The sequence below is a fragment of the Streptomyces sp. NPDC002057 genome, assembly GCF_040296665.1.
Classification (GTDB): Bacteria; Actinomycetota; Actinomycetes; order Streptomycetales; family Streptomycetaceae; genus Streptomyces.
Genome location: NZ_JBEOXR010000019.1, coordinates 1 through 56449 on the forward strand (window position 1 = coordinate 1; position 56449 = coordinate 56449).

Annotated in this window: 53 protein-coding genes (1 of these 53 cut by a window edge); 21 read left to right on the forward strand and 32 right to left on the reverse strand. The window is 72.5% G+C overall.

The genetic code is table 11. The features are described 5' to 3' along the window. A partial coding sequence (locus tag ABT129_RS17025) for an ATP-binding protein (protein ID WP_351901589.1) occupies nucleotides 1–966 on the forward strand: 966 nt, incomplete at its 5' end. Between the two features lie 80 nt (nucleotides 967–1046). Continuing rightward, nucleotides 1047–1592 carry a TetR/AcrR family transcriptional regulator gene (locus tag ABT129_RS17030; protein ID WP_351901591.1) on the forward strand — a complete coding sequence of 182 codons (546 nt, stop codon included), beginning with the start codon at nucleotides 1047–1049 and terminating at the stop codon, nucleotides 1590–1592. A gap of 110 nt (nucleotides 1593–1702) precedes the next feature. Here ABT129_RS17030 and ABT129_RS17035 read toward each other — a convergent pair whose 3' ends face one another. Together ABT129_RS17035 and ABT129_RS17040 are read right to left on the reverse strand one after the other, a co-directional pair. After that, entirely contained in the window at nucleotides 1703–2629 is a 927-nt protein-coding gene (locus ABT129_RS17035; protein WP_502981790.1) for a DeoR/GlpR family DNA-binding transcription regulator, read from the reverse strand. Nucleotides 2630–2843: 214 nt separating this feature from the next. Beyond that, complete coding sequence (locus ABT129_RS17040) at nucleotides 2844–4283, reverse strand: NAD(P)H-quinone dehydrogenase (protein WP_351901595.1); 1440 nt, start codon at nucleotides 4281–4283, stop codon at nucleotides 2844–2846. Nucleotides 4284–4544: 261 nt separating this feature from the next. Between ABT129_RS17040 and ABT129_RS17045 the strand changes: the two genes are divergently transcribed. The 3 genes from ABT129_RS17045 (at nucleotide 4545) to ABT129_RS17055 (ending at nucleotide 7737) form a co-directional block, all read left to right on the forward strand. Beyond that, entirely contained in the window at nucleotides 4545–4982 is a 438-nt protein-coding gene (locus ABT129_RS17045; RefSeq protein ID WP_017239758.1) for a gamma-glutamylcyclotransferase family protein, read from the forward strand. 203 nt (nucleotides 4983–5185) lie between these two features. Beyond that, nucleotides 5186–5989 (forward strand): purine-nucleoside phosphorylase, encoded by an 804-nt coding sequence (locus ABT129_RS17050; protein WP_351901597.1) that lies wholly within the window; start codon nucleotides 5186–5188, stop codon nucleotides 5987–5989. A gap of 95 nt (nucleotides 5990–6084) precedes the next feature. After that, nucleotides 6085–7737 (forward strand): phospho-sugar mutase, encoded by a 1653-nt coding sequence (locus ABT129_RS17055; protein WP_351901599.1) that lies wholly within the window; start codon nucleotides 6085–6087, stop codon nucleotides 7735–7737. Between the two features lie 121 nt (nucleotides 7738–7858). Here the strand turns inward: ABT129_RS17055 and ABT129_RS17060 are convergent, their stop codons facing one another. The 12 genes from ABT129_RS17060 to ABT129_RS17115 form a co-directional block, all read right to left on the reverse strand. Continuing rightward, nucleotides 7859–8674 carry a phosphate ABC transporter ATP-binding protein gene (locus ABT129_RS17060; protein ID WP_502981796.1) on the reverse strand — a complete coding sequence of 272 codons (816 nt, stop codon included), beginning with the start codon at nucleotides 8672–8674 and terminating at the stop codon, nucleotides 7859–7861. A gap of 46 nt (nucleotides 8675–8720) precedes the next feature. Next, complete coding sequence (locus ABT129_RS17065) at nucleotides 8721–9596, reverse strand: sortase (RefSeq protein ID WP_351901601.1); 876 nt, start codon at nucleotides 9594–9596, stop codon at nucleotides 8721–8723. Then, nucleotides 9593–10849, reverse strand: a complete 1257-nt coding sequence (locus tag ABT129_RS17070; RefSeq protein ID WP_351901603.1) for a hypothetical protein — start codon at nucleotides 10847–10849, stop codon at nucleotides 9593–9595. The genes ABT129_RS17065 and ABT129_RS17070 overlap by 4 nt, the downstream gene beginning before the upstream one ends. A 289-nt stretch (nucleotides 10850–11138) precedes the next feature. Next, nucleotides 11139–12113 (reverse strand): hypothetical protein, encoded by a 975-nt coding sequence (locus ABT129_RS17075; RefSeq protein WP_351901605.1) that lies wholly within the window; start codon nucleotides 12111–12113, stop codon nucleotides 11139–11141. A 134-nt stretch (nucleotides 12114–12247) separates the two neighbouring features. Further along, the gene (locus ABT129_RS17080) at nucleotides 12248–14809 is read right to left on the reverse strand and encodes a hypothetical protein (protein ID WP_351901607.1); all 2562 of its coding nucleotides are present in this window, start codon (nucleotides 14807–14809) and stop codon (nucleotides 12248–12250) included. Continuing rightward, on the reverse strand, nucleotides 14806–16617 hold the full coding sequence (pstS, locus tag ABT129_RS17085; protein ID WP_351901609.1) for a phosphate ABC transporter substrate-binding protein PstS: 1812 nt from the start codon (nucleotides 16615–16617) through the stop codon (nucleotides 14806–14808). Before pstS ends, ABT129_RS17080 begins: the two co-directional genes overlap by 4 nt. Beyond that, nucleotides 16614–17849 (reverse strand): phosphate ABC transporter permease PstA, encoded by a 1236-nt coding sequence (gene pstA, locus ABT129_RS17090; RefSeq protein WP_351901611.1) that lies wholly within the window; start codon nucleotides 17847–17849, stop codon nucleotides 16614–16616. Before pstA ends, pstS begins: the two co-directional genes overlap by 4 nt. A 31-nt stretch (nucleotides 17850–17880) precedes the next feature. Continuing rightward, a complete protein-coding gene (gene pstC, locus ABT129_RS17095; protein WP_351901613.1) occupies nucleotides 17881–18936 on the reverse strand; it encodes a phosphate ABC transporter permease subunit PstC in 1056 nt (351 codons plus the stop codon). 78 nt (nucleotides 18937–19014) lie between these two features. Next, entirely contained in the window at nucleotides 19015–19368 is a 354-nt protein-coding gene (locus tag ABT129_RS17100) for a DUF1508 domain-containing protein (protein ID WP_351901615.1), read from the reverse strand. A 200-nt stretch (nucleotides 19369–19568) separates the two neighbouring features. After that, on the reverse strand, nucleotides 19569–20261 hold the full coding sequence (locus ABT129_RS17105) for a PH domain-containing protein (protein ID WP_351901617.1): 693 nt from the start codon (nucleotides 20259–20261) through the stop codon (nucleotides 19569–19571). Nucleotides 20262–20295: 34 nt separating this feature from the next. Next, on the reverse strand, nucleotides 20296–20937 hold the full coding sequence (locus ABT129_RS17110) for a class F sortase (protein WP_351901619.1): 642 nt from the start codon (nucleotides 20935–20937) through the stop codon (nucleotides 20296–20298). A gap of 268 nt (nucleotides 20938–21205) precedes the next feature. Further along, entirely contained in the window at nucleotides 21206–22492 is a 1287-nt protein-coding gene (locus ABT129_RS17115; protein WP_351901621.1) for a hypothetical protein, read from the reverse strand. Between the two features lie 283 nt (nucleotides 22493–22775). Between ABT129_RS17115 and deoC the strand changes: the two genes are divergently transcribed. The 4 genes from deoC (at nucleotide 22776) to ABT129_RS17135 (ending at nucleotide 27519) form a co-directional block, all read left to right on the forward strand. Next, on the forward strand, nucleotides 22776–23735 hold the full coding sequence (gene deoC, locus ABT129_RS17120; RefSeq protein WP_351901623.1) for a deoxyribose-phosphate aldolase: 960 nt from the start codon (nucleotides 22776–22778) through the stop codon (nucleotides 23733–23735). Nucleotides 23736–23740: 5 nt separating this feature from the next. After that, nucleotides 23741–25177: an aldehyde dehydrogenase family protein gene (locus ABT129_RS17125; protein ID WP_351901625.1), complete on the forward strand. Its 1437-nt coding sequence runs from the start codon at nucleotides 23741–23743 to the stop codon at nucleotides 25175–25177. Next, nucleotides 25170–26066 carry an aldehyde dehydrogenase family protein gene (locus ABT129_RS17130; protein WP_351901627.1) on the forward strand — a complete coding sequence of 299 codons (897 nt, stop codon included), beginning with the start codon at nucleotides 25170–25172 and terminating at the stop codon, nucleotides 26064–26066. Before ABT129_RS17125 ends, ABT129_RS17130 begins: the two co-directional genes overlap by 8 nt. 166 nt (nucleotides 26067–26232) lie before the next feature. Then, complete coding sequence (locus ABT129_RS17135; protein WP_351901629.1) at nucleotides 26233–27519, forward strand: TerD family protein; 1287 nt, start codon at nucleotides 26233–26235, stop codon at nucleotides 27517–27519. Nucleotides 27520–27543: 24 nt separating this feature from the next. On the opposite strand, the gene ABT129_RS17140 is transcribed toward ABT129_RS17135, so the two are convergent. Further along, nucleotides 27544–27942, reverse strand: coding sequence for a hypothetical protein (locus ABT129_RS17140; RefSeq protein WP_351901631.1), 399 nt, complete (start codon nucleotides 27940–27942; stop codon nucleotides 27544–27546). 52 nt (nucleotides 27943–27994) lie between these two features. On the opposite strand from ABT129_RS17140, the gene ABT129_RS17145 reads away from it, so the two are divergent. Then, the gene (locus tag ABT129_RS17145; protein WP_351901633.1) at nucleotides 27995–28690 is read left to right on the forward strand and encodes a uridine kinase family protein; all 696 of its coding nucleotides are present in this window, start codon (nucleotides 27995–27997) and stop codon (nucleotides 28688–28690) included. A 176-nt stretch (nucleotides 28691–28866) separates the two neighbouring features. On the opposite strand, the gene ABT129_RS17150 is transcribed toward ABT129_RS17145, so the two are convergent. Beyond that, nucleotides 28867–29586: a SigE family RNA polymerase sigma factor gene (locus tag ABT129_RS17150; protein WP_030318346.1), complete on the reverse strand. Its 720-nt coding sequence runs from the start codon at nucleotides 29584–29586 to the stop codon at nucleotides 28867–28869. Nucleotides 29587–29755: 169 nt separating this feature from the next. Between ABT129_RS17150 and afsQ1 the strand changes: the two genes are divergently transcribed. The 5 genes from afsQ1 (at nucleotide 29756) to ABT129_RS17175 (ending at nucleotide 33515) form a co-directional block, all read left to right on the forward strand. After that, nucleotides 29756–30433, forward strand: coding sequence for a two-component system response regulator AfsQ1 (gene afsQ1 / locus ABT129_RS17155; RefSeq protein WP_017239746.1), 678 nt, complete (start codon nucleotides 29756–29758; stop codon nucleotides 30431–30433). Further along, nucleotides 30331–31959, forward strand: coding sequence for an ATP-binding protein (locus ABT129_RS17160; RefSeq protein WP_502981797.1), 1629 nt, complete (start codon nucleotides 30331–30333; stop codon nucleotides 31957–31959). Before afsQ1 ends, ABT129_RS17160 begins: the two co-directional genes overlap by 103 nt. Beyond that, nucleotides 31956–32591 (forward strand): hypothetical protein, encoded by a 636-nt coding sequence (locus ABT129_RS17165; protein WP_351901638.1) that lies wholly within the window; start codon nucleotides 31956–31958, stop codon nucleotides 32589–32591. Before ABT129_RS17160 ends, ABT129_RS17165 begins: the two co-directional genes overlap by 4 nt. Before the next feature lie 48 nt (nucleotides 32592–32639). Further along, nucleotides 32640–33221, forward strand: a complete 582-nt coding sequence (locus tag ABT129_RS17170) for a VanZ family protein (RefSeq protein ID WP_351901640.1) — start codon at nucleotides 32640–32642, stop codon at nucleotides 33219–33221. A gap of 90 nt (nucleotides 33222–33311) precedes the next feature. Next, nucleotides 33312–33515 carry a PspC domain-containing protein gene (locus ABT129_RS17175; protein WP_351901642.1) on the forward strand — a complete coding sequence of 68 codons (204 nt, stop codon included), beginning with the start codon at nucleotides 33312–33314 and terminating at the stop codon, nucleotides 33513–33515. 111 nt (nucleotides 33516–33626) lie between these two features. Here ABT129_RS17175 and ABT129_RS17180 read toward each other — a convergent pair whose 3' ends face one another. Both ABT129_RS17180 and ABT129_RS17185 read right to left on the reverse strand, forming a co-directional pair. Continuing rightward, nucleotides 33627–33998, reverse strand: a complete 372-nt coding sequence (locus ABT129_RS17180) for a hypothetical protein (protein WP_351901644.1) — start codon at nucleotides 33996–33998, stop codon at nucleotides 33627–33629. A 172-nt stretch (nucleotides 33999–34170) separates the two neighbouring features. Continuing rightward, nucleotides 34171–35325, reverse strand: a complete 1155-nt coding sequence (locus tag ABT129_RS17185) for an adenosine deaminase (protein ID WP_351901646.1) — start codon at nucleotides 35323–35325, stop codon at nucleotides 34171–34173. A 334-nt stretch (nucleotides 35326–35659) separates the two neighbouring features. Here ABT129_RS17185 and ABT129_RS17190 point away from each other — a divergent pair, with 334 nt between their 5' ends. Next, the gene (locus ABT129_RS17190) at nucleotides 35660–36436 is read left to right on the forward strand and encodes an alpha/beta hydrolase (RefSeq protein ID WP_351901648.1); all 777 of its coding nucleotides are present in this window, start codon (nucleotides 35660–35662) and stop codon (nucleotides 36434–36436) included. Here the strand turns inward: ABT129_RS17190 and ABT129_RS17195 are convergent. After that, complete coding sequence (locus tag ABT129_RS17195; protein ID WP_351901650.1) at nucleotides 36422–37417, reverse strand: LysR family transcriptional regulator; 996 nt, start codon at nucleotides 37415–37417, stop codon at nucleotides 36422–36424. The two genes, ABT129_RS17190 and ABT129_RS17195, sit on opposite strands and share 15 nt — an antisense overlap. A 62-nt stretch (nucleotides 37418–37479) precedes the next feature. On the opposite strand from ABT129_RS17195, the gene ABT129_RS17200 reads away from it, so the two are divergent. The 3 genes from ABT129_RS17200 to ABT129_RS17210 all read left to right on the forward strand — a co-directional run bounded on the left by ABT129_RS17200 (nucleotide 37480) and on the right by ABT129_RS17210 (nucleotide 40581). After that, entirely contained in the window at nucleotides 37480–38742 is a 1263-nt protein-coding gene (locus ABT129_RS17200; protein WP_351901652.1) for an MFS transporter, read from the forward strand. 77 nt (nucleotides 38743–38819) lie between these two features. Beyond that, nucleotides 38820–39527, forward strand: a complete 708-nt coding sequence (locus ABT129_RS17205; protein ID WP_351901654.1) for a L,D-transpeptidase — start codon at nucleotides 38820–38822, stop codon at nucleotides 39525–39527. Between the two features lie 82 nt (nucleotides 39528–39609). Further along, complete coding sequence (locus ABT129_RS17210; protein ID WP_351901656.1) at nucleotides 39610–40581, forward strand: sigma-70 family RNA polymerase sigma factor; 972 nt, start codon at nucleotides 39610–39612, stop codon at nucleotides 40579–40581. Between the two features lie 14 nt (nucleotides 40582–40595). Here the strand turns inward: ABT129_RS17210 and ABT129_RS17215 are convergent, their stop codons facing one another. Then, entirely contained in the window at nucleotides 40596–40871 is a 276-nt protein-coding gene (locus ABT129_RS17215; RefSeq protein ID WP_351901658.1) for an STAS domain-containing protein, read from the reverse strand. A 74-nt stretch (nucleotides 40872–40945) separates the two neighbouring features. Between ABT129_RS17215 and ABT129_RS17220 the strand changes: the two genes are divergently transcribed. Then, nucleotides 40946–41602 (forward strand): HAD family hydrolase, encoded by a 657-nt coding sequence (locus ABT129_RS17220; RefSeq protein ID WP_351901660.1) that lies wholly within the window; start codon nucleotides 40946–40948, stop codon nucleotides 41600–41602. On the opposite strand, the gene ABT129_RS17225 is transcribed toward ABT129_RS17220, so the two are convergent. The 12 genes from ABT129_RS17225 to ABT129_RS17280 all read right to left on the reverse strand — a co-directional run bounded on the left by ABT129_RS17225 (nucleotide 41599) and on the right by ABT129_RS17280 (nucleotide 55646). Then, nucleotides 41599–42189, reverse strand: a complete 591-nt coding sequence (locus tag ABT129_RS17225) for a Uma2 family endonuclease (RefSeq protein ID WP_351901662.1) — start codon at nucleotides 42187–42189, stop codon at nucleotides 41599–41601. The genes ABT129_RS17220 and ABT129_RS17225 overlap by 4 nt on opposite strands. 110 nt (nucleotides 42190–42299) lie before the next feature. Continuing rightward, on the reverse strand, nucleotides 42300–43577 hold the full coding sequence (locus tag ABT129_RS17230) for a thymidine phosphorylase (protein WP_351901664.1): 1278 nt from the start codon (nucleotides 43575–43577) through the stop codon (nucleotides 42300–42302). Between the two features lie 80 nt (nucleotides 43578–43657). Further along, a complete protein-coding gene (locus tag ABT129_RS17235; protein WP_351901666.1) occupies nucleotides 43658–44077 on the reverse strand; it encodes a cytidine deaminase in 420 nt (139 codons plus the stop codon). After that, entirely contained in the window at nucleotides 44074–45336 is a 1263-nt protein-coding gene (locus tag ABT129_RS17240; RefSeq protein WP_351901668.1) for an ABC transporter permease, read from the reverse strand. The genes ABT129_RS17235 and ABT129_RS17240 overlap by 4 nt, the downstream gene beginning before the upstream one ends. Beyond that, nucleotides 45333–46451 (reverse strand): ABC transporter permease, encoded by a 1119-nt coding sequence (locus tag ABT129_RS17245; RefSeq protein WP_351901670.1) that lies wholly within the window; start codon nucleotides 46449–46451, stop codon nucleotides 45333–45335. Before ABT129_RS17245 ends, ABT129_RS17240 begins: the two co-directional genes overlap by 4 nt. Continuing rightward, the gene (locus ABT129_RS17250; RefSeq protein ID WP_351901672.1) at nucleotides 46448–48160 is read right to left on the reverse strand and encodes an ABC transporter ATP-binding protein; all 1713 of its coding nucleotides are present in this window, start codon (nucleotides 48158–48160) and stop codon (nucleotides 46448–46450) included. The genes ABT129_RS17245 and ABT129_RS17250 overlap by 4 nt, the downstream gene beginning before the upstream one ends. Nucleotides 48161–48264: 104 nt before the next feature. Beyond that, on the reverse strand, nucleotides 48265–49323 hold the full coding sequence (locus tag ABT129_RS17255; RefSeq protein WP_351901674.1) for a BMP family lipoprotein: 1059 nt from the start codon (nucleotides 49321–49323) through the stop codon (nucleotides 48265–48267). 345 nt (nucleotides 49324–49668) lie between these two features. Then, a complete protein-coding gene (locus tag ABT129_RS17260; RefSeq protein WP_351901676.1) occupies nucleotides 49669–50889 on the reverse strand; it encodes an amidohydrolase in 1221 nt (406 codons plus the stop codon). Nucleotides 50890–51005: 116 nt separating this feature from the next. Further along, nucleotides 51006–52244: a P-loop NTPase family protein gene (locus ABT129_RS17265; RefSeq protein ID WP_351901678.1), complete on the reverse strand. Its 1239-nt coding sequence runs from the start codon at nucleotides 52242–52244 to the stop codon at nucleotides 51006–51008. Continuing rightward, a complete protein-coding gene (locus ABT129_RS17270; protein ID WP_351901680.1) occupies nucleotides 52241–53134 on the reverse strand; it encodes an N-acetylneuraminate synthase family protein in 894 nt (297 codons plus the stop codon). The genes ABT129_RS17265 and ABT129_RS17270 overlap by 4 nt, the downstream gene beginning before the upstream one ends. An 11-nt stretch (nucleotides 53135–53145) precedes the next feature. Then, the gene (locus ABT129_RS17275; RefSeq protein ID WP_351901683.1) at nucleotides 53146–54357 is read right to left on the reverse strand and encodes a cytidylyltransferase domain-containing protein; all 1212 of its coding nucleotides are present in this window, start codon (nucleotides 54355–54357) and stop codon (nucleotides 53146–53148) included. After that, the gene (locus ABT129_RS17280) at nucleotides 54357–55646 is read right to left on the reverse strand and encodes a DUF6716 putative glycosyltransferase (protein ID WP_351901685.1); all 1290 of its coding nucleotides are present in this window, start codon (nucleotides 55644–55646) and stop codon (nucleotides 54357–54359) included. The genes ABT129_RS17275 and ABT129_RS17280 overlap by 1 nt, the downstream gene beginning before the upstream one ends. A gap of 219 nt (nucleotides 55647–55865) precedes the next feature. On the opposite strand from ABT129_RS17280, the gene ABT129_RS17285 reads away from it, so the two are divergent. Then, nucleotides 55866–56449 carry the 5' portion of a glycosyltransferase family 2 protein gene (locus ABT129_RS17285; protein ID WP_351901687.1) on the forward strand. Its footprint extends 523 nt past the window's final position, so 584 of the gene's 1107 nt are visible here — the first part of the coding sequence; the start codon lies at nucleotides 55866–55868; its stop codon lies beyond the right edge, outside the window.

Here is a 56449-nt window from a genome sequence, read left to right on the forward strand (position 1 = left end):
GAGGCCGGTTACGTCGGGGCGGGCACGGTCGAGTTCCTCGTCGCCGCCGACGGCACGATCTCCTTCCTGGAGGTCAACACCCGCCTCCAGGTCGAGCACCCCGTGACCGAGGAGGTCACCGGTCTCGACCTGGTGCGCGAGATGTTCCGTATCGCCGACGGCGAGGAGCTCGGCTACGGGGACCCGGAGATCCGGGGTCACTCCTTCGAGTTCCGTATCAACGGCGAGGACCCGGGCCGCGGCTTCCTGCCCGCCCCGGGCACGGTGACGGTGTTCGACCCGCCGACCGGCCCCGGTGTCCGCCTCGACGCGGGTGTGGAGTCCGGCTCCGTCATCGGCCCGGCCTGGGACTCCCTCCTGGCCAAGCTCGTCATCACCGGCGCCACCCGCGAGCAGGCCCTCCAGCGCGCGGCGCGTGCGCTGGGCGAGTTCCGGGTGGAGGGCATGGCCACCGCCATCCCGTTCCACCAGGCCGTCGTGGTCGACCCCGATTTCACCGCCGACCCGTTCCGGGTCCACACGCGGTGGATCGAGACGGAGTTCGTCAACGAGATCAAGCCCTTCGCCCCGGCCGGCGCGGACGCCGACGAGGACGAGTCGGGCCGCGAGACCATCGTCGTCGAGGTCGGCGGCAAGCGCCTCGAAGTGTCGCTCCCGTCCTCCCTCGGCATGACGCTGGCCCGCACCGGTCTGGCGGCCGGTGCGAAGCCGAAGCGCCGCGCGGCCAAGAAGTCCGGCCCCGCCGCCTCCGGTGACACCCTCGCCTCGCCGATGCAGGGCACGATCGTGAAGGTGGCGGTCGAGGAGGGCCAGGAGGTCAAGGAGGGCGACCTCATCGTGGTCCTGGAGGCCATGAAGATGGAACAGCCCCTCAACGCCCACCGCTCCGGCACCGTCAAGAGCCTCAACGCCGAGGTCGGCGCGTCCATCACCTCCGGCGCCGCCATCTGCGACATCAAGGACTGACCGGCACACCGAGTACGGTACGAAGGGCCCGCAGGCACCAGCCTGCGGGCCCTTCGCCGAGGGGAGGGCGATTCCACGCCATGCGAGCCGACGCACGCCGCAACCACGAACGGCTGCTCACCGAAGCCCGGGCCACCTTCGCCGCACAGGGATCCGACGCGCCCCTGGAGGAGATCGCGCGCCGCGCGGGCGTGGGGATCGGCACCCTCTACCGACACTTCCCCACCCGGGGCGAGCTGCTGAACGCCGTCTTCCAGGAGGCCCTGGCGGAACTCCTGGAGCGCTCGGGCGAGCTGGCCGAGGCCGAGGAGCCGTGCAGGGCGCTCGTGGCGTGGCTGCGGGCCCTGATCGCCCACGCGGGCGAGTACCGGGGACTCGCGCACGCGCTGATGTCCGCCTCGCGCGACCGGAGTTCGGCGCTCGCCGGATGCAGCGAACCGCTGCGCGCGGCGGGTGAGCGGCTGCTCGGGCGCGCCCGGGAGGCGGGTCAGGTACGTGCCGACGTGTCGATCGGCGATCTGATGCAGCTCACCAACGCGATCGCGCTGGCGGCGGAGCAGAGCCCGGAGGACGCGGAGTTGGCGGACCGGCTGCTCGCCCTGACGCTCCGGGGAATCAAGGACTGAGCCAGGCGCCGAAGTTGCCCGTCCGGCGGGTCCCGCGCGCGTGGGACCCCTGGGGGAGGGTCCCTCGGAACTGCGAGGCCGTGCGGCGCGAGGCTTCGCGGCCGCGGACCTCAGCGGCGCCGCATGTCCGCGACCCGCGCCGTGCGCTCCATCGTCTCGGCGGCCATCCCTCCGCCCGGTCCCCGGAACTGACCGGCCGCCATCCGGCCGCGCTGGACCGGGAGCGGCATGTCACGGCGGGGCCGGGCGCCCGGGGGGACCTGGTCACCGCCCGTGGGGCCGCCGGCGGCGCCCGTCCCGGCGACGGCGATCTGTACGCCCTGGTCGGCGAGGGCCTGGAGCTCGGTGGCGGCCCGCTCGTCGTGGGCGGGCGGCTCGTCGGTCACCAGGCGGGTGATCACGTCCGTGGGCACCGTCTGGAACATGGTGTCGGAGCCCAGCTTGGTGTGGTCGGCGAGGACCACGACCTCGGCCGCCGCCTGGACGAGCGCCCGGTCCACGCTCGCGGAGAGCATGTTGGACGTGGACAGGCCGCGCTCGGCGGTGAGGCCGCTCCCGGAGAGGAAGGCGCGGGAGACCCGGAGCCCCTGGAGGGACTGCTCGGCCCCGCTGCCCACCAGGGCGTAGTTGGAGCCGCGCAGGGTGCCCCCGGTCATGACGACCTCGACCCGGTTGGCGTGGGCGAGGGCCTGGGCGACCAGGAGGGAGTTGGTGACCACGGTCAGACCGGGCACGCGGGCGAGCCGGCGGGCCAGCTCCTGCGTGGTCGTCCCGGCGCCGACGACGATGGCCTCGCCTTCTTCGACGAGGCTCGCGGCGACGTCGGCGATGGCCGTCTTCTCCGCGGTCGCGAGATGGGATTTCTGCGGGAAGCCGGATTCTCGCGTGAATCCGCCCGGCAACACCGCACCGCCGTGCCGGCGGTCGAGGAGTCCTTCTGCCTCAAGGGCCCGTACGTCTCTCCGTACGGTCACTTCCGAGGTCTGGACGACGCGGGCGAGCTCGCGGAGCGACACGGCCCCATTGGCTCGCACCATTTCGAGGATCAACTGGCGACGTTCTGCAGCGAACACGAAACTGACAGTAACGTGACCGGCGGATAGTTTTCAGCAGTATGCGCCGAATTGCAGAAGATGCACACAGACGGGGTCTCCAAGTGGTAAGGGAGACCCCGTCGTTGCTCTGTTTTGCCGGGGGTTGTCCGAGTCGGCGAACCGTTCCCGCAGGCGGGAGCCGGGCCTGGGCCGGGTGTTACACCTCGCCCGCGGACTTCCGGGTGTGCAACTGCCGTGCCACTTCCGCGATCGAACCCGACAGGGAGGGGTACACGGTGAAAGCATTTGCGATCTGTTCGACCGTCAGATTGTTGTCGACCGCGATCGAGATCGGATGGATCAGTTCGCTCGCCTTCGGGGCGACGACACAGCCGCCGACCACGATGCCCGTGCCCGGACGGCAGAAGATCTTGACGAAGCCGTCCCGGATGCCCTGCATCTTCGCGCGCGGGTTGCGCAGCAGCGGCAGCTTGACGACCTTGGCGTCGATCTTGCCCGCGTCCACGTCCGCCTGCGTGTAGCCGACGGTGGCGATCTCGGGGTCGGTGAAGACGTTCGACGAGACCGTCTTCAGGTTGAGCGGGGCCACCGCGTCGCCGAGGAAGTGGTACATCGCGATGCGGCCCTGCATGGCGGCGACCGAGGCGAGCGCGAAGACGCCGGTGACGTCACCGGCCGCGTACACGCCGGGGGCCGTCGTACGGGAGACCTTGTCGGTCCAGATGTGACCGGAGTCCTTCAGCCGGACGCCCGCCTCCTCCAGACCCATGCCGGCCGAGTTCGGGATCGCGCCGACCGCCATCAGGCAGTGGGTGCCGGAGATGACGCGGCCGTCCGCGAGGGTCACCTCGACGCGGTCGCCGACCCGCTTGGCGGACTCGGCGCGGGAGCGGGCCATCACGTTCATGCCGCGGCGGCGGAAGACGTCCTCCAGGACGGCCGCCGCGTCGGGGTCCTCGCCCGGCAGCACCCGGTCGCGGGAGGAGACCAGGGTGACCCGCGAGCCGAGGGCCTGGTAGGCGCCGGCGAACTCGGCGCCGGTGACACCGGAACCGACCACGATGAGCTCCTCCGGGAGCTCCTTGAGGTCGTAGACCTGCGTCCAGTTCAGGATGCGCTCGCCGTCGGGCTTGGCGTCCGGCACCTCGCGCGGGTGGCCGCCGGTCGCGACGAGCACGGCGTCCGCGGTCAGCGTCTCCTCCGTGCCGTCGGCGGCGGTGACGATCACCTGGCGGGAGCCGTCCATCGCCTGCCGGCCGGAGAGCCGGCCGCGGCCGCGCAGCACCCGGGCGCCGGCCCGGGTGACGGAGGCGGTGATGTCGTGCGACTGGGCGAGCGCGAGGCGCTTCACCCGTCGGTTGACCTTGCCGAGGTCCACGCCCACGACGCGGGCGGCCTGCTCCACGTGCGGGGTGTCGTCCGCGACGATGATGCCCAGCTCCTCGTAGGAGGAGTCGAAGGTGGTCATCACCTCGGCGGTGGCGATCAGGGTCTTGGAGGGGACGCAGTCGGTCAGGACGGACGCGCCGCCGAGGCCGTCGCAGTCGACGACGGTCACCTCCGCGCCGAGTTGGGCGCCCACCAGGGCCGCCTCGTATCCGCCGGGTCCGCCGCCGATGATCACGATCCGGGTCACTGGGATCTACGCCTCGCGCTCTCGTTCTGCTGCCGGGGGGTCCCCCGCTGGGATGCAGTGCGTACGCCATTGTCCCGCACGCTTCAAGTGCGTACCCCATTCTCCCGCACGCCCGGCGCGGCCTCACGCCGGGGCCCGCCGAAGGGGACGGGCGGCCCCGGGGGCCGCCCGCCGCCGCCCTCCCGGCCCCCTCGGGGGCACCCCGGGTCCGCCGCCCCGGAGTTCACCGGACACCCCACCCCCTCCCGTACCCTCGGTCCCATGTCGCTCTACGCCGCTTTCGCCGGCAACCTCGACGCGCGGCTGATGAGCCGCCGCGCACCGCACTCCCCGCTGCGCGGCACCGGCTGGCTGAACGGCTGGCGGCTCACCTTCGGCGGCGAGCAGATGGGGTGGGAGGGGGCGCTGGCCACCATCGTGGAGGCCCCCCGTTCCCAGGTCTTCGTGGCGCTGTACGACATCGCGCCGATGGACGAGGACTCCATGGACCGCTGGGAGGGCGTCGGCCTGGACATCTACCGCCGGATGCGGGTGCGGGTGCACACCCTGGACGGCGAGGAGCCGGCCTGGGTGTACGTGCTCAACGCCTACGAGGGCGGGCTGCCCTCGGCGCGGTACCTGGGCGAGGTCGCCGACGCGGCCGAGTCGGCGGGCGCGCCGCACGACTACGTGATGGAGTTGCGCAAGCGCCCCTGCTGACGGTTCGCGCCGGGGGGTGTACGAACAGCCGACGGGCGGGGACGGGGGTGCCGATGCGGCTTTCGTCGGAAACGACAAGACAACGATCGCATGTCCGTCGGCATCGTCATCTACGCGCGTAGGCAAACTCCGGCTACGCTTCTGCGCGTATCAAATCCGTCCGGGGCCAGCCTCGGACCCCCCTCCCCGAGGCGAGAGAGTCAGTGAACGCAACTGCCACCCCGTACGAGGCCGCCGAGGCCGCTGCCGCACGTCTTCGCGAGCTGACCGGAGTCGAGAACCACGACGTCGCCCTGGTCATGGGCTCGGGCTGGGCGCCCGCCGTCGACGCGCTCGGCGCCCCCGAGTCCGAGTTCCCGGTCACCGACCTCCCCGGCTTCCCGCCGCCCGCCGTCGAGGGCCACGGCGGCAAGATCCGCTCGTACAAGATCGGCGAGAAGCGCGCCCTGGTCTTCCTCGGCCGCACCCACTTCTACGAGGGCCGCGGCGTCGCCTCCGTCGCCCACGGCGTCCGCACCGCCGTCGCCGCCGGCTGCAAGACGATCATCCTGACCAACGGCTGCGGCGGCCTGCGCGAGGGCATGCGCCCCGGCCAGCCGGTCCTCATCAGCGACCACCTCAACTTGACGGCGGCCTCCCCGATCGTCGGCGCGAACTTCGTGGACCTCACCGACCTGTACTCGCCGCGGCTGCGCGCGCTGTGCAAGGAGGTCGACGAGACCCTCGAAGAGGGCGTCTACGTGCAGTTCCCCGGGCCCCACTACGAGACCCCGGCCGAGATCAACATGGTCCGCGTGCTGGGCGGCGACCTCGTCGGCATGTCCACCGTCCTGGAGGCCATCGCCGCCCGCGAGGCGGGCGCCGAGGTCCTGGGCATCTCCCTGGTCACCAACCTGGCGGCGGGGCTCTCGGGCGAGCCGCTGAACCACGAGGAGGTCCTCCAGGCGGGCCGCGACTCGGCGGCGCGGATGGGCGAGCTGCTGACGCGGGTCCTCGACCGGATCTGAGTTCCCTCCCCTCGCACCGGGGTGGTCCCGGCCGCCGGTCGGCCGGGACCGCCCTCACCCCCACCACGCCCTCGCCGACCCCCGAAAGGCACACCGTGACGCAGGACGATCTCCTCACCCGGGCCCAGGCCTGGCTCGCCGAGGACCCCGACCCGGAGACCCGTGACGAGCTGGCCGCGCTGCTCGACGGCGGCGCGGGCGACGAGCTCGCCGCCCGATTCGCCGGCACGCTGCAGTTCGGCACCGCCGGGCTCCGCGGTGAGCTGGGCGCCGGGCCCATGCGGATGAACCGCTCGGTCGTCATCCGGGCCGCCGCCGGTCTCGCCGCGTACCTCAAGGCCAAGGGCCAGGAGGGCGGGCTCGTCGTCATCGGCTACGACGCCCGCTACAAGTCCGCCGACTTCGCCCGCGACACCGCCGCCGTGATGACCGGTGCCGGGCTCCGCGCCGCGCTCCTCCCCCGCCCGCTGCCGACGCCGGTCCTCGCGTACGCCATAAGGCATCTGGGCGCCGTCGCCGGTGTCGAGGTCACCGCGAGCCACAACCCGCCCCGCGACAACGGCTACAAGGTCTACCTGGGCGACGGCTCGCAGATCGTGCCGCCCGCCGACGCGGAGATCGCCGCCGAGATCGACGCGATCCGCTCGCTGCACGACGTGCCCCGCCCGGACGGAGGCTGGGAGACCCTCGGCGACGAGGTCCTGAACGCCTACCTGGAGCGCACGGACGCCGTCCTGAGCCCCGGCTCCCCCCGTACCGCCCGGACCGTCTACACGGCCATGCACGGGGTCGGCAAGGACGTCCTGACGGCCGCGTTCGCCCGGGCCGGCTTCCCGCCGCCGGCGCTCGTCGCCGCGCAGGCCGAGCCGGACCCGGCCTTCCCGACGGTCGCCTTCCCCAACCCGGAGGAGCCGGGTGCCATGGACCTCGCCTTCGAGGCGGCCCGGGCCGTGGACCCCGACCTGATCATCGCCAACGACCCGGACGCCGACCGCTGCGCCGTGGCCGTGCCCGACGCGACGGTCGAGGGCGGCTGGCGGATGCTCCGCGGCGACGAGGTGGGCGCGCTGCTCGCCGCGCACCTGGTGCGCAAGGGCGCCACGGGCGTCTTCGCCGAGTCGATCGTGTCGTCCTCGCTGCTCGGCCGGATCGCCGAGGCCGCCGGCGTCGGCTACGAGGAGACGCTGACCGGCTTCAAGTGGATCGCGCGCGTCGACGGCCTGCGGTACGGCTACGAGGAGGCGCTCGGCTACTGCGTCGACCCCGAGGGCGTCCGCGACAAGGACGGCATCACGGCGGCGCTGCTCGTCACCGAGCTGGCCTCGGTGCTCAAGGAGCAGGGCCGGACGCTGAACGACCTGCTCGACGACCTGGCGGTGGAGCACGGTCTGCACGCGACGGACCAGCTGTCGGTGCGCGTGGAGGACCTGGGGATCATCGCGAACGCGATGGCCGCGCTGCGGGAGCGGCCGCCGGTCTCGCTGGCCGGTCTGACGGTCGTCTCGGCGGAGGACCTCACGAAGGGCACGGAGTCGCTGCCCCCGACGGACGGGCTGCGCTACCACCTGGAGGGCGCCTACAGGGCCCGGGTGATCGTCCGCCCGAGCGGCACGGAGCCCAAGCTCAAGTGCTACCTGGAGGTCGTGGTGCCGGTCGCCGCGGCGGTGGACCTCGGCCCGGCCCGCGCGACCGCCGCCGAGGTGCTGGTCGCGATCAAGCGGGACCTGTCGGCGGCCGCGGGGCTCTGACCCCGGGGATCGCGCGAAGGGCCGGTACGGAGTCGCTCCGTACCGGCCCTTCGGCCGTCCGGGTGAACCCGGTACGGCAGCTGGCGCGGGGAGCCGTCCGCACGCCGGAGGCGCGCGCCGGTCAGCCGAAGCGGCCGTTGACGTAGTCGGCGGTCCGCGGGTCGCTCGGGGAGCCGAACACCCGCTCCGTGGGCCCGTGCTCGACGATCACGCCGGGAGTGCCCTGCTCGGCGAGGAAGAAGGCGCAGGAGTCGGAGACCCGGGCCGCCTGCTGCATGTTGTGGGTCACGATGACGACGGTGACCTCCGACTTCAGCTCGGCGATGGTCTCCTCGACGCGCCGGGTGGAGGTCGGGTCGAGCGCCGAGCAGGGCTCGTCCATGAGCAGGACGCGGGGGCGGACCGCGAGCGAGCGGGCGATGCAGAGGCGCTGCTGCTGGCCACCGGAGAGCGCCCCGCCGGGCTGCCGCAGCCGGTCCCTGACCTCGTTCCAGAGCCCGGCCTTGGTCAGGCACTCCTCGACCAGGTCGTCCTTGGCGTCCTTGGCGGCCCGGATGCCGCCGAGCCTCAGACCGGCGAGGACGTTCTCGTACAGGGACATGGCGGGGAAGGGGTTGGGCTTCTGGAAGACCATGCCGATCTCGCGGCGGGCGTGGGTGATGCGGCGGCCCCGGTCGTAGATGTCGGCCCCGTCGAGGAGGACCCGGCCGGCGAGCGAGGCGGTGCCGGTGAGTTCGTGCATCCGGTTGAGGATGCGCAGGAACGTCGACTTGCCGCAGCCGGAGGGGCCGATGAGCGCGGTGACCTCGCGGGCGGGCATGGCGAGCGAGACCCGGTCGAGGACCTTGCGGTCGCCGAACCAGGCGGAGACGGCCTCGGCCTCCAGGGCGGCGGCCCGGGAGGGGCCCTTGGTGCCGCCGCCCGGCACGGGCGGCAGGGTGACGGTGTCGGCGAGATCGGTCACGGTGTGGACTCCGCAGCTTTCAGAGGAGGTTGGGGAGCAGTCGGGTCAGCTCGCCGGAGACGAGGACACCGAGGGCGACGAGGACGGGGACGGCGGTGACCCAGGTCTGGCGGTTGCCCCAGCGGCGGCGGGCGAGAACGGTGAGGAGGGCCGCGAGCAGCAGCGCCTGGGCGCCGAGGAAGATCGCGGGCCAGGCGTCCGGATCGCCCGCGAGGGGCTTCTCCGCGGCCGTGATCCAGCCGGGACGCAGCGGACGCGGCGGGCTGGGCCGCGCGGCGCCGACGAGTTCGGCGTCGACGCGGACGACGTCCTCGGGGGTGTACGCGCCGCCGCTCGCGGTCATCAGGGTGAGGCGTCCCTCGCCCCGGCCGAGGGGGGCGGGGTTGGGGTCGCCGGGGTGGCGGACGCCCGTCACCTCGTACACGGCCTCGCCCTGGCCGGTCGTCACCTCGACGCGGGCGCCGTTCGGCAGGCGGTCCACGTCGTTGAACGGGCTGCCGTAGCCCCACTTGCGGCCCATGATCACGCTGGCCCCCGCCTGGCCGGGCAGGGCGGTGTCGCGCCGGTGGCCGGGGCCGGACATGAGGACCTCGGAGGTGGTGCCCTCGGCGACGACCTCGTTCAGTCCGAGCGCGGGGATGCGGAGCAGGGCGAGGGGGGCGCCGGGTTCGAGGGGCTTGCCGTCGTAGGTGAGCTGGCCCACCGGCGCGGTGCCGAGGGCGAGTTGCTCGCGCAGCTCGTCGTAGGCGGTGGCCTGTTCACGGGCGTGCTGGAGGTGCCCGACGACGGTGAGGTTGGCGGCGAAGCCGATGAGGAGCGCGGCGAGGACGCACAGCGCCGCCCCGGCCAGGGCGAGCCCGGCGCGGGGGGCGGTGGGTGGCGGTGCGGTGGTCACGGGCGGGCGCCGCCCTTGCGGCGGCGGGTCTGGATCACGGCCGCCGCGCCGAGGAGGCAGAGGGCGAGCGAGCCGAGGGCGGCGGAGGCCGCGGTGGAGCCGGTGGCGGCGAGGCTGCCGCCGCCGCCCTGGGGGCTGGTGCCGCCGGTCGAGCCGCCGCCGCTGGTGCCGCCGGAGCCACCGGAGTCGCCGCCCGAGACGCCGGAGCCGCCGGAGCCGCCGGAGCCGCCCGAGGTGCCGGAGTCGCCGGTGCCGGTCGGCGACGGGGAGTCACCGGGGCCGGTGGTGTCGCTCGGCGTCTCGCTGGGGGTGTCCGTCGGCTCGGGGCTCCCGGTGCCGGTGGGGTCGTCCGTCGGCGTGGCGGTGCCGGTCGGGGTGCCGGTGCCGGTCGGGGTGGGCGTGGTGTCCGTGGGCGTCGGGCTGGGGCCGGTCGTGGCCTCGTTGACGTACAGCGTGAAGACCGTGAAGGAGACGGTGAAGGCCTCGGGGTCGGCCGGGGCGTAGGCGGCGACGATCGGGAGTCCGTCGGGGGCGGCGGTGAGCGCGGTGAGGGTGGTCTCGGCCCTGCCGTCGGCGACGTCGACGGTGGCGATGTCGACGAGCTCCTCGGCGACGAACTTCTGGAAGGTCACGGTGCCGGTGGCGTTCCGCGGCTGCACGGTGGCGGTGAGCCTGGCCTGGCCGCCGACGGTGGGCAGCTCGGGGTCGGAGACGACCTCGACGACGGTGGCCTGCTGCGCGACCGGGGCCCAGGCGCCGGCGGTGACCTCGATCATCGCGGAGAAGTAGGCGTCGGTCTCGGCCCCGCGCTCGGTGCGGCAGAAGAGGCGGAGCTCGTAGCGGCCGTCGAGCGCGTCGGCGGTACGGAAGGTCAGCAGGGCGTCCTTGAGCGTGGTGTGGCCCTGGGTGGTGAGGGTCCGGGTGAACGCGCCGCCGCTCAGCGGGCCTTCGGCGACGAGGTCGGCGAGCGGGGCGAAGGCGTCACGGCTCTCGGGGTTGACGACGACGAGCCGTCCGCCGACGTACGGCTTGTCGGCGGCGGCCGGGGCGGGGCAGCCGCCGGTGGTGGTGACGCCGGTGGCGAGCGGGGCGGCTTCGAGGCCGCCGGAGGCGCCCTGCAGGGTCAGACCGCCCTGCACGGCGGCGGCCCCGGCGGGGACGGCCAGCGCGAGGACGGCGGCGAGGGCGCCGCAGAGCAGGGCGAGCGCGGTCAGCAGCGCCACGGGCGAGCGGAGTGGTGCGGGGCGGTTCATGCGGGGTCCCCCAGGAGTCGGACGGAGGTCGTCGGTCGGGTGGGCGGCGGTGCGGGTGTGGGTGGCGGATCGGTCGGGCGGCGGTGCGGGTGGGTGGGTGGGTGGCGGTTCGGTGGGTGGCGGTGGCGGCTCGGGTCGGGGCCGGTCCGGGCGGCCGGGCGCCCGCTCCGGTCGGCGGCGGAGCGGGTGGCCGGGCGCGGGTACGCCGTGGGGCCGGGCACCTGGTGGGTGCCCGGCCTGCGCGCGGTCGGGAAGAGGTGGTGATCAGCCGCTCAGGAGGCGGTGGTGATCAGCGCTCGCCCTTGAGGGTGGTGGTGCCGCACGCGGCGCCGAGGGTGCCGAAGCCGTAGTTGGAGATCGTCGTGCCGGCGGCGCAGACCTTGGACGTCGAGCCGACGAACGTCGAGGCGATGGTGGCGTTGGTCAGCTTCGCGGTCGGGACGACGTTGTAGACGTCACGGACGAAGGGGAAGGAGAGGTTGAGCGTCTTGTTCGCGTTGCGCGGGGCGACGCCGCCGATGGAGCCGAGGACGGCCGCGCCGCGGCGGTCCGTGACGACGAGCTTCTCCTGGGCCGTGTACTGGGCGACGGAGTAGGGCGCGATGTCACCGACGGTGTCGAGGACGGTGCCGTCGTTCTCCTGGACGCCCTGCTGGACGCAGGCGCCCGGGGTGGTGACGCCGATGGAGGCGAGGAAGAACTGACGCGTGCCGGAGCTGGCCTGCGGCAGGATCGGGGTGAGGGCCACACCGCCGATGGACGTGGTCGTGCACTCGTAGATGGCCTTGAGCTGCGCGACCGAGAGGTCGTTCGGCAGGGTGCTGTCGGAGCGCTTCACCCAGGACACCGCGTCCTTGGCGAAGGGGATCCAGGTCAGGTCCGTGGTGGTGGTGTCGGCCGGGGTCCGCGAGGAGCGGGCGAAGTCGAGGCAGCCGGTGTTGTTGTCCACGGCGTTGCGCAGGGCGTCGATACCGGCGGAGGAGCCGTTGGGCCGGTTGATCACACAGCCGGTCGCCTTGGTCTTGACGGTGGCGGTGCCGGTGGCGTCCCAGGACGCGATGATCTTCTGGCCGATGGAGTTGGTGACGACGTTGCCGAGGCCGTTGAGGACGTCCTGGGTCGTGTCGGAGCCGACACCGGCCAGCGTGCGGTACTGGGTGACCGGGTTGGGGTCGGCCTGCGCGGCGGGGGCGAGGGCGACACCGAGACCGAGGGCGGCCACACCGAGGGCGGCACCGATACGAGCGCGGGACTTGACGTTCACTTCTGATCTCCTCCGTGGAAACGGATGTCATGGAATGGACGCACAAGCAGAATCCGGATTCTTCTTCAATCGTCCGGTCCGTCGACCGGCCGGGGACAACAATTCCGTACGGGTGACCTTTGCGACCACCACGTTCAGCCGCTCTTCAGGTTACGAATTCCTGTCCTAGGTGAATCCGAGGGAATCCGGCGGCGGCCGGCCGCGGCCAGGACGGCGGGTCCGGCGAGACCGGCGAGTCCGCCGACGACGAGGACCGCGAGGAGGACCCAGCGGACCACCCCGAGGACCTGGGAGGGGGTGCTGCCGGTGTCGGCCAGCCTCTCCCCCGTGGCGCCGCCGGAGCCGCTCCCGCCCCCGCCGGAGGCCGGCGGGGGAGCGGCGGACGAGGGCGACCCGGAGGTCGCGCCCGCGTCCGTGCCGCCGCCCGCGGAGCCGCCGCCGGAGCCGGAGCCCGACCCCTGGCCCGTACCTCCGGAGGCGTCGGATCCGGCGCCCGTGGAGCCCGTCGCGCCGCCCGCCGCCTGACCGCCCCCGGAGTCCGGGCCGCCGTCCGCGCCGCTGGTGCCGCCGGTGGTCGTGCCCGGTCCGCCGGGGGCGCCGCGCTCCAGGCGTCCGGCCGCCGCCTCCGCCAGGGCCTTGAGCCTCGCCGGCAGCGGGGCGTAGCCGAGGGGCAGTTCGCCGGGCGCGGTGCCCTGTTTCTGGCCCGGTCCGGCCGCGTACCGCAGGACGCGCGCGTAGTCCTCGCGGGCGTCCGCCGGGAGAGCGGTGGAGGCGGCGGCGTAGGTGACCACCGTCAGGGGGTAGGCGCCGTTCCTGGCCCGTGACGGGTCGGGGGCCAGGACGCCGGGGACGGCGGAGTCCCTGAACTGTCCGACGGCCTTGAGCAGGGCCGGGGTGGTGGGCCTGACGTAGACGCCGTCGGCGTTCGGCAGGGCGGCGATCTGGAGCTGGTAGCGGGCCGCGGAGGCGGCGTCGGTGATGCCGTAGGCGCGGCGGCGGCCCGGGGCGACGTCGGTGCCGACGAGCTTCAGGCCGTTGGTCATCGAGTCGAGCGCGACCTGGTCCTTGGCGTTGTTGGTGCCCCGCCGGACCCAGCGGGCGGCGTCGTGCATGTCGTTGGCGTAGGGCGAGCGGTCGGCCAGGCCGTACCTGATGGTCTTCCCGTCGAGGGTGAGTTCCGTCTCCGTGGGGTCGGCCTTCATGAATTCGTCGGCGCCGGAGGAGGCGAGTCCGAGATCCTTGAAATGGGGGTTGATCTTCATTCCCCAGGGGTCCGGCTTTCCTTCCAGAAAAGCGCGGGCGTCCCGGTCGGAGCGCAGGTACTCCCATATGATCCGGGTGCTGTCGGAACGGTCGGCGGCGAGCAGGATCCCACCGGGATAGTTCATCACCGCCTGCGGGAATCGCTTGAATTCCGGATTCAGGTCCAGGAATTCCGGGTCGCGGACGACGGATTCCGCGTTGCCCTTCAGGTGGTCCGGGACGGGCGCGGTGTTGCTGAGGGTCCGGACGTCGTAGGGGTACGAGGCGGTGAGCAGCTTCGCCAGGAGCCGCGGGTTCAGCCGGAGGTCGCGGACGAGCCCCATCGCGTCGCCCTCCCAGAAGAGGCCGACGGTCAGCGCGTTGACGGCGACGGGCGCGTGCACGAACCCGGCCTTCTCGCCGCCCTCCACCGGTGCGACGGTGAAGGCGAGGCCGGGCGAGGTGGAGGTCGGGTTGAGCAGGTTGCCGCGGGCCAGGTCCTCACCGCGCTGGGTGAAGGTGAAGCGGGTGGTGCCGTCGGCGCAGAGCGCGGACTGCCAGGAGGTGAGGGCGTCCGTGACCAGCTCCGAGCCGGTCATGCGGCGCTCCTCCTTGTCGGTGGGGCAGGGTTCGCGGACCGGCAGGAAGTCGAGCGGGAAGACGATCCGCCGGTCCCAGTTGGTGGTGGAGAGGGCGGAGGTGACCGGGCGCTGATTGCTGCCGGTGCCCCCGTCGGGGTCGTGGGAGCCGCGCGGCACCACGACGAGCCAGCAGCTCCGGCCGCGCGCGCCGGTCCCGGCGCCGGCCGGGTCGCCGCAGCCGAGGTGGGGGGCCTCCCGGGTGGTCTGGAGGTTGAACGCGGCCTCGCCCGTGCCGTCGGGCTGGGTGGTGGCGAAGAACTCCTCGTTGGTGTCGCCGGGCGCGAAGTAGGTCCAGTCGGTCAGCTTGGTCGTGGCCGGTCCGGAGACCGGGGTGAAGGGGACGAACGGATCGGTCCTCTGCCCCGGGTACTCGGGGTCGGGGATCTGCTCGGCGTACCGCTTCTCCAGCGGGTCGGAGCCGACCGGGATCAGCCGGCTGCCGATGAACGAGCCGAACTCGGAGCCGCTGAGCCCGGCGCCGAACTGGCACTGCTCCCGCTTCGGCCCGGCCGGGTCGTCGCCCCAGCACTGCATGATCTGGAGGTAGTCGGTGTTCCGGCCCTGGGTCGGTCTGCCGCCCTTCCAGGTCACCCTGAGGCCCTGGGCCCGCAGGTTCCTGGTCTGGTGGACGGTGACCTCGAGCCCCGAGAAGTCGTCGTGGGGGCCCCTGGTGCCGCGCTTGGTCAGCGCCGAGTTCTCGGCGGGGTCGGTCGCGGCGGCCGCCGGGGTGGCCTGCGGCAGCGGAACGAGGGCGAGCAGGACGGCGGCGAGGAGCGCCCCGACTCCGGCCCGTCGGGTGGACAGCGGCCTCATCGTCCGCCTCCCTGGCGTTCGGCGCGGGCCGCGAGGGCGCGCCCGACGAGCGGTGGGCCGACGACGGTGGCGAGGAGCAGGACGGCGGAGAGCGCCATGAGGAGGCCGCGGAGGCTGCCGCCGGTGTCGGCGGCGAGGGTGACGGGGGTGCCGACGATGCCGGCGCCGCCGTCCTGGCCGCCCTGGCCGGAGCCGTTGCCGCCGCCCGCGTCCCCGGTGAGCGCCTCGCCGGTGTCGGGGTCGACGGCCCCGCCGCCGGTCGCGGCTCCGCCGGTGGCGGCCGCGCCGCCGGAGGCCGTACCGCCGGTGGTCCCGTTGGTGGCGCCTCCGCCGGTGGAGCCGCCCCCGGAGCCGGAGCCGGTGGCCCCGCCCGTACCGCCGCCACCGGAACCGCCGGTGCTTCCCGTGCCGTTGGCGCCGCCGGTGGTGGACCCGGATCCGTCGGTGCCGCCGTCGGTGCCGGTGGAGCCGCCCGAGGCGGCGCCGCCGTTGTTCACCGGGGTGGTCGTGCCGCGCGCGCCGCCGGTGCCGTCGGCGCACTGGGTCGCGCCCCGCCTGTCGCACTCCTTGGGCATCGGGGCGTTCTTGGCGAGGGTGTTGGTGCCGTCGGCCGAGAAGGTGGGGTTGCGGCAGTCGGACAGGTCGACGGCGCCGGTGGGCGCGCCGGGGATCCGTCTGACCTGGTCGAAGCCCGCCTGGACGAGGTTCTTCGGCAGCGGCGAGTAGCCGAGCTCCTCGGCCTGCTGCTGGCCCTCGCAGAGGAAGTAGCGGGCGAAGGTGCCGAGCGAGCGGCCCTTCTCGGTGGTGTGCGGGGCGGTCGCGGTGGTGGGGACGACCATGTAGCTGTAGCTGGAGAGCGGGTAGCCGCGCCGGTCGGTGGAGCGGTAGACCCCGTCGAGGATCTGGGTGAGGTAGTCGGTCGAGTTCCTGTCGTCGTTGATGCGAGCCCGGAGCAGGGCGACGGCGACGCCGGCTGCGGTCGGTTCGACGTAGTACCCGGCGGAGTTGAGGACCTTGACGACCGGGAAGTGGGCGTTGACCGCGTACGAGTACTCGACGTAGGTGATGGCGCCCTCGCCCTGCGGCTGGCGGACGTGCGCGGAGACGCCGAGCGAGCCGGACTTGGCGACGCTGGTGGTGCCGGGCACGATCGGGAAGTACGAGGTCATGCCGCAGGGCGTCTGGCGGCCCGCGCGGCGGCAGTAGTCGTTCCAGACGGAGCCGTGCTCCTTGGCGAGCCAGGTGGTGAACTGGGCGGTCGTTCCGGAGCCGTCGGAGCGCACGACGGGGACGATGCGGCGCGCGGGGAGGGTCAGGCCCGGGTTGTCGGCCTTGATCTCGGGCGCGTTCCACATGGTCAGCTGCCCGGTGAAGATCTTCGCGAGGACGGGTCCGGAGAGGCGCAGGTTGGTGACCTGGCGGCCGCTGATCCGCAGGTTGTACATGAAGGCGGTGCCGCCCGCGACGATCGGCATGTACGCGTAGCCGCGGCGCGGCGGTACGTCGGTGGCGTTGCCGTCCTTGAGGCCGTACGGGATCTCGGAGACGGCGAAGTCGACGGTGCCGTTCTTGAACTGCTCGCGGCCCTGGGAGGAGCCGTTGGCGTTGAAGTTGACGGTGAGTCCGACGTTGGCGCCGATGTTGCGCCGCCACTGCTCGACGGCGTTGGAGCTCCAGGTCGAACCGGAGCCGGTGATCTTGGTGTAGCCGGCGGCCTGCGCGGCGGGCGGCGTGAGGAGGAGGGCGAGCAGCGCGCACAGGGCGGCGGCGAGGCCCAGCAGGGTGCGGGTGACGGACACGGGTCTCACGACGTGCTCCTAGGAGGTACGGATCGGTCCGGAGCCGCCGCCGACCGGGCGGGATGCCGCCGGACGGCGCTCTGGCGGGCGGCGTCACGCTCGGACGCCAGGGCGCGGCGGCGCTCCTGGCGCTTCGTCAGCTGTCCGGGGCCGCGCCCGCCGGCGATCCGGGCGAGGACGAAGAGGAGCAGGACGAGCAGCATGAGGACGGCGGCGGTGCCGAAGCCGCGGGCGATCATGTTCGGTTCGGGCGACTTGACGAGCTCGAAGGTGGCGAGCGGCAGGGAGACCTGGGCGCCGGAGGTCGGCAGGGCGTTGAGTTCGGCGGTGAACCCGGCGGTGAGCAGGACGGGCGAGGTCTCCCCCACCCCGCGCGCGGTGCCGAGGATCACGGCCGTGGTCAGCCCCGAGCGGGCGGTCGGCAGGACGACGTGCCAGACCGTGCGCCAGCGCGAGGACCCCATGGCGTACGAGGCCTCCCGCAGCGTCCCGGGGACGAGCCGGATGACGACGTCGGCGGCGCGGATGATGATCGGCAGCATCATCACGGAGAGGGCGAGCGAGGCGGCGAGCCCGGAACGCTCGGTGCCCAGGGCCAGGATGACGGTCGCGTAGATGAAGAGTCCCGCGACGATCGAGGGCAGCGCGGTCATCGCCTCGACGACGGTCCGGACGAGGCGGGCGAAGGGTCCCGGCACCTCGTTGAGGAAGACGGCGCAGACGATGCCGGTGGGCACGGTGAGCGCGAGCGCGATGCCGACCTGTTCGAGGGTGCCGACGACGGCGTGCAGGATGCCGCCGACGTCGAGCGGTTCGAGGGGCCCCGCGAGGCTCATGTCCTCGGTGAAGAAGTTGAGGTGGACCAGGGCCTCACGGCCCTCCCAGAGCGTGAAGGCGACGACGAAGACGAGGACGGCGAGGAGCAGCAGCCCGAGGGTGCGCACGACGACCCCGGCGATCCGGTCCCGCACGGCGGGCCCGTCCTCGTCGAAGGAGACGAGCAGCGCGTAGAGCCCGAGGAAGAGGACGTACGCGACGATCACGAAGCCGACGGCGCCGCTGAAGGGCAGCAGGCGGGCGAAGAGCAGCCAGGTGAGGGCGAGCGAGGCGACGGCGGCGCCGAGCACGGCGTACACGTCGGAGGCGCGCAGGGTGCCGGTGGTGCGGCGGCGTTCCGGTCCGGGCGGCGGGGCCTGCCCGGCGGGCGGTCGCCGTACGGGCCGCTCCGGTGCGATGGTCATCGGGTTCGGGTCCCCCTTGGAAAGCGTGGTCTCAGGCGTCGCTGGTGGCGCCGGAGCGGCTGCGGGCGACGATGGACGAGGCGGCGAAGTTGACGATCAGGGTCATGACGAAGAGGGCGAAGCCCGCCGCCATGAGGGCGGACATGCCGAAGGGCGTGGCTTCGCCGTAGCGCAGGGCGATCAGGGAGGACACCGAGCTGGTGCCGGTCTGCAGGACGTGCCACTGGATGGTGAAGACCTGCGAGATGACCATGTAGACGGCGATGGTCTCGCCGAGGGCGCGGCCGAGGCCGAGCATGGTGCCGCCGATCATGCCGCCCTTGCCGAAGGGCAGGACGACGCTGCGGATCATGCCCCAGCGGGTGGCGCCGAGCGCGTACGCGCCCTCGCGTTCGCCGGCGGGGGCCTGGGAGAAGACCTCGCGCATGATCGAGCAGATGATCGGCGCGACCATCATCGCGACGACGAGACCGGCGACGAAGGTGGACGAGGTGTAGACGGTCGGCGGGGCCAGCGGGTCGTCGGGGTCGGCGCCGTCGACGCGGAGGAACGGGATCCAGCCCAGGTAGGTGGCGATCCAGCGGGCGATCGGGAGGATCGACTCCTCCAGCCAGAAGACGCCCCACAGGCCGTAGACGACGGAGGGCACGGCGGCCATCAGGTCGACGGTGGAGATCAGGGTGCGGCGCAGCCGGGGCGGGGCGTACTCGGAGATGTAGAGGGCGGCCCCGGTGGCGAGCGGGACGGCCACCACGATCGCGACGAGGGCGATGAGGACGGTGCCGAGGAGGACGGCCGCGATCCCGAAGCGTCCGGCGTCCGGCTCCCAGGCCTCGGTGGTGAGGAAGGAGAGCCCGGCGCGGTCGAGCGCCTGCCAGGCGCGGAGGAGCAGGAAGCCGCCGACGAGGAGCATGACCGCGAGGACGAGGCCGCCGCCGGTGCGGGCGACGGCGCGGAAGACCCGGTCGGGAAGGCCGGGGTCGGCGTGGAGCCGCCTCGGTGTGTCGGGCGGGGTGTCCGCCGGTGAGCCGGGTGGTGGTCCGCCGGGCGGCGGACCGGGCGGCGGGTCAAGGGTCTCGGTCGTCACGGGAAGGACGTAAGTCCGGCCCGGTGGACAGGTGTTCCACTCGATGTGAACGAGGGGCGTGCGCGGGGCAACTTCCGTTCACCGTAAGGCTGTTGAGGCCCATCTGGGCCCTTCCTCGGCGAGCAGGGCGCGGAAGCGCGCATAGGCGGTGCGACAGGTGGAGTGCCGCTCGTAGGAGCGGCCGGAGAGCGCGGCGGTGCGGCCCTCGGGGTCCCGGAGCAGCCATACCCAGCCGTTGCCGCCGGCGGTGTGCTGCACTCCTCCGGCCATCTCCGCGTACCCGGTGCAGAGGGCCGCGAAGGCGTCCCTGCACCCGGCGTGGTCGTCGTAGCAGCCCCCCGACCGCGCGACGACCCTTCCGTTCTGGGCGACGAGTCGCCACCCGTACCGTCCGTCGGCCCCCATGTCGACCAGACAGCGCGTTCCGGACACACCGGTGTCCTTGGCCATCGCCCCCACCCCCACAGTCTCGGCAGGGGCAATCTATTGAGACGGGCGTGACAGTTGGGCGCTAAACCATCTCCGAGGTTGCACGCTTCACCAGGAGGTTGCCCCTTGGACACCGGCACCCGGAGCGACCCCGTCGGAACGAGCCAGGCTGTCCCGTTCGCGAGCCCGGCAGGCGGGACCGGTCAGCCCGTCGCCGCCAGGACCACCAGGAGCAGCAGCCCGGCCACCGCGGGGCCGACGATCTCGTACGCCCAGCGCACCTTCGCCGCTCCCTGCGACCCCGGGGCCGCGGCACGGCTCGCGAGGAGTTCTCGCAGGTCCGAGAGGGTCTGGTCGGCGAACGCCACACCGGAGGAGGACGAGGAGCCCCGCGCGCCCGAGGTCGCCGGGGTACGGCCGCGCGCCTCGCCCTGGGCGGCGCGGGCGGCGCTGCGGGCGGCCTTCTTGCGCTGGCGCAGCGAGACGGGGACGGCCCACAGCTGGTACTTCTCGCCGTCCTGGGTGAAGACCTCGCTGGAGTAGCCGGCGCGGAAGTCGGCGACGGTCGCCCAGGGCAGCGTGATCGACCGGAACGGGTTGCGGATCTTGAGCCGGTCGTCGTTGGCGTACACCGCGGGCCGGATCGTGAAGGCGACGATCAGCGGGACGGCCAGGACCAGGCCCGCGAGCGCGAGCCAGGGCGACCGGCCCTCGCCGCGGAGCATCACGTCACCGGCGAACAGGGCCGCGAGGCCCAGCAGGAACACCCCGCTCGCGATCCCGAGGACCGACCGGAAGGCACGGTCGGGGGACGGCTGCTCCGCGGACGGCTGCTCGGGGGTCGACCCGGGGCTCGGCTCGTGGCTGGGCTCGGGGGTCGGCTCGGGGGTCGTCATGCCGCCGATTGTGCCTCAGGGGGCCCGTGGGACCTCAGGCGGCCCGCGTGGCCACGAGATCCGCGTACAGAATGATGTTGTCGGGACGGTGGCCGTCGACCAGCTCGCCGCCACAGGTGATGAGGCGCAGCTCGGGGCGCTCGGTGTCGCCGTACACCTTGGCCGTCGGGAAGGTGTCCTTGTCGACCTGCTCCAGCTCCCGGACCCGGAAGACCGCGGTGGTGCCGTCGGCCCGGGTCACGGTGATCTCGTCGCCGGTCCGGACGCGGGAGACGTTCTTCAGGACGGCGGGGCCGCGGACGGTGTCGAAGTGCCCGATGAGGACGGCGGGGCCGGTCTGCCCGGGCGTGACGCCCTTGTCGTACCAGCCGATGCGGTCGGCGTCGGCGACCGAGGGGACCTCGACGGTGCCGTCGGCGGCGAGCCCGAGCTCCAGGACGGGTCCGGTGGGCGCGGTGTCGACCCCGGCGGCGGGCAGCTGGACCCGGACGGGCAGGGACCGGCCGAGCGCCTTCACGGGGGCGCCGCTCGCGGTCGGCGCGGGCACGGCGGTCTCGCCGACGCGGGCGGGCGGGGTGGCGGCGGGCCCGGCCCCGGCGGAGCACCCGGTGAGCGCGGCGAGGACCACCGCGAGGGCGACGGAGACGGTACGGGTACGGGCGGGGCGGCGGTTCACGGGACGGCTCCGGACGGGGTGTGGCCGGCCGCCGCGTGGGTGCGACGGCCGGCCTGGGGTGGATGTGCTCCTGCTCGGGTCAGGGTCGAGGAGCGGGTGGTGCGGGTGGTGCGGATCGTGCGGGTTGGGGTGAAGGCCTCCTGCGCACCGCTCGGGTCAGGGGCGAGGAGCGGGTGGAGCGGATGGAGCGAAGGCCCCCGCGCGCGGGGCGCGGGGCCCGTCGCGGCCCGGACGGACGTCAGGGTGCCCGGTCGGGCCGCGACGGGGGTCAGACGCGGGCGGCGGCCCGGCGGCGCAGGACGACGAAGCCGAGGCCCGCGGCGGCGAGCGAGGCGGCGCCGGCACCGGCCGCGACGAGCGCGGTGGAGTCGCTCCCGGCACCGGTCTCGGCGCCGGCCGCGACGCCGCCCTTCGGGACGACGGAGGTCTGCCCGGCGTTGTTGGTGGTGGTGCCGGTGTTGCCCGCCGGGGCCGGGGTGGTGGTCGACGGCGCCGGGGTGGGCGTGGCGGTGCCCTTCTCGCAGCCCTTGGGGAGCTTGGGGAAGGCGGTCCAGCGGTACGGGGTGTCGCCGCCCTGGGTGCGCTGGCCGAGCTGCGGGGTGGTGGTGTTCGCGCCCTTGATCGTGAGGCCCATGCCCAGGTCGGCGGCGTGGGCGCGGTCGAGGGTGACGATGGGCTTTCCGGCCTCGTCCTTGAGGACGGCCTTCGGGCCCTTCTCCAGGTCGTTGGTGAGCGTCACGGTCAGCAGCGCGAAGACGGACGGGATGTCCTGCCGGACGGCGCACTCGCCGATGGTGACGACGGGCCCGGTGGTGGGCGCCGGGACCGGCGCCGGGTTGTCGACCAGGCGCGGCGCGGCCTGCTTCGCACCGCCCTGGATGTACGCGGCGAACCCGCCGTCGCTCTCCAGGACGACGACGGCCTTGCCGTAGACCCAGACCTGACGGAAGCCGTTGAGGTAGGTGAAGCCGCGGCCCTTGCCGTTCTCGACGAGCTGGAGGCCGTAGCGGTCGCCCTTCTTGCCGAGCTCCAGGCGGGTGCCGTCGGCGAGCTCGTAGAGGCCGGGGGCGGCGCCGGGGACGTAGCTGCGGTCCCAGTTGAGGGAGCGGCCGTCCGGGAAGAGGACGAAGAACTCGCCGTTGTCGTTGCCGGCCACCGGGCGGGTGTTGGCGTCGAGGACGCCGACCGGGTTGGTGCCGTAGAAGAGCTCGGCGCGGTGGTGCAGCGCGTTGATCTTGTAGATCTTGGCGACGGTGCCGGTCAGGAGGGTCTCGGTCCGGACGAGGGTGCCCTTCGCGGCGTCGGCGGTACCGCTCTCGCCCTTCGCGCCCGCGGCCTTCTCGCCGGCCGGCTTGGCCTCGCCCGCCTTCTCACCGGCCGGCTTGGTCTCGCCCGCCTTCTCGGCGGCCGGCTTCGCTTCCGCCGGGGTGACGGCGGCCGGCGCGGCGACCGGGCCGTCGGCCGCGAAGGCGGCTCCGGCGGCGAGGGCCGGGGTGGTGATCGCGGCACCCGCGACGAGGACGGTGGCGATGGCGGTGCGAAGGGCGGTGCGCATAACGACTCCTGGAATTCAGGCAGGCGGATGGGAGAGTCGCATGCCGCTTTTACTCGGTCCGACTGGTTCCGGTGAGGTCTGGCTGGCTGCAAGAAGAAATCTATTGATCTTGTATTCGGGAGTTGTCCACTCCATGTCACGGGCCTGTGACAGGGGTCACCGACCCCGTCACGGCGGCCCGGCCCCGGGGCACCACGCCGACCGCCCGCCTGTGACCTCGGGCTCTGCGAAGCACGTCCCCTGTACAGGTCGCTACGCGCGTAGATATGCTCGACTGGTGACCATGCCCACCACTGCATCCGCAGCATCCGCATTCGCCGACGTGACCGCGTCCGACGGTGCGCTGCGCCGCTTCCTCCACGGGCTGCCCGGCGTCGACGCCGTAGGCCTGGAGGCGCGCGCCGCGGCCCTCGGTACCCGCTCGATCAAGACCACGTCCAAGGCGTACGCCATCGACCTGGCCATTTCCATGATCGACCTGACGACGCTCGAAGGCGCGGACACCCCGGGCAAGGTCCGGGCGCTCGCCGCCAAGGCCGTCCGTCCCGATCCGACCGACCGCACGACCCCGACGACCGCCGCCGTCTGCGTCTACCCCGACATGGTGGCCACCGCCAAGGCCGCCCTCGCGGGCTCCGACGTCAAGGTCGCCTCGGTCGCCACCGCCTTCCCGGCCGGACGCGCCGCGCTCCCCGTGAAGCTCGCCGACACGGCGGACGCCATCGCCGCGGGCGCCGACGAGATCGACATGGTCATCGACCGTGGCGCCTTCCTCGCCGGCCACTACCTCCAGGTCTTCGAGCAGATCGCCGCGATCAAGGCGGAGTGCGGCGACCGCGCCCGCCTGAAGGTGATCTTCGAGACCGGCGAGCTGTCCACGTACGACAACATCCGCCGCGCCTCCTGGCTCGGCATGATGGCCGGCGCGGACTTCATCAAGACCTCGACCGGCAAGGTCGCGGTCAACGCCACCCCGGCCAACACCCTGCTCATGCTGGAGGCGGTGCGCGACTTCCGCGCCCAGACCGGCGTGCAGATCGGCGTGAAGCCGGCCGGCGGCATCCGCAACACCAAGGAAGCGATCAAGTTCCTGGTTCTCGTCAACGAGACCGCGGGTGAGGACTGGCTGGACAACCACTGGTTCCGCTTCGGCGCCTCCAGCCTGCTCAACGACCTGCTGATGCAGCGCCAGAAGCTGGCGACCGGCCGTTACTCCGGCCCCGATTACGTGACGGTGGACTGATCAACATGGCATCTGCATTCGAGTACGCACCGGCGCCCGAGTCCCGGTCCGTCGTCGACATCGCCCCCAACTACGGCCTCTTCATCGACGGCGAGTTCGTCGAGGCGGCCGACGGCAAGGTCTTCAAGACCGTCTCCCCCTCCACCGAGGAGGTCCTGTCCGAGATCGCCCAGGCGGGCGCCGAGGACGTCGACCGTGCGGTGAAGGCGGCGCGGAAGGCCTTCGAGAAGTGGTCGGCGCTGCCCGGCTCCGAGCGCGCCAAGTACCTCTTCCGGATCGCCCGGATCATCCAGGAGCGCAGCCGTGAGCTGGCCGTCCTGGAGACCCTGGACAACGGCAAGCCGATCAAGGAGACCCGCGACGCGGACCTCCCGCTGGTCGCCGCGCACTTCTTCTACTACGCGGGCTGGGCCGACAAGCTCGACCACGCGGGCTACGGGGCGAACCCGAGGCCGCTGGGCGTGGCCGGTCAGGTCATCCCGTGGAACTTCCCGCTGCTGATGCTGGCGTGGAAGATCGCCCCGGCGCTCGCGACCGGCAACACGGTCGTCCTGAAGCCGGCCGAGACGACCCCGCTCACCGCCCTGTTCTTCGCGGACATCTGCCGCCAGGCCGGGCTGCCGAAGGGCGTCGTCAACATCCTTCCCGGGTACGGGGAGACCGGCGCGGCGATCGTCGCGCACCCGGACGTGAACAAGGTCGCCTTCACCGGCTCGACCGCCGTCGGCAAGGCCATCGCGCGTTCCGTCGCCGGTACGGAGAAGAAGGTCACCCTGGAGCTGGGCGGCAAGGGCGCGAACATCGTCTTCGACGACGCGCCGATCGACCAGGCCGTCGAGGGCATCGTCAACGGCATCTTCTTCAACCAGGGCCAGGTCTGCTGCGCGGGTTCGCGCCTCCTCGTCCAGGAGTCGATCCACGACGAGCTGCTCGACTCGCTGAAGCGCCGTCTGAACACCCTGCGCCTCGGCGACCCGCTGGACAAGAACACCGACATCGGTGCCATCAACTCCTCGGAGCAGCTGGCCCGGATCACCTCGCTGGTGGACCAGGGAGAGGCGGAGGGCGCCGAGCGCTGGACCGCCGCCTGCGACATCCCGTCGGCCGGTTACTGGTTCGCCCCGACGCTCTTCACCAACGTCACGCAGGCGCACACGGTCGCCCGCGACGAGATCTTCGGCCCGGTCCTGTCGGTGCTGACCTTCCGCACGCCCGACGAGGCGGTCGCGAAGGCCAACAACAGCCAGTACGGCCTGTCGGCCGGCATCTGGTCGGAGAAGGGCTCCCGCATCCTCGCGGTCGCGAGCAAGCTCCGCGCCGGTGTCGTCTGGGCCAACACGTTCAACAAGTTCGACCCGACCTCGCCGTTCGGCGGATACAAGGAGTCGGGCTTCGGCCGCGAGGGCGGCCGTCACGGTCTGGAGGCCTACCTCGATGTCTGAGTCGGCGACGCGGCTGAGCGTCTTCAAGACCTACAAGCTGTACGTCGGGGGCAAGTTCCCCCGCTCCGAGAGCGGCCGGGTGTACGAGGTGACGGACTCCAAGGGCAAGTGGCTGGCGAACGCGCCGCTCTCCTCCCGCAAGGACGCCCGTGACGCGGTCGTCGCCGCCCGCAAGGCCTTCGGCGGCTGGGCGGGCGCGACCGCGTACAACCGCGGCCAGATCCTCTACCGCGTCGCCGAGATGCTGGAGGGGCGCCGGGAGCAGTTCGTCCGCGAGGTCGCGGAGGCGGAGGGCCTGTCGAAGTCGAAGGCGGCCGCCGTCGTCGACGCGGCGATCGACCGCTGGGTCTGGTACGCGGGCTGGACGGACAAGATCGCCCAGGTCGTGGGCGGCGCCAACCCGGTCGCCGGCCCGTACTTCAACCTCTCCTCCCCCGAGCCCACGGGCGTCGTCACCGTCGTCGCCCCCCAGGAGTCGTCCTTCCTGGGTCTGGTCTCGGTGATCGCCCCGGTGATCGCGACGGGCAACACGGCCGTCGTGATCGCGAGCGAGCGGTTCCCGCTGCCGGCCCTCTCCCTGGGCGAGGTGCTCGCCACCTCGGACCTGCCGGGCGGTGTCGTGAACATCCTCTCCGGCAAGGCCTCCGAGATGGGCCCGCACCTGGCGGCCCACCAGGACGTCAACGGGATCGACCTGACGGGCGCGACCGGGGGCGACCTCGCCCGCGACCTGGAGATCGCGGCGGCGGACAACCTGAAGCGCGTCCTGCGCCCGCGCGCGGAGGACTTCGCGGAGTCCCCGGGCACGGACCGCATGACGGCGTTCCTGGAGACGAAGACGGTCTGGCACCCGACGGGTTCGCTGGGCGCGAGCGGCTCCGCGTACTAGTCCGGAACCATCCGACGGCCCCTCAGGCGCACGCGCCCGGGGGGCCGTTCCGCGTTCCCGGCCGGCCGGATCCCCCGGGGCCGGCCCTTGCACCCCGGGCCGATCCGCCGCAAGATCCAGAGATGATCGATCGCGGAGGGGACATGAAGGGACGGGTCGGTACGTCATGAGGGGGCTGGTCAAGGGGGACAACACCTTCGTCCCGACGGTGCCGCTGCGCGTCGCCGTACGGAACGGTGTCGACGTCGCCGCACTGCTGCTGACGGAGCGGGGCAGGGTCCGGGGGGACGGGGACATCGTGTTCCACGGCGCCCCCGTCCATCCGTCGGGCGCCGTGCGGCTCACCGCAGGCGAGGACGGCACGGTGTGGCTGGAGGCCGGCCTCACCGCGGTCGAGGAGGGGATCTCCCGCGTCCTCGTCGTCACGTCGACGGAGAACGGCGCGCTGCGGGACGTCGACGGGCTGTCCGTGGAGGTGTTCGCGCCGGACGGCACGGCGGTCGTGCGGTACGACGTGACCGACGCGGGCGGCGAGACGGCGATGGTCCTCGCGGAGCTGTACCGGCGGTCGGGGGGCTGGAAGTTCCGCGCGGTGGGCCAGGGTTACCTGGACGGCCTCGAAGGCCTGGCCGTGGACCACGGCGTGGACGTGGCGGAGGAGCCCCCGCCCGCCCCGGTCACGGCCCCGCCCGCGGTCGCCGCCCCGGGCTTCGCGCCGCCGCCCGCACCCGCACCCGCGGTGGCGGCTCCGCCGTCCGTGCCGGAGCCGCGTCCGACGGACCGGACGTTCGGGACCGTCTTCGAGCCGCACACGCTCAGCGGCCGGCACAACGAGGTCATCACCGTCGAGGACCTCCCGCCGGGCCCGGTCCTGGTCGAACTCGCCGTCGAGAGGGACGGATACACCGGCCTGTGGCCCCTCGACCACCGCAACAAGGAGGGCCACTACCTCGTCAACAGCGGAGAGGACGACTTCCAGGGCCGCCTGCTCACCACGGTCCCCGGCAACGGGCGGCTGCGGCTGAAGCTGCAGGCGGACCGGCCCTGGCGGATGCGGATCCTGCCGCTGTCGGCGGCCCGGCACCTCACGGAGGACACCCTGGAGGGCCGGGGCCCGGACGTCCTGCTGCACACCGGAGGGGTGGCCGACATCGCCTTCCACTACCGCGGCAAGGAGAACTTCATCGTCCAGGTCCTCGACCTGACGGAGCACGACGACCCCGCCACCCTGCCGGAGCCGGGGCCGGCCCTCGTCAACGAGGTCGGCAGACACCGGGAGACCGTGCCGCTGCCCGAGGGTCCGCTCCTCGTCCAGCTGGAGTTGGCCGACGGCCCGTGGCGCGCGCGCCTGAAGCGGCTGCAGCCCCACAGCGGGCGGACGGACGACGACGGCCCGGTGAAGCTGCCGGAGCCCCGCAGGGCGCAGGGCTGGCTGCGGCGGGGAAGGCGCTGAGTCTCCGGCCCCCTTCGGCCGGAGCTACGGGAGCAGTCCCTGGGTCAGCGGCCCCACCACCGGAAGATCGGCCACCGCCCCGCCCTGGGTGAGGTGGTCGGTCACCAGGTTCGTGCCCACCGGCTTGAAGTCGGAGATCTGGGTGCCGAGTCCGTTGTCGAGGGGGTCGACGCCGGTGTTGGCCAGCGGGTCGAGCTGGAGCCGGGTCAGCGGGCCCAGGCCGTGGGTGACGCCCGACAGCGCACCCGCCCCGGCCGCGCCCGCGTCGGTCCTGGTCAGCGAGTCGACGGGGAGCGGCACCGGGGCGGCGGCCTGGGCCGCGGCCCCCGCGCCGAGCATCGCCGCGCCCGCCGCCGTGACCGTGAGCCCGGCCTTGAGCAGGGCACCGCGACGGGGGGTCCGGGGTTCTGCGTGACGCGCCATGAGGTTCCTTCCGAGGGGTGATCGAGCGGACACCGACAGTAGTTGAGGTGTGATGCTCGATACCAACGGCCTTCCTCGGGGGTCCCCTGCACGGGGGAATGGTTCACACTGGTGTCCCGTGAGTTCCCTACCGATCCCGACCCGTGTCGTCCTGCTCGCGGGCCCCTCCGGCTCCGGCAAGTCGTCCCTCGCCGCCGTCGCCGGCCTCCCGGTCCTGCGCCTCGACGACTTCTACAAGGAGGCGGGCGATCCGTCCCTCCCGCTCGTGGAGGGCAGTGCGGACATCGACTGGGACTCCCCGCTGTCCTGGGACGCGGACGCCGCCGTCGCCGCCGTCGTCGAGCTCTGCCGTACGGGACGCACCGACGTCCCCGTCTACGACATCGCCACCAGCTCGCGGGTGGACCGTGAGCGGCTCGACATCGGGCGGACGCCGCTCTTCGTGGCGGAGGGTATCTTCGCGGCCGAGATCGTGAGCCGCTGCCGTGAGCTGGACGTCCTCGCCGACGCGCTCTGTCTGCGCGGCCGCCCGTCGACGACCTTCCGCCGTCGGCTCGCCCGCGACCTCCGCGAGGGCCGCAAGTCGGTGCCGTTCCTGCTGCGCCGCGGCTGGCGCCTGATGCGCGCCGAGCGGGCGATCGTCGCCCGTCAGGCGGAGCTGGGCGCCCACCCCTGTGCCAAGCCGGAGGCCCTGGGCCGCCTGGCCGCCGCGGCGGCGGGCCGCCACCGCACCCCGGCGGCGCGCTGAGACACAGACGACGCGGGTCGTACAAGCCCCCCGGCTTGTGCGACCCGCGCCGTTTTCCCCCGTACCCCCGTGCTCCCCCGTGAGCCGCGTTCCCCCGTGGCCCCCGTGGGTCCTTCCCCCGTGAGCCGCGTTCCCCCGTGGCCCCCGTGGGGTCTTTCCCCCGTTCCCCCCGACCTTCAGGCCACCAGCTCGCCGAAGGACTCCTCCTCGTCACGTCCGAAGCTGAGCACCTCGTCCTCGCGCAGTCGCCGCAGCGACCGCCAGATGCTCGACTTCACCGTGCCGACACTGATGTCCAGGATCTCCGCGATCTCCGGATCGGTCCGGCCCTCGTAGTAGCGCAGCACCAGCATGGTCCGCTGGAGCTCGGGCAGCCGGGCGAGGGCCTGCCACAGCACCGCGCGCAGCTCCGTGCCGCGCATCGCGTCCGTCTCGCCCACCGTCTCCGGGAGCTCCTCGGTCGGGTACTCGTTGAGCTTGCGCCGGCGCCAGGCGCTGATGTGCAGGTTGGTCATGGTGCGGCGGAGGTATCCGCCGACCGCGGCCTTGTCACTGATCCGCTCCCAGGCGCGGTACGTGGAGAACAGCGCGCTCTGGAGCAGGTCCTCGGCCTCGAAACGGTCACCGGTGAGGTGGTAGGCGGTGGCGTACAGGGAGGCACGACGCTCCTGGACGTAAGCCGTGAACTCGGCTTCCGAGCAGTTGCGCTCCCCCGTGACCTCCCCGTACGCCGCTCCCCCGTCAGCAATGGCGACCATGTACGGCGCCTTGCGCTGACGCCCGACGCTGCGAACGCACCCCCGCCCGTTCACCGCGCCGGACTTCTCCGTGCTCCGTACGACGTCGTGGAGACGCGTGACTACTGCGCTTGAGGTGGTGCTGTGCAGTGCGTTCATCTCGCGCCCCCCGTCGGTTGGAGTGTGTTTCGGTCCGTTGCCAAGAAGCTTGCCCACCGGACTTCATGGCGTTGTCCGCCGACTGTCACAGGCGTGTCACAGGGGTCCCGGGAGAAGCGCGCCTCCCAGCGGTCGAACTCGGACGGCCCCATGCGACAGAATGGCGCCCGTGCCTTTTCTGTTGCTGATCGAGGACGACGACGCCATCCGTACGGCCCTTGAGCTGTCCCTGTCCCGGCAGGGCCACCGGGTGGCCACCGCCGCGACCGGTGAGGACGGCCTCCAGCTGCTGCGCGAGCAGCGGCCGGACCTGGTCGTGCTCGACGTCATGCTGCCCGGCATCGACGGCTTCGAGGTCTGTCGGCGCATCCGCCGCACGGATCAGTTGCCGATCATCCTGCTGACCGCGCGCAGCGACGACATCGACGTGGTCGTGGGCCTGGAGTCCGGTGCCGACGACTATGTCGTCAAGCCGGTGCAGGGCCGTGTGCTCGACGCCCGCATCCGGGCCGTACTGCGGCGCGGCGAGCGGGAGTCGACGGATTCGGCGACGTACGGCTCGCTGGTGATCGACCGGTCGGCGATGACGGTCACCAAGAACGGCGAGGACCTCCAGCTCACCCCGACCGAGCTGCGGCTGCTCCTGGAGCTGAGCCGGCGGCCCGGACAGGCGCTCTCCCGGCAGCAGTTGCTGCGGCTCGTGTGGGAGCACGACTACCTGGGCGACTCGCGGCTCGTCGACGCCTGTGTGCAGCGGCTGCGCGCCAAGGTGGAGGACGTGCCGTCCTCGCCGACGCTCATCCGTACCGTGCGCGGGGTCGGATACCGGCTGGACGTCCCTGCGTGAGCAAGGGAATCCTCACGCGGCTGCGTCTTTCGAGCCTGCGGCTGCGCCTTGTCGTCGTCTTCGCCCTGGTCGCGCTGACCGCCGCCGTGGCGGCCTCCGGCATCGCGTACTGGCTGAACCGGGAGGCGGTGCTGACCCGTACCCAGGACGGGGCGCTCAACGACTTCCGGCAGGAGATGCAGAACCGGGCGGCGACGCTGCCGCTGCGGCCCACCCAGGACGATCTGCGGCGGACCGCCGAGCAGATGGCGACGGGCAGCGCCAACTACCAGGTGCTGCTGCTCGGTGAGCGGGACGCGGGCAAGCCGATCGTCGGCGCCTCGGACCCGGACGACTTCACCCTGGCCGACGTGCCGCGTTCGCTGCGGGACGCGGTGGACACCAAGCGGCCGGTGACGGAGGGCAATCCGTACCCGTACCACCTGTTCTGGCAGCGTACGGAGCGGAACGGGACGCCGTACCTGGTCGGCGGGACGCGGATCGACGGCGGCGGGCCCGCCGGTTACATGTTCAAGTCGCTGGCCGCGGAGAAGGCCGACCTGAACTCGCTGGCCTGGTCCCTCGGGATCGCCACCGCGCTCGCGGTGGCCGGTTCGGTGCTGCTCGCGCAGGTCGCGGCGACGACCGTGCTGCGTCCCGTGCACCGGCTCGGCGAGGCGGCCCGGCAGCTCGGCGAGGGCAAGCTCGACACCCGGCTGCGGGTCACCGGCGCCGACGAACTGGCGGATCTGACCCGCACGTTCAACGGGGCGGCCGAGTCCCTGCAGAAGAAGGTCGCGGACATGAGCGCCCGGGAGGAGTCCTCCCGGCGCTTCGTGGCCGACATGTCGCACGAGCTGCGCACCCCGTTGACCGCGCTGACGGCCGTCACGGAGGTCCTCGAGGACGAACAGGACACCCTGGACCCGATGATCGCCCCGGCGGTGGCGCTGGTGGTGAGCGAGACCCGGCGCCTCAACGACCTGGTGGAGAACCTGATGGAGGTGACCCGCTTCGACGCGGGCACCGCCCGGCTCGTCCTCGACGAGGTGGACATCGCCGACCAGATCACCGCGTGCATCGACGCGCGCGCGTGGCTGGACGCGGTCGACCTGGACGCCGAGCGCGGGATCGTGGCGCCGCTCGACCCGCGGCGCCTCGACGTGATCCTGGCGAACCTGATCGGGAACGCGCTGAAGCACGGCGGTTCGCCGGTACGGGTCTCGGTGCGCACCGAGGACGAGGAGCTGGTCATCGCGGTCCGCGACCACGGCCCCGGCATCCCCGAGGAGGTGCTGCCGCACGTCTTCGACCGCTTCTACAAGGCGAGCGCCTCCCGGCCGCGGTCCGAGGGCAGCGGGCTCGGCCTGTCGATCGCCATGGAGAACGCGCTGATCCACGGCGGTTCGATCACCGCCTCCAACTCGGTCGGCGAGGACGGGACGGTGGACGGCGCGGTGTTCGTGCTGCGACTGCCCCTGGACGCCTCGGGGATCACCCGCGAGGTGCAGACCCGCAGCAGCCAGGGCGAGGTGGAGGAAGCGTGAGGCGCCGCACCTTCGGGCGTACGGCCGGTACGGGAGCCCTGGTGGCGGCGGCGGTCACCGCGCTGGTCACCGGCTGCGGGATCAGGACCACCTCGGTCCCCGTCGACGCGGGCGCCGCCCCGTCCCGGGTCCCGTGCAGCCTGGCGGAGGAGGGCACGGCGGCACCGGTGCAGGACGTGCCGGTCCGGGTGTACCTGGTCTGCGGTTCGCAGCTGGAGGCGGTGGACCGGCGGTCTCCGCTGCCGGAGGAGAAGACCGACGGCGACCCGGTGCGCACCGCGACGCGGCTGCTCGCGCAGCTGCTCGCCGAGCCGTCGGAGAGCGAGACGCGGGCCGGCTTCACGACGGCGGTGCGCGGCCCGCTGGTGGTGGAGGGCGGCCGCCGGGGCGATCCGGCGGGGACGCTGCGGCTGAGCCGTCAGCCGGAGGACCTGGCGCCGACCGCCCTCTCGCAGCTGGTCTGCACGTTCGCGGCGAGTTCGGCGGGCGCGGGTGAGCACACGGTGCTGCTCGGCGGCCCGGGCGCGTACGCCCCGAAGCGCTACCGCTGCACGACGGAGCTGCGCGAGCGCCCGGAGTCGGCCCCGCCGACGGCGGCCGTGACCGCTCCGGCGGCCACCCCCACGGGCTGAGCCGGGTCCGGCGGAACCGATTCCGCCGTGGGGGACGTCTTGGGGGGCGTGCAGCGTCAAGGTTCGGGCGGCAGTGCCGCCGTGGTCGTCCGCGTGGCGGGGTGGGTCCTCGTCGTCGCGCATCTGCTGCTCGTCGCCTGGGTCAGCCTGCGGCCACGGGACGTGGCCTGGGTGACCGCGCCGAACACCGTCCCGCTGAACGGCCTGCGGGCCGATCTGGCGCTCGGCGCCGCCGAGGCGGCCCGGCTGATCGGCGAGGGCCTGCTCCTGCTCGCCCCGCTCGGGGTGCTGCTGCCGATGGCCGACGGGCGGCTCGACGTCTCCCGGTGGGCCTCCCTGACCCGTACGACCGCCGCGGGGGCGCTGGTGTCGCTCGCCGTGGAGCTGCTGCAGACCGCCGTGCCGGGTCAGGTCGTGGACGTGGACTCCGTCCTTCTGAACACCGCGGGGGTGGCGCTCGCCCATCTGCTCCTCGTGCCTGCCGGGCGGAGCTGGCTGCGCCGCAGGTCGGACGCGGGGCGGTCGGGCTCCGCCGCGGGGACCGCGCGCGGTCGGGGTCCGGCCCTCCTGGGGGACGAGGGGTCTCAGGGTGCGACCCCGACGATTACCAGGGTCCCGATCGCCCGGTAGACCGACGCCCCGGACCCCCGTCCGAGAGCAGTATGGAGTCATCGGGAGCCCGACGGAGCGGCTCCCGGACCGACTCCGAAGGAGCCCACCATGGCCGCACTGACCCGCCCCCGTGACGGACGCGTGATCGGCGGAGTGTGCGCGGCGCTGGCCCGGCGCTTCGGCCTCTCCGCGTGGACGATGCGCCTGATCTTCCTGGTCTCGTGCCTGCTGCCCGGACCGCAGTTCCTGATCTACCTGGGTCTGTGGATCTTCGTTCCGGCGGAGAAGAGCACGAGCACGACGGCCTGGTAGTCACGGCCCGCCGGTCGGCGGCGCACGCCGACGCCGTACGCCGAAGGGGCGCGTGCCCGGGAGACCGGGTGCGCGCCCCTTCGGCGTGGTCGGAGCGTCGTACGGCTCGGGTCAGCCGATCGGCAGGCCGCCGGCGCCCAGCGGCAGGCCGCCGAGGAGGCCGCCGAGCGGGGTGGCGCCGAGGCCGCCGGCGGCGGCGTCGAGGGGGAGGCTCTGGGTGGCCTGGCCGGCGGCGGCCGGGAGGGTCTTCACACCCTGGTCGAGGCCCTGGCCGAGGGCGCCCTGGCCCGCACCGAGGGACTCGGCGGCGCCGTCGGGGAGCTCGGTGAGGCCGTCACCCAGCGGGACGGCCTGGGTCACCGTGCCCAGAGCGTCGGCTCCGAGCGGCAGGGACGGCGCGGCGGAGGCCGTGCCGGCGGCGGCAGCGGCGAAAGCGGCACCGAGAGCGGCGACACCGAGCTTCTTGGCGGCAGACTGCTTCATCTGAAAATCTTCCTTGGGGAATCCGGGGGCTTCCGGGAAAGCCGGACGGGGAAATCCTGGGAATGCAGAGCGGCTCTGCAACCTAACCAGTGATCGACTCCTCCGCAAACACCGGAAAGCGGCCGGGTGTCGCGCTCTCCCGGCCGCTCCGTTCCCCTTGACAGGGTGCTGTTCAGCCCGTCGTGCGGGAAGACTCGCTGGTCGTGGCGGTCTGCTGGAACAGCCATTCGGACTTCAGCTCGGCATATCCGGGCTTGATGACCTCGTTGATCATGGCGAGGCGTTCATCGAAAGGAATGAACGCTGATTTCATCGCATTGACAGTGAACCACTGCATGTCGTCGAGCGTGTAATCGAATGCCTCGGTCAGCAGCTCGAATTCCCGGCTCATGCTCGTCCCGCTCATGAGCCGGTTGTCGGTGTTGACCGTGGCCCGGAAGTGCAGCTTGCGGAGCAGACCGATCGGGTGCTCGGCGAACGAGGCGGCGGCACCGGTCTGGAGGTTGGAGGAGGGGCACATCTCCAGCGGGATCCGCTTGTCGCGGACGTAGGCGGCGAGCCGGCCGAGGCGCACCGAGCCGTCGTCCGCGACCTCGATGTCGTCGATGATCCGGACGCCGTGCCCGAGCCGGTCGGCGCCGCACCACTGGAGCGCCTGCCAGATGGAGGGCAGCCCGAAGGCCTCGCCCGCGTGGATCGTGAAGTGGTTGTTCTCCCGCTTGAGGTACTCGAAGGCGTCGAGGTGGCGGGTGGGCGGGTAGCCGGCCTCGGCGCCCGCGATGTCGAAGCCGACGACGCCGGAGTCGCGGTAGCGGTTGGCGAGTTCGGCGATCTCCAGGGCGCGCGCCGCGTGCCGCATGGCCGTGAGCAGCGCCCCGACCCGGATGCGGTGGCCGTTCGCCCTGGCCTGCCGCTCGCCCTCCCGGAAGCCCTCGTTGACGGCCTCCACGACCTCTTCGAGGGTGAGGCCGGACTCCAGGTGCTGCTCGGGGGCGTAGCGCACCTCCGCGTACACGACGCCGTCCTCGGCGAGGTCGACGGCGCACTCGGCGGCGACGCGGAAGAGCGCCTCGCGGGTCTGCATGACGGCGCAGGTGTGCGCGAAGGTCTCCAGGTACCGCTCGAGGGAGCCGGAGTCGGCGGCTTCGCGGAACCAGACGCCGAGCTTGTCGGCCTCCGTCTCGGGGAGCTGCCGGTAGTCCTGCTCCCGGGCGAGTTCGATGATCGTGCCGGGGCGCAGTCCGCCGTCGAGGTGGTCGTGGAGCAGCACCTTCGGGGCACGGCGGATCTGGTCCGCGGTGGGGACGCTGGGGGTCTGGCTCGTCATTTTCGCACTCTAGCCCCTACGCGCGTAGAGCGCGCCCTGTGGCGCCCCGTCCGTTCCGGGTGATTTCCGGTGCGCCCCGGGAGGGCGAACGCCTGGCCTGCGCCCATGACTTCCGGCGGCCACCGCGCCGAACTGCGCCGCGTCCACGTCTTCCTGACCGCGAACCCGGCGCACCGGCCCCACCGCTGGTACGGCCGGAGGGGCTTCGCCGCCCTCGGACACGTGACCCGGTTCGAACGGGCTCAGGGGCGGCGGGCGTTCACCCGGCGGACGATACGTAACAGAGACCGCGCGTACGACTGGCGTACACCTCCGCTTCTGAGACTGTTCTGTCATGGCGCACTTCGCACTCGTGGGGCCGCCCGACGGCCGGAGACCCCGGCTCGGACGGCCTGTTGGAGGTTCACGCACGTCGGCGGCGGTCGGCGGCGTGGTGCTGCTGCTGCCGGACGGCCGGCCGGAGTCGGGACGGCGCGCCTCAGCGCGGGCCCACGCGGCGATGCTGCCGCTCGGGCGCGGTCTCGTCCGCGCGGGCCGCGCCGAGGGCCTCGTCGCCCATGTGGTGCGCTACCGGGGGCGCGGCTGGAACGGCGCCGACGCCAACCTCGCGGCGGACGCCTCCTGGGCGGTCTCGGAGGCCGTACGGCGGTACGGGGACGTCCCGGTCTGTCTCGTCGGGCACGGGCTGGGGGGCCGGGCGGCGCTGCGGGCGGCCGGGCACGGCGCGGTCGGCGCGGTCCTGGCGCTCGCCCCGTGGCTGCCGGAGGACGACATGGCGGCGGAGCCGGAGGCCGTACGGCAGCTGGTGGGGTGCCGGGTGCTGCTCGTGCACGGCACGAACGACGCCCGGACGGACCCGGAGCTGTCGTACCGGTTCGCCGAGCGGGCGAAGAAGGCCAACAGGGACACCTGCCGCTTCGAGGTGCACTCCGACGGGCACGCGTTGCGGCAGTACGCGGAGGAGGTGCGGGCCCTGGCCGCCGACTTCGTCCTCGGCGCGCTCTTCGACCGCCCCGTCACCCGTCCGGTGACGGACGCGATGGCCGCTCCCCCGCCGCTGGGCCTGCGGATGCCGCTCGCGGCGGGCTTCGGGGGTTCACTCCGGCGGTGAGGGCGGCCGCACGGGGTCCTGCGCCGGGTCCTTCGGGAGCAGGTGTCCCCGGCGGCTCAGCAGGAACTTCTTGAAGGCGGCCACCGGGGCCGTGTCCGGGTGGCCGTCGAGCCAGGCGACGCCGATCTCGCGGACCGCGCGCGGCGCGGTGACGGTGAGTTCCACGACGCCGGGGCGCGGGACGGCCGGCGGGGGCAGCAGGGCGACGCCGAGTCCCGCGGCGACCAGGCCGCGCAGCGTCTCGGCCTCCTCGCCCTCGAAGGCGACGCGGGGCTTGAACCCGGCCTCGGCGCAGAGGTCGTCGGTGATGCGGCGGAGCCCGTACCCCGGTTCCAGGGTCACGAAGGTCTCGTCCGCGGCCTCGGCGAGGCGGACGCGCTTGCGGCCCGCGAGCCGGTGGTCGTCGGGGACGACGAGCCGGAGCCGCTGTTCGTCGAGGCGCCGGGCGACCAGGTCGGGGGCGTCGGGCACGGGGGAGGTCAGGCAGAGGTCGAGGTCGCCGGCGCGGAGCCGTTCGATCATGGCCTCGCCGTAGTTCTGGACCAGGGTGAAGCGGATCCGCGGGTGGTCGACGCGGAAGGCGCGGATGAGGCCGGGGACGGTCTCGGAGCCCATGGTGTGGAGGAAGCCGAAGGCGACGCGTCCCGCGGTGGGGTCGGCGTCGGCGCGTACGGTGTCGGCGGCCCGTTCCACCTCGGCGAGCGCCCGCTCGGCGGCGGTGAGGAAGCGGCGCCCGGCCGGGGTCAGCGAGACCGTGCGGCCGCGGCGGGCGAAGAGGGTGACGCCGAGGTCCTGTTCGAGCCGGACCATGGCCCGGGAGAGCGTGGACTGGGGGACGCCCATCTCGGCCGCGGCCCGGGTCACGTGCTCGTGCCGGGCGACGGCGGCGAAGTACGCGAGCCGCGGCGCGAGCAGCAGTCCCATGTCTTCTTCGTTACTGTTCGGTGACAGCCGAGGCTGTGACCTGTACTCATGCACCATGGGAACGATTACAGCAGTTCCGTGCATTGGACGCATGAAACCGGGCGTCCTACGTTCGAGACATGCCTCCCGCCAGTACCAAGGCGGCCGCCACCATCGCGTCCGCCGACACCCGCCTCGCCCCCGGCTCCCCCGGTTACCGCCGGCTGAGCCTCGCGCTCTTCGCCGCGGGCCTCGCCACCTTCGCTCTCCTCTACTCCACGCAGGCCCTCCTCCCGGCCATCTCGGCCGAGTTCGGCGCCACCGCCTCCGCCGCCTCCTGGACGGTCTCGGCCGCGACCGGCGCCCTCGCCCTGTGTGTCCTGCCGCTCAGCGCCCTCTCGGAGCGCTTCGGACGGCGCGCGATGATGATCGCCTCCCTGACGGTCGCGGTCGGCCTCGCCCTCCTCGTGCCGCTCGCCCCGAACCTGGAGTCCCTGATCGCGCTGCGCGCGCTCCAGGGCGCCGCGCTCGCCGGGCTCCCGGCCTCCGCGATGGCCTTCCTCGCCGAGGAGGTCCGCCCCAAGGCGCTGATCGCCGCGATCGGCCTGTTCGTGGCGGGCAACTCGATCGGCGGCATGAGCGGCCGCCTGGTGACCGGCTGGGTGGCGCAGATGTGGGGCTGGCGGGCGGGTCTGGCCGCCGTCGGCCTGACCTCCCTGCTGTGCGCGCTCGCCTTCCGGGCGCTGCTGCCGAGGGCACGGCACTTCACGCCCGGCACGCTCGATCCGAGGGCGCTCGCCCGGACCGTGCGGACGCATCTGGCGGACCCGCTGCTCATGCGGCTCTACGTGATCGGCGCCCTGTTCATGACGGTGTTCGGCGCGGTGTACACCGTGATCGGCTACCGCCTGGTGGAGGCCCCGTTCTCGCTGCCGCAGGGCGTGATCGGCTCGATCTTCCTGATCTACCTGGTCGGTACGGTCTCCTCCGCCGCCGCCGGGAAGCTCGTCGGCCGGCTCGGCCGGCGCGGCGCGCTCTACCTGGCGGTCTCCACCACCGCCGCGGGTCTGCTGCTCTCGCTCGCCGACACGCTGCCGGCGGTCCTCGCGGGCCTCGTCCTCATCACGGCCGGCTTCTTCGCGGGCCACGCGGTCGCCTCCTCCTCGGTCAGCCGTACGGCGAAGACGGGCCGCGCGCAGGCCTCGGCGCTCTACCAGTCCGCGTACTACCTCGGCAGCAGCGCGGGCGGCACGCTCGGCGCGATCGCCTTCCACGCGGGCGGGTGGGCCGGCACGGTCCTGATCGGTCTCGTCGCCGTCCTCGGCGTCGTCTCCGTCACCCTGTACGGGAGCCACAGCGCCCGCGTCGAGGCGCGGCGGCTCCAGCTCGCGGCACCCTGCTGATTCCGCCCGGTTCCGCTGCAACTGAGTCGCTCCCCCGGACGTCCTGAACGATAGGACTCAAGGGGGAGTTGACGATCATGAAGAGAATCGCGGGTCGGATAGGCAGGAGAGCCGGGATCGCGGCCGGCCTCACCTCGCTGGTGGTGCCGATGACGATCGCGCTCGGTGCGGCTCCGGCGCAGGCGGCGTCCTGCAACGTGACGACGGGCCCGTACCAGAAGCAGGTGGAGAAGTTCCTCGGCCGGACGGCCGACGGACGTCAGTCGCTCGCCGACTGCAAGGCCATCCAGGCCTTCCAGAAGAAGCACGGCATCACCCCGTCCGCGGGGTACGCCGGAGCGGTCACCTGGCGCACCATGAACACGATGAACCAGCAGAAGGCGGCGGGGTCCAACCCCAACAAGGACCGCAGGTGTCCGACCAACAAGGGCCGGATCGCCTGCGTCGACCTCACCCGCCAGCTGACCTGGATCCAGGACGGCGCGCGCCTCAAGTACGGCCCCGTGCCGGTCCGTACCGGCAAGGACGGCACGGAGACCCGTACCGGCGCCAAGAAGATCTACATGCGGAACATCAACCACTGGTCGACGCTCTACCACGTCTCCATGCCGTACTCGCAGTTCTTCGACGGCGGCCAGGCCTTCCACTCGACCACCAAGTCCATGTGGAACCCGCCGGGCTCGGGCGGCTGCGTCAACATGACGTCGAAGGACGCCAAGGCGTACTGGGGCCTGCTCAAGAACGGCGACGACGTGTTCGTCTACGGGCGCAAGCCGGGAACCTGACCCCGACTGTCAGTCCGCTGCGGTAGCTTCCCCTCACCGGTACCGAACGGGTGCCGGTGAGGGTGAGTGGGGTGTGGACCCGATGAGTGACGCCGCGACCGCGACGACCGACGAACTCGACAAGTACCGCAGGGAGCTGACCGGTTACTGCTACCGGATGCTCGGATCGTCCTTCGAGGCGGAGGACGCGGTGCAGGACACGATGGTGCGGGCCTGGAAGGCCATCGACTCCTTCGAGGGCCGCTCCTCGCTGCGGTCCTGGCTGTACCGGATCGCCACCAACGTCTGCCTCGACGCGCTGAACGCCGGCAACCGGAGGGCGCGCCCGATGGACCTGACCTCACCCACCCCGGTCGCCCAGGCCCAGCTCGTGAAGCAGCCCGAGATCACCTGGCTGGAGCCGGTCCCCGACGGGCGGGTCCTGCCCTCGGCCGGCGACCCGGCCGAGACGGCCGTCTCCCGCGAGACCGTGCGGCTCGCCTTCGTGGCCGCGCTCCAGCACCTGCCGCCCAAGCAGCGGGCGGTGCTCATCCTCCGCGAGGTGCTCGCCTGGAGGGCGAGCGAGGTCGCGGAGCTCCTCGACACCACCGTCGCCTCGGTCAACAGCGCCCTCCAGCGGGCCCGCGCGACCCTGGCCGAGCAGGCACCGGCCACCTCGGACCCGGCGAACCCGCTGGACGAGGAGCAGAAGGCCCTCCTGGAGCGGTACGTCGCCGCCTTCGAGGGGTACGACATGAAGGCGCTGACCGCGCTCCTCCACGAGGACGCGACCATGTCCATGCCGCCGTACGACCTCTGGCTGCGCGGCCACGACGACATCGTCGGCTGGATGCTGGGCGTCGGCGAGGTCTGCGCGGGCTCGAAGCTGGTGCCGACCGTGGCGAACGGCTCGCCGGCCTTCGCCCAGTACCACCCGGACCCGGCGGGCGGATACAGCCCGTGGGCGCTGATCGTCCTGGAGCTGCGCGACGGCAAGGTCGCCGGGATGGACTTCTTCCTGGACACCGAGCGCTGGTTCCCGCTCTTCGACCTGCCGGCCCGGCTGGAGGCGTAGGAGCCGGGGCTGCTCTAGAGGCCCAGGGTCCCGCCGAGGCCGGTGAGCAGGAGCAGGGCCCGCAGGTCGGGCCCCGCTCCGTGGAACCTGATGCGGTGCCCGCCGCGCCCGGCCGCGAGCTTCAGCCGGGCGAGGGCGTCGACGGCGGCGAGATCGGCGGGCGCGAGCGCGCCGACCTCGCAGACCACGTCCCCGGGCGGGGCGGCCCCGAGCTCGGCACAGAGACGCGCCACCTCGTCCCCGGTGGGGCGGGCGGTCAGGGTCACGACGAGCGGTCGACTGGTGTCCACGCTCCTTGAGACCGGTCCCGACCCGGGAACTCATCGGGGACCCGTGCCGCACGACACCCCCTAGGCTCTCGATCATGACTCACGAGCCTGTCGAACTGGTGATCTTCGACTGTGACGGTGTTCTGGTGGACAGCGAGCGGATCTACTGCCGCGTGGACCGGGAGGTGTTCGCCACCCTCGGGGCGGAGTTCACCGAGGAGGAGGTGGTGGAGCACTTCGTCGGCTCCTCCCACGAACTCCTCACCTCGATCCTGGAGGAGCGCATCGGCCGCCCCCTGGAGCCCGGCTGGAACGCGCCCTTCCGGCAGCGGTACGAGGACGCCCTGGACGCCGAACTGACCGCGGTGGACGGCGTCACCGAGGTGCTGGACGCGCTGTCCGTCCCGTACTGCCTCGCCTCCAACGGCAGCCACCCCACCATCCGCAGGAACCTCACGCGCGCGGGTCTGCTCGACCGCTTCGAGGGCCGGATGTTCAGCGCCCGCGACGTCACCCGGGGCAAGCCGGAGCCGGACCTGTTCCTCCACGCGGCGGCCACCATGGGCGTCCCGCCCGGGCGCTGCGCCGTGGTCGAGGACAGCCCGTACGGGGTCCGGGCGGCGCGCGCGGCGGGGATGCGGGCCTTCGGCTACAGCGGCGGGCTGACGAGGGCGGACCGGCTGGCGGGCCCGGGAACGGTGGTCTTCGAGGACATGCGGACGCTGCCGGGACTGCTGGGGGCAGGACGCTAGCCGAGCGGGAACGTGCCGGTGTCGATCGTGAGGTCGAAGGGGGCGGGGAGGTGGATCTCCTCACCGAACTCCACCACGTCAAGGACCCGGTACAGGCCGTTCTTCGGCTCGCCGTAGAGCGTCGCGGTAGGACGGCCGGAGTGCCAGCGGTCGACGAGCAGATACAAGGGGACGGCAGCGGTGGCGTACCCCTGCAGCTTCACGATCCTGTCGTGATTCGCGTTTCCCCGCGAAGTGATCTCGACGACGAGTTCGGCCTCGGAAGCCTGAAGCGCGAGGCGGGCTTCGCGCACGGCTTTCTTGGGGGCTACGAGAAGATCGGGAACGAACATCCCCGCGCGGGTGGGCACAGTGACGGCCTGTGTCCGGTACGCCCCCCAGTCACGGGGGATCACCCCGTACAGGGCCCTCTGAACCTCGTCGGCGATGTCATTGTGCAGGGGCGACGGCGGCGGCGACACGGTGATGATCCCCTCGATGATCTCCACCTTGCAGCCCTCGGGGGGGTCCGTCCCTTCCCAGATACGGACGAGGTCGTCCCAGTCAGGGCCATGGCCCGACGTGGGGTCGACGGTGAGTGCGCTCACGGCCGTCTCCATTCAGTGCGTCACCGATCCCAGCATGCCGAACGGGACCGGTGGGGGTCCACCGGTCCCGTTCACCCGAAGGTGTCAGAGGCATATGCCCACGGCTGAGCTCAGGCGATGCGGTCCAGGACGATCGGGTTCGGGGTGAAGGACGTGCCCTCCGCCGCGATGTCCCACGCAGAGCCGAGCGACTGCAGCGCGTAGTCGAACTTCTCCGGGGTGTCCGTGTGGAGGGTGACGAGCGGCTGGCCGGCCGTCACCGTGTCGCCCGGCTTGGCGTGGATCTCGACGCCCGCGCCGGCCTGCACCGGGTCCTCCTTGCGGGCACGGCCCGCGCCCAGGCGCCAGGCGGCGATGCCGATGTCGTAGGCGTCGAGACGGGTCAGGACGCCGGAGGACGGGGCCGTGACGACGTGCTGCTCGCGGGCGACCGGGAGGGCCGCGTCCGGGTCGCCGCCCTGGGCCGCGATCATCCGGCGCCAGTGGTCCATCGCCGAGCCGTCGGCCAGCGCCTTCGCCGGGTCGGCGTCCTTGATGCCGGCCGCCGCGAGCATCTCGCGGGCCAGCGCGATCGTCAGCTCGACGACGTCCGCCGGGCCGCCGCCCGCGAGGACCTCGACCGACTCGCGGACCTCCAGGGCGTTGCCCGCGGTGAGGCCGAGCGGGGTCGACATGTCGGTGAGCAGGGCCACCGTCTTCACGCCGCTGTCGGTGCCGAGGCCGACCATCGTGGAGGCGAGCTCGCGGGCGTCCTCGATGTTCTTCATGAAGGCGCCGGTGCCGACCTTGACGTCGAGGACCAGGGAGCCGGTGCCCTCGGCGATCTTCTTCGACATGATCGAGGAGGCGATCAGCGGGATGGCCTCGACGGTGCCGGTGACGTCGCGGAGCGCGTACAGCTTCTTGTCGGCCGGGGCCAGACCGTCGCCGGCCGCGCAGATGACCGCGCCGGTGGTGTCGAGGACGTGCAGCATCTCCTCGTTGGAGAGCAGCGCCCGCCAGCCGGGGATGGACTCCAGCTTGTCGAGCGTGCCACCGGTGTGGCCGAGGCCCCGGCCGGAGAGCTGCGGCACGGCCGCGCCGCAGGCGGCGACGAGCGGGGCGAGCGGGAGGGTGATCTTGTCGCCGACGCCTCCGGTGGAGTGCTTGTCGGCGGTCGGGCGGGAGAGCGCGTCGAAGTTCATGCGCTCGCCGGAGGCGATCATGGCCGCCGTCCAGCGGGCGATCTCGGCGCGGTTCATGCCGTTCAGCAGGATGGCCATGGCCAGGGCGGACATCTGCTCGTCGGCGACCGCGCCGCGGGTGTAGGCGTCGATGACCCAGTCGATCTGCTCCGGGCTCAGCTCACCCTTGTCCCGCTTCGTGCGGATGACGGAGATGACGTCCATGGTGGTGCCTCTTTCTACGCGCATAGAGGGGGAAAGGAGGAGCGGCCCTCCCATCGTGCCGGAAGGGCCGCTCCGAAGTACTACTTCGCGAGGTGCTCCGGGCCGAACGCCTGCGGCAGCATCTCGGCCAGGGTGAGGAACCCGGCGGGCGTCTCCAGGACGAGTCCGGGGCCGCCGAACTCGTGCAGGAGCTGCCGGCACCGGCCGCACGGCACCAGGGACTCGCCCCGGCCGTCCACGCAGACGAAGTGGGTCAGACGGCCGCCGCCGGTCGCCTGGAGCTGTGAGACGAGACCGCACTCGGCGCAGAGGCCGAGCCCGAAGGAGGCGTTCTCGACGTTGCAGCCGGAGACCACCCGCCCGTCGTCCACGAGGGCCGCGGCGCCGACCGGGAAACCCGAGTACGGGGCGTACGCGCGGGCCATCGCCTCGCGGGCCGTGGCCCGGAGCCGCTCCCAGTCCGCCTCGGACAGGGTGGTCCCCGGAAGGGCGGCCGTCACTTGCCTTGGCCCTTCCGGTACGGCAGCCCGTCCGCCTTCGGCATGCGCAGGCGCTGCGCCGACAGGGCGAGCACCAGCAGGGTGGTGATGTACGGGGCCGCGTCCACGAACTGGCTCGGGACCTCGTCGGTCAGCACGTACCAGAGGAAGAAGGCGGCGGAGAAGGCCGCGGAGACCGCGCCGACCACGTACTTCTTCTTGTACAGCTGCCACACGGCGGCGATCAGCAGGAGGACCGCGACGAGCAGCAGCAGCGCGTGGACGTTCTCGGCGCCGCCGCGCAGCTTGAGGCTGTCGGTGAAGCCGAAGAGGCCGGCGCCGAGCGCCATGCCGCCGGGCATCCAGTTGCCGAAGATCATCGCGGCGAGACCGATGTAGCCGCGGCCGCCGGTCTGGCCCTCCTGGTAGATGCCGGTGGCGACGATCGCGAGGAACGCGCCACCGAGGCCCGCGAGGGCGCCGGAGACGGTGACGGCGATGTACTTGTACTTGTAGACGTTGACGCCGAGCGACTCGGCGGCGACCGGGTTCTCACCGCAGGAGCGCAGGCGCAGGCCGAAGGCGGTGCGCCACAGCAGCCACCAGGTGGCCGGGATCAGCAGCAGGGCGACGACGGTCAGCAGCGACAGGTTGGTGACCAGGCCGCCGAGGATGCCCGCCAGGTCCGAGATGAAGAACCAGTGCTTGCCCTGGAGGTCGGCCAGCCAGTCGGACAACCCTGGGATCGTGATCTTGGTGATCTGATCGATGCGCGGCGACTGCTTGGAGGAGCCGCCCTCCGCCTCGGCGAACGTGAAGTTCGACAGGTACTGGGTGAAGCCGACCGCGAGGATGTTGATCGCCACACCGGAGACGATGTGGTTCACGTTGAACGTGACGGTGATGATCGCGTGCAGCAGACCGCCGATCGCGCCACCGAGGAGACCGAAGAGGACACCCACCCAGGGGCCCCACTGGTATCCGGCCCAGGCGCCGAACCAGGTGCCGAGCACCATCATGCCTTCGAGGCCGATGTTGACGACGCCCGCGCGCTCGGCCCACAGACCGCCGAGACCGGCGAGGCCGATCGGCACGGCGAGCTGGAGCGCACCCGAGACCTGACCCACCGAGGTGAGGTCGTTGGCCCCGGAGACGGCCCGGACGAACGAGAAGAGCAGGAGACCGGCCGCGACGATCAGCATGATCCACGGCCAGGTGAGCTTGCGGCGTCCGCCGCCCTTGGGCGCGGCGCTCGGCTTGGTGACAGTGCCGGTGCTCATGCCGAGACCTCCTTGTCGGTCTTGATGGCGCCGCCGGCGGCGAGTTCCTCGCCGACCTTCTGCTGCTGGCGGCGGAGGCCGTAACGGCGGACGAGCTCGTAGGAGACGACCACGGCGATCACGATGATGCCCTGCATGATCTTGGTGATCTCCTTCGGATACCCGTAGGTGTCGAGGGAGCTGGACGCCTTGTCGAGGAACGCGAAGAGCAGCGCCGCGAAGAAGATGCCGACCGGGTGGTTACGCCCGAGCAGCGCGATGGTGATGGCGGTGAAGCCGACACCGACGGGGAAGTCGAGGCTGTACGTGTGGGACTCGCCGAGCAGCGTCGGCATGCCGGCGAGGCCGGCCAGCGCGCCCGAGAGCAGCATCGAGGTGAGGATCATCTTCTTGGCGTCGACGCCGCTGGCCTGGGCCGCGGACTCGCTGGCGCCGGTGGCGCGCAGGTCGAAGCCGAACCGGGTGCGGTTGAGGGTGAACCAGTAGACGACGCCGAGGGCGAGCGCGACGAACGTGAAGCCGTAGATGACTCCGTTGCCCTCGCCCATGTCGATGCCCGGGAACCAGCCGGACTCGGAGATCTCACCGGTGGTGAGGTTGTTCGAGCCCTCCGGCTGGACGCCGAAGTTCTTCGGCAGGATCAGCCAGGCCACCAGCGAGGTCGCGATGGCGTTCAGCATGATCGTCGAGACGACCTCGGAGACGCCGCGGGTGGTCTTCAGGATGCCGGCGATGCCGGACCAGAAGGCGCCGGTCAGCATCGCGACGACGACGATCACGAAGATGTGCAGCGGGCCGGGCAGCTCGATCGAGGCGCCGACGAGCGCCGAGACCATCGCGGCGAGCCGGTACTGGCCGTCGACACCGATGTTGAACAGGTTCATCCGGAAGCCGATGGCCACGGCCAGGGCTGCCAGGTAGTAGATCCCGGTCTGGTTGACGATCAGGACCTGGATGTCGGCGAACCCGGCGTTCTCGATCATCAGCCGGATCGGCTCGATCGGGTCCAGGCCCGTCGCGAGCAGCACCAGCACGGTGAGCACGAACGAGGAGACCAGGGCGAGCACCGGTCCCGCCGCGCCCAGGATCAGCTTGTCCTTGTCGATCTTCATCATCGGGCGTCACCGTCTTCGGACTGCTCTTCGTTGCCCTCGAGGCGGCCGCTGGCCGCGCCGGTCATGGCGGAGCCCAGCTCCTCGGGCGTGATGGTGGCGGGGTCGGCGTCCGCGACGAGCCTGCCGCGGTACATGACCCGGAGGGTGTCGGAGAGACCGATCAGCTCGTCGAGGTCGGCGGAGATCAGCAGCACCGCCAGGCCCTCGCGGCGCGCGTCCCGGATCGCGTCCCAGATCTGCGCCTGCGCGCCGACGTCCACACCGCGGGTGGGGTGGGCGGCGATCAGGAACTTGGGCGCGTGGCTCATCTCGCGGCCGACGATCAGCTTCTGCTGGTTGCCGCCGGAGAGGGAGGCCGCGGTGACGTCGATGCCGGGCGTGCGCACGTCGTACTCGCGCACGATCCGCTCGGTGTCCTTGCGGGCCGCCTTCGGGTCGAGGATGCCGCGCCGGGAGTTGGGCGCCTCGGAGACGTGACCGAGGATCCGGTTCTCCCAGAGGGGGGCCTCCAGGAGCAGGCCGTGGCGGTGGCGGTCCTCGGGGATGTAGCCGATGCCGCCCTCGCGGCGCTTGCGCACCGAGACCTTGGAGATGTCCTGGCCGTCGAGGGTGATCACACCGGAGTCCGGGGTGGCCATGCCCATCAGGGCCTCGATCAGCTCGGTCTGGCCGTTGCCCTCGACTCCCGCGATCCCGAGGATCTCGCCCTTGTGGATCGTGAGGGAGATGTCGTCGAGGAGCTTGCGGCCCACGGCCGTCTCCTCCGTCACGACGACGGTCCTGGCGGGGTCCGGCGGGGCGGCGCTGGTCAGCGGGGCGCCCGAGGCGCCGCTCTCGACCAGGGTCAGGTTCCGCACGGAGAGCATCGGGACGTCGGTGACCGTGGACTCGCGGGTCTCCGGCGAGGGCAGCTCGCTGCCGACCATCAGCTCCGCGAGCTGCTTGGTGGTGGCGGTCCTGGGGTCGGCGGTGCCGACGGTGGTGCCCCGGCGGATGACGGTGATGTCGTCGGCGACCTTCAGGACCTCGCCCAGCTTGTGCGAGATGAAGATGACGGTCAGGCCCTCGGACTTGAGCTCGCGCAGGTTGTCGAAGAGCGCGTCGACCTCCTGCGGGACGAGGACGGCGGTCGGCTCGTCGAGGATGAGGATCTTGGCACCGCGGAAGAGGACCTTGAGGATCTCCACGCGCTGACGGTCGGCGACGCCGAGGTCCTCGACGAGGGCGTCCGGGCGGACCCCGAGGCCGTAGGCGTCGGAGATCTCCTGGATCTTCCGCCGCGCCTTGGCGCCGATGCCGTAGAGCTTCTCGCCGCCGAGGACGACGTTCTCCAGGACGGTGAGGTTGTCGGCGAGCATGAAGTGCTGGTGCACCATGCCGATGCCGCGCGCGATGGCGTCACCGGGGCTGGAGAAGGTGACCTGCTCACCGTCGATCGCGATGGTGCCCTCGTCCGGCTTCTGCATGCCGTAGAGGATCTTCATGAGGGTCGACTTGCCGGCACCGTTCTCGCCGATGAGGGCGTGCACGGTGCCCTTGCGGACCGTGATGGCGATGTCCTTGTTGGCGACGACGCCAGGGAATCGCTTGGTGATGCCGTGCAGTTCTACGGCAGGGGGGCTGGACGCGTTGATGACGCACTCTCCTTGGCCGGAAGGAGTGGGAGCGGGAGGGCAGGGCGGGGCGAAGTTATCGTGCCAGGGAGACATCTACACGCGTAGCGCTGCCGAAAAATGAAAACCCGTACGGGAATGGGGCCCGGCCCCGGTGGGGGTCCCACCGTTGCCGGGCCTTGGGTCGTCGACCCTGCTCCTTACGGAGCGGTCTTGACCGTGATCTTGCCGTCGATGATGTCCTTCTTCGCCTTGTCCACCGCGGCGATGAGGTCCGTCATCTCCTTGAACTTCGGGTTGGAGTCCGCCAGGGCGACACCGTCGGTGGCGAGGCCGTAGCGGACCTCACCGGTCTGCGGCTTGCCGTCCTTGACCGACTTGATCAGGTTGAAGACGGAGTCCGAGACGTCCTTGGTGACCGAGGTCAGGATGCTGGCCTTGTACGCGGCCAGACCCGGCTGGTTGTACTGGTCGGAGTCGACACCGATCGCCCACTTGCCGGCGGCCGAGGCGGCCTCGATCGAGCCGGAACCGGCCAGACCGGCGGCCGCGTAGATCACGTCGGCGCCCTTGTCGAGCTGGCCCTCCGCGGCGGCCTTGCCGAGGTCGGGCTTGGAGAAGCCGTCGAAGTTCGGCGGCTGGGTCAGGTACTGGACGAGCACCTTCGCCTTGGGGTTGGTGTCCTTGACGCCCTGCGCGAAGCCCGCCTCGAACTTCTTGATCAGCGGAACCTCGACACCGCCGATGAAGCCGACCGTGCCGGTCTTGGACGCCTTGGCGGCGGCGACGCCGGCCAGGTAGGAGCCCTGCTCCTCGTTGAAGACGAGGTTGGCGATGTTCGGGCCGGTCTTCGACGTGTCGTCGATGAGGCCGAAGGTGGTCTTCGGGTAGGCCTTGGCGACCTTCTCGATGGCCGGCGCGTAGGCGAAGCCGACACCGATGACCGGGTTGTTCCCGGCGCGGGCGAGCGCGGTGAGGCGCTGCACCTTGTCGGCGTCGCCCTCGCCCTCGGAGGGCTCGGCCTCGGAGCCCTTGACGCCGAGCTCGTCCTCGGCCTTCTTCAGGCCCGCGTAGGCGGCGTCGTTGAAGGACTGGTCGCCACGGCCGCCGATGTCGTACGCGATGGCGGCCTTCGTCGCCTTCGTGTCCGAACTCGGGCTGGAGCCGGAGTCCGTCGAAGACTTGCCACACGCGGTGGCGGAGAGGGCGAGCGCCGCGGAGGCGATGCCCACGGTCGTGATCCTGGTGATCCGGCGCAAGAGGAGGGTCCCTTCAAGACTGACCGAAAGCGCCTCTTCCGGCGCTGGTTTCGCGGCGATCGTAACGCGCGTAGATGTCAGTTAAAGACCCGTTCATGAGTCGTTATCGGATCGTCGCGAACCGGCCAGCCGAGGCGACCGGGGGCGTTCGGCCCGGTACCGCCGGTTATATCGCCGGGCGGAGCCGACGGGACGGGGGGCCGGGCGCGCCGCGCCGGGCCTGTGGGCCGAAGGGGGGAAGGCGATCGGCCGGACGGACGAGGGGTCCGTCCGGCCGGAGGCCGGGGCCGCGGTGGACCGGGGGCGGGGCCGGTGGTCCGGGGGCGGCGCCCCTGGTCCGGGGGGTCAGCGCCCCGGTGTGCCGTCGATCAGGGCCGCCGCCGTGAAGAGCTCGACCGCCGCCTCGATGCTCCGCTCGTCCACGTCGAAGTCCCCGGCGTGCAGGTCACGGACCCGGGTGTCGCCGGGGGTGCGGACGCCGAGGCGGGCCATGGCGCCGGGGACGTGCTCCAGGTACCAGGAGAAGTCCTCGCCGCCGAGGCTCTGCTCCGTGTCCTCGATCGCGTACGGTCCGCGGCGGGCGGTCATCGCGGCCGCGAGCAGTTCGGTGACGCCGGGGTCGTTGACGACCGGGGGGACGCCACGGACGTAGGTGACGGTCGACTTGGCCCGGTGCAGGGCCGCGATCTCGTCGACGGCCGCGTGCACCAGGTCGGGCGCCTCCCGCCAGGTCGGCAGGTCGAGGCAGCGGACGGTGCCGGAGAGTTCGGCGTGCTGCGGGATGACGTTGCAGGCGTGGCCCGCCTCGATCCGGCCCCAGGTGACCGAGAGCCCCGAGCGGGCGTCGACGCGGCGGGCCAGGACGGCGGGGACGTCGGTGGCGATCCGGGCGGCGGCGGTGACGAGGTCGGTGGTGAGGTGCGGGCGGGCGGTGTGGCCGCCGGGGCCGTCCAGGGTGATTTCGAGACGGTCGCAGGCGGAGGTGATGGGTCCGGCGCGGAGCCCGATCCTCCCCGCGTCCACCTTGGGGTCGCAGTGGACGGCGATGATCCGCCCGACCCCGTCCAGGACCCCGGCCTCGATGGCGTCGGCGGCTCCGCCGGGGAGGACCTCCTCGGCGGGCTGGAAGAGGAGCCGTACGGCGTTCGGCAGGAGGCCCCGCCGGTCGAGATCGGCGAGGACGAGTCCGGCGCCGAGGACCGCGGTGGTGTGGACGTCGTGTCCGCAGGCGTGGGCCCGGTTGGCCACGGTGGAGCGGTAGGCGACGGTCTTGACGTCGGGGATGGGCAGCGCGTCGAGGTCGGCGCGGAGGGCGAGCATGGGCCGGTCGTGGTCCGGGGTGCCGATGTCACAGATGAGTCCGGTGCCGCCCGGCAGGACCTTCGGCGCGAGGCCGGCCGCCTCCAGGCGGGCCTTGAGCGCGGCGGTCGTACGGAACTCCTGGTTCCCCAGCTCCGGGTGCATGTGCAAGTCCCTGCGGAAGGCGATCAGTTCGACGCGCAGGGGTTCGGACAGCGTTCCGGGCAGGGTGACGGAGCCTGGCTCACGGGACTTCAACTGGTTCACCCTTTGAAGGGTAGGCCTCCGGAGTGGTCAACTGCCCGTTGATCACAAAAAGTTCAGCCCGTTAGGGGAAAGAATCTCGGTTTGTCAGGCATGAAGGCCACTCCATATGGGTACGCTCAGCCGAATTCGAGCCGGTCGGTCGGGGCCGCCGCCCGCGCGGTGAGCCGGTCCACCTCGTGGGCCGCCGTGCCCGCCACCCCCGACAGGAAACCCTGCGCGCGCGGTGAGGCGCTCTCCCGCAGCCACTCGGGCGCGATCTCGCAGACCGCGACCTTCACCCCGGTCCCGGCGAGGGCCAGCGGCAGGGTGTGCACGACCGTGGACGGGAAGCTGACGACCGTACGGCCGATGGGCCCGCGCCGGGCGATCAGCTCCAGGGGCAGTTCCGGCCGGACCACCTGCAGGCCCGTCTCGACCGCGATCCGGTGCAGCTTCTCGGCGCTCTCCCTGCGGTGCGCGAAGTAGCGGGTGGCGCCGTGGGTGCGGGCCAGCTCGCCCACCACCCGGTCGTAGTGGGCCGCGTCGACCACCCCCGTCTCGACCAGCGAGGTACCGACCAGGTCCGCACCGCCGGTGAGCAGCGGCGGGCCGAAGCGGGTCCGGGTCCAGGCGAACGCGTTCTCGGTGACCGTGATGCCCTCCGGGGCCTCGACGGGCAGCGAGGTGAAGATCTCGACCGTACGGTTCCCGGTCGGGGCGAGACGCCGCCTCGCGAGCGAGCTCACCGGGGCGAGGAGCAGCTCGCGCGGGCCCAGGCTGCCCTTGCGGTGCCAGCGCACCAGGCGCTCGCCCCGGCCGATCTGGGCGGCGAACTCCATCGTGGCGGTGCCGTCGTCGACCACCGTCAGGTGCCGGGGGCCGAAGAGGGTCAGGAGCAGCTGGACGTACCGGGAGAACGGGTCGCCGATGATCACCCGCTCCGCCGAGCGCAGCGGCCGGGCGAGCTCCCGCAGGGTGCGGGCGAGCGCGCCCCGGCCGCCGCGGGCCTCCTGCCAGCGGACGGTGACGCCCTCGTCGCGGGCCAGCTGGGCCATCCGGCGCAGCTGGCCCCGCGACATGGGGTCGGTCGGCGAGAGGACGACGACCGTCAGGTCGGGTGCGGAGCGCGCCGGACCCGTGGCGGGCCCGTGTCCCCCGGCGCGGCCGTCCGGCGGCGCCGTACCCGTGACGGGATCGGGGACCGGGAGCCTGGGCTCGGCAAGGGCGGCGCCCGGAAGGGCGGCCCCCCGGCCGCCGGGGGCCGTGTCGCCCCCGGCGTCGGCGGGCGCTCCCGTGGCGGGAGCCTGGGCGTGCGCCCATTCCAGGACGTTGAGGAGCTGGACCGGGCTCTCGACGAACGCCAGCTGCCCGGTCATGCGGCGACGAGCCCCTGGACCCGGCGGAGCTTCTTCATCGGGCCGAGCTCCGACTCGTAGACCTTCTTGACGCCGTCGCCGAGGGCGGTCTCGATGGTGCGGATGTCGCGGACCAGGCGCTGGAGGCCCTGGGGCTCGACGGAGGCGGCCTGGTCGGAGCCCCACATGGCGCGGTCGAGGGTGATGTGGCGCTCGACGAAGGTGGCGCCGAGGGCGACGGCGGCCAGCGTGGTCTGGAGGCCGGTCTCGTGGCCGGAGTAGCCGATCGGGACGTTCGGGTACTCCTCCTTCAGCGTGTTGATCACGCGGAGGTTGAGCTCCTCGGCCTTGGCCGGGTACGTCGAGGTGGCGTGGCAGAGCAGGATGTTGTCCGAGCCGAGGACCTCGACCGCGTGGCGGATCTGCTTCGGGGTGGACATGCCCGTGGAGAGGATGACCGTGCGGCCGGTGGCGCGCAGGGCGCGGAGCAGCTCGTCGTCGGTGAGGGAGGCGGAGGCGACCTTGTGGGCGGGGACGTCGAACTTCTCCAGGAAGGCGACGGCCTCGGTGTCCCACGGGGAGGCGAACCAGTCGATGCCGCGCTTGCGGCAGTGCTCGTCGATGGCGCGGTACTCGTCCTCGCCGAACTCCACGCGGTGGCGGTAGTCGATGTACGTCATCCGGCCCCAGGGGGTGTCGCGCTCGATGTCCCACTGGTCGCGCGGGGTGCAGATCTCCGGGGTGCGCTTCTGGAACTTGACGGCGTCACAGCCGGCCTCGGCGGCGACGTCGACGAGCGCGAGGGCGTTCTCGAGCTCGCCGTTGTGGTTGATGCCGATCTCGCCGGTGATGTAGACGGGACGGCCCGGGCCGGCGGTCTTCTCGCCGAAGGTGCGCAGACGAGTGCTCATGGTGCTGTTCCTTAGGAGTCGGGGGTGTTGAGCTCGGGTCCGAGGAGCCAGGCGGCGATCTCGCGGATCGCTCCCGAGCCACCCGGGGTGACGGTGACCGCGCGGGCCGCGGCCCGTACGGAGTCGTGGGCGCTGCTCACCGCGACGGGCCAGCCGACGAGGTGGAAGCAGGGCAGGTCGTTGACGTCGTTTCCGGCGTAGAGGACGCGCTGGGGGTCGATGCCCTCGGCCTCGCACCACTCCTTGAGGGCCCGGTCCTTGCGGTCGATGCCGTGCAGGACGGGGATCTTGAGCTTGCGGGCGCGGGCGGCGACGACGGCGTTCTGTTCGGTGGAGAGGATGAGGACGGGCAGTCCCGCGCGGCGCAGGGCGGCGATGCCGAGGCCGTCGCCGCGGTGCGCGGAGACGAACTCGCGTCCCTCGGCGTCCAGGTGGACCCGGTCGTCGGTCTGCGTGCCGTCGAAGTCGAGGACGACGGCGTCGACGTCGGCGAAGCCGGGGGTGGCCGGCGTGTCGAGGAGCGGCGCGAGGGCGCGAGCCCGGGCCAGGTCGTGCGGGTCGTCGATCTCCAGGACCCGGGCGGGGTCGGCGACGACGAGCGCGGTACGGCCGAAGAAGCGGTGCTCGTGGGTACGGAAGCCGGCCGCGTCCATCGCGTAGACGGCGCCGGTCTCCAGGTACTCGGGCTCCCGGTCCTGACGGCGGGGGCGGTGCGCCTTGTCGTGGTTGACGCCGGTGGCACCGTTCTCGGCCGAGTCGCGCCAGAGGAAGCCGTGCGAGGGCGCGGCGGTGAAGGCCGTGTCGGCCGCGCCCGAGGTGACGCGCTCGGCGGTCTCGGCGATCTCGGCGGAGGTCAGGAAGGGGCTGGTGCACTGGACGAGGAGGACCACGTCGGCCGGGCGGCCGTGGGTGGCCTCGAAGGCGTCCATCGCGTGCAGGACGGCCGCCTCGCTGGTGGCGGTGTCGCCCGCGATCTCGGCGGGGCGGCGCACGGCCTCGGCGCCGGCGGTACGGGCCGCCGCCGCGATGCCGGCGTCGTCGGTGGAGACCACCACGTGGGTGACGGCGCGGGCGCCCAGGCAGGCGTGGACGGCGCGGACCACCAGGGGGACCCCGGCCACCGGGGCGAGGTTCTTGGCGGGGACGCCCTTGGAGCCGCCCCTCGCGGGGATGACGGCGAGGACGGTCGCCGGGGGCTGCGGGGCCTGCGGGGTGGCGGTCATCAGAGTTCTCCCAGGCGGCGGATGACGGGGGCGACGCGTTGCACGCCGTGGCGGTACGCGCCCCGCGCGGCCTCCCGGACGACCCGTCGCAGGCCGCTCTCGCGGGGCTCCGGGGCGGTGACGTCCAGGCGGTGGCGGGCGAGGATCCCGGGCAGGTAGCCGGGGGCCGTCTCCGCGGTGTAGTAGGGGGTGATCGGGGGCAGCGCGGGGAGTGCCAGGAGCTCGGCGACCCGGTCGCGGGCCGTGTCGAAGGCGGCCTCGTAGGGGCTGTCGGAGGCGACGCCCTGCCGGGCGAGCCAGCTCTCGTCGGGCGTCGGGGCGAGCCCCTTGTCGAGCCGGTCGAAGGAGGCGAGGAGGCCCGAGCCCACGAAGTGGTGGTTGCCGAGCGCCTCACGGACCCCGAGGTCGGTGAGGATCGCGGTGGGGATGCGCCGGTGGAGGGCTTCGAGGGCGGCCGTCGAGGAGACGGTGACCAGCAGGTCGGTCCGGTCCAGGACCTCGCCCATGTGCCCGTACACGAGACGGAAGTTGGCCGGCGGGTCCAGCTCGCGGACCAGCTTCTGGAAGGGGAACTCCTCCAGGTGGGTGGTGTGCTCGCCCGGCTTGGAGCGGAGCTTGAGGAGCACCTCGCGGCCCGGGTGGAGGCGGGCGTGCCCGATCAGCCGCTTCAGGACGTAGGCGCGTTCGGTCCGGGTGGCGGGCACCGACGGCTGGGCCGCGAAGACCAGGGTGTCGCGGCCGGCCTCGGGGGTGTGCGGGGCGCCGCCGAGGAAGGGCAGGGCCGCCTCCACGACCGAGTCGGCTCCGGCGCCCACTCCCTCGTACACCGCGCGGAAACGCTCGGCGTCGTGGCGGGAGTTGGCGAGGACGACATCGGCGCCGTGCCGCAGGAGGAGTCCGTCGGTGAGCTTCTCGTAGACGACCCCGACATAGCCGGTGACGATCACGGGGCGCCGTGCGAGGCCCAGGTCGGCCAGGCCCTGGAGGACGGCGCGGACGGTGCCGCCGACGAGGGCGAGCACGACGACGTCGAATCCCTCGCCGCGCGCCTCCGCGTCCCGTACCGCGCGCAGGAACTCCGCGCCCGTCACCTCGCGCGGGGTGGTCGTGGACACCCCGGTCTCGGCGAGCTGGCGTTCGGTGGGCGTGGCCCGTCCCCGTAGGACGAATCCGGTGGGTTCGGCGGTCGCCGTGGTGATGCGGCGCGCCGTGAGGGCGCCCCATTTCCACCGGGTGTCGGAGTCGGCGAGTACGGCGACCCGTACCGCTTCTCTGGTACTTGCTGGCACGTCGAGGACGCTAGAAGGGCATTCCGCTTTCCGGCCCAACTGAGCCACAACAAACGGTGAACAGAGCCTCTCCGCCCGCTGAAGTGGGTCGCGATCAGGACGTACCGAGGCCGATTTCCCCTGCGCGGAAAGGCGGTTAATCGGCCCGCCGCTTGGTGTTCACCGAAAGGCTGCCCGCCGGTCGGTGGGAATGCCGGGGCGACGCCTAGCGTCGACCGGGTGGTCAAGCTCTCCGTCGTCGTGCCGTTCTTCAACGTGCAGACATACGCCCCCGACACCCTCACGAGCCTGCGGGCCAACGCCCGCGAGGACTTCGAGTTCCTCCTTGTCGACGACTGCTCCTCCGACGGGACTCCCGAGCTCCTCGAACGGGCCGCGCGCGAGATCCCGGGTGCCGTCCTGATCAGGCACGAGCACAACGAGGGTCTCGCCACGGCCCGCAACACCGGACTCGACGCCGCCCGCGGCGAGTACCTCACCTTCCTCGACGGGGACGACTGGCTCGCCCCCGGCTACTACTCCCGTCTGGTCGCCGCCGCCGAGGACCTCGGCTGCGACTTCCTGCGCACCGACCACGTCTCCGTCACCGGCAGGAACCGCGGGATCCGCCGTGCGCCCGTCCCCCTGCGCGGCGAGGTGCTGAACCCTCGGGACGCGATCCTGCCGTCGCACCGGACGACCTCGGTCGACTACCCGTACGCCTGGGCCGGGATCTACCACCGGCGGCTCCTGGACCGGGGCCTGCTGCACTTCACGCACGGGCTGCGGACGGCCGAGGACCGGCCGTGGATCTGGAAACTGCA

What these genes read in the sequence shown, in the direction of transcription:
- ABT129_RS17030 (WP_351901591.1), top strand. Translation starts at nt 1,047, where the DNA reads ATGCGAGCCGACGCACGCCGCAACCACGAACGGCTGCTCACCGAAGCC.
- ABT129_RS17035 (WP_502981790.1), bottom strand. Translation starts at nt 2,629, where the DNA reads ATGGTGCGAGCCAATGGGGCCGTGTCGCTCCGCGAGCTCGCCCGCGTC.
- ABT129_RS17045 (WP_017239758.1), top strand. Translation starts at nt 4,545, where the DNA reads ATGTCGCTCTACGCCGCTTTCGCCGGCAACCTCGACGCGCGGCTGATG.
- ABT129_RS17070 (WP_351901603.1), bottom strand. Translation starts at nt 10,849, where the DNA reads ATGAACCGCCCCGCACCACTCCGCTCGCCCGTGGCGCTGCTGACCGCG.
- ABT129_RS17080 (WP_351901607.1), bottom strand. Translation starts at nt 14,809, where the DNA reads ATGAGGCCGCTGTCCACCCGACGGGCCGGAGTCGGGGCGCTCCTCGCC.
- pstA (WP_351901611.1), bottom strand. Translation starts at nt 17,849, where the DNA reads ATGACCATCGCACCGGAGCGGCCCGTACGGCGACCGCCCGCCGGGCAG.
- ABT129_RS17105 (WP_351901617.1), bottom strand. Translation starts at nt 20,261, where the DNA reads ATGACGACCCCCGAGCCGACCCCCGAGCCCAGCCACGAGCCGAGCCCC.
- ABT129_RS17115 (WP_351901621.1), bottom strand. Translation starts at nt 22,492, where the DNA reads ATGCGCACCGCCCTTCGCACCGCCATCGCCACCGTCCTCGTCGCGGGT.
- deoC (WP_351901623.1), top strand. Translation starts at nt 22,776, where the DNA reads ATGCCCACCACTGCATCCGCAGCATCCGCATTCGCCGACGTGACCGCG.
- ABT129_RS17125 (WP_351901625.1), top strand. Translation starts at nt 23,741, where the DNA reads ATGGCATCTGCATTCGAGTACGCACCGGCGCCCGAGTCCCGGTCCGTC.
- ABT129_RS17130 (WP_351901627.1), top strand. Translation starts at nt 25,170, where the DNA reads ATGTCTGAGTCGGCGACGCGGCTGAGCGTCTTCAAGACCTACAAGCTG.
- ABT129_RS17135 (WP_351901629.1), top strand. Translation starts at nt 26,233, where the DNA reads ATGAGGGGGCTGGTCAAGGGGGACAACACCTTCGTCCCGACGGTGCCG.
- ABT129_RS17140 (WP_351901631.1), bottom strand. Translation starts at nt 27,942, where the DNA reads ATGGCGCGTCACGCAGAACCCCGGACCCCCCGTCGCGGTGCCCTGCTC.
- ABT129_RS17145 (WP_351901633.1), top strand. Translation starts at nt 27,995, where the DNA reads ATGCTCGATACCAACGGCCTTCCTCGGGGGTCCCCTGCACGGGGGAAT.
- ABT129_RS17150 (WP_030318346.1), bottom strand. Translation starts at nt 29,586, where the DNA reads ATGAACGCACTGCACAGCACCACCTCAAGCGCAGTAGTCACGCGTCTC.
- ABT129_RS17175 (WP_351901642.1), top strand. Translation starts at nt 33,312, where the DNA reads ATGGCCGCACTGACCCGCCCCCGTGACGGACGCGTGATCGGCGGAGTG.
- ABT129_RS17180 (WP_351901644.1), bottom strand. Translation starts at nt 33,998, where the DNA reads ATGAAGCAGTCTGCCGCCAAGAAGCTCGGTGTCGCCGCTCTCGGTGCC.
- ABT129_RS17185 (WP_351901646.1), bottom strand. Translation starts at nt 35,325, where the DNA reads ATGACGAGCCAGACCCCCAGCGTCCCCACCGCGGACCAGATCCGCCGT.
- ABT129_RS17190 (WP_351901648.1), top strand. Translation starts at nt 35,660, where the DNA reads ATGGCGCACTTCGCACTCGTGGGGCCGCCCGACGGCCGGAGACCCCGG.
- ABT129_RS17195 (WP_351901650.1), bottom strand. Translation starts at nt 37,417, where the DNA reads ATGGTGCATGAGTACAGGTCACAGCCTCGGCTGTCACCGAACAGTAAC.
- ABT129_RS17200 (WP_351901652.1), top strand. Translation starts at nt 37,480, where the DNA reads ATGCCTCCCGCCAGTACCAAGGCGGCCGCCACCATCGCGTCCGCCGAC.
- ABT129_RS17205 (WP_351901654.1), top strand. Translation starts at nt 38,820, where the DNA reads ATGAAGAGAATCGCGGGTCGGATAGGCAGGAGAGCCGGGATCGCGGCC.
- ABT129_RS17210 (WP_351901656.1), top strand. Translation starts at nt 39,610, where the DNA reads ATGAGTGACGCCGCGACCGCGACGACCGACGAACTCGACAAGTACCGC.
- ABT129_RS17220 (WP_351901660.1), top strand. Translation starts at nt 40,946, where the DNA reads ATGACTCACGAGCCTGTCGAACTGGTGATCTTCGACTGTGACGGTGTT.
- ABT129_RS17230 (WP_351901664.1), bottom strand. Translation starts at nt 43,577, where the DNA reads ATGGACGTCATCTCCGTCATCCGCACGAAGCGGGACAAGGGTGAGCTG.
- ABT129_RS17240 (WP_351901668.1), bottom strand. Translation starts at nt 45,336, where the DNA reads ATGAGCACCGGCACTGTCACCAAGCCGAGCGCCGCGCCCAAGGGCGGC.
- ABT129_RS17245 (WP_351901670.1), bottom strand. Translation starts at nt 46,451, where the DNA reads ATGATGAAGATCGACAAGGACAAGCTGATCCTGGGCGCGGCGGGACCG.
- ABT129_RS17250 (WP_351901672.1), bottom strand. Translation starts at nt 48,160, where the DNA reads ATGTCTCCCTGGCACGATAACTTCGCCCCGCCCTGCCCTCCCGCTCCC.
- ABT129_RS17265 (WP_351901678.1), bottom strand. Translation starts at nt 52,244, where the DNA reads ATGACCGGGCAGCTGGCGTTCGTCGAGAGCCCGGTCCAGCTCCTCAAC.
- ABT129_RS17270 (WP_351901680.1), bottom strand. Translation starts at nt 53,134, where the DNA reads ATGAGCACTCGTCTGCGCACCTTCGGCGAGAAGACCGCCGGCCCGGGC.
- ABT129_RS17275 (WP_351901683.1), bottom strand. Translation starts at nt 54,357, where the DNA reads ATGACCGCCACCCCGCAGGCCCCGCAGCCCCCGGCGACCGTCCTCGCC.